The following is a 57,671-nucleotide window of genomic DNA, read 5'->3' as shown; positions in this document are numbered from 1 at the left end:
AGAGTATGGGTACCAGCCATATAAAGGCCAGGACAGCTAAAAGTACATGGGCTAGAACATTTTTTGTAACTTTTTTTGTACGGTAATCGTTAGGCCTATTCATTACTGGAAATCCTCCTCTCTGTTATAAGATGCTGTTCTTCTGTAGGTCGTCAGTGAAAATATTGCTGATATAATAAATACCAAAATACCAATTGTAGAAGCAAAGGAATAATCTTTCATCTGTCCGGTAGTCAGCTTATATAGCCAGGTGACCAAAAGATCCGTCTTTCCTGCCTGATAGTAAGACAAGCTGTCAGGACCTCCTCCCGTCAGGAAGTATATTACGTTAAAGTTATTAAAATTACCGATAAACTGCGTAATCAGGTAAGGTGTTGTTACAAACAATACATAAGGCATCGTAATTTTGAAGAAAATAGTAACCGGCTTCGCTCCATCCACTTTTGCAGATTCATATAAATCTGAAGGTATATTGGAGAGGATACCTGTTGTAATAAGCATGGTATACGGAATACCAACCCATAGGTTAACGATAATGACCGTGATTCTCGCCCAGGTAGGATCGGAGAGGAAGGGCAGATATTTACCGGGAGCTAACAGTCCCAGTTGATGCAGCAGAGCATTCACTGCTCCACTGTTGTTTAACATTGTTCTGACAACCAAAAGGGAAACAAACTGGGGTACCGCGATAGATATTACAAAAAGTGTACGCCATAAACCTTTTGCTTTTGTCTCTTTTCTATTAATCAATAAAGCTAATAAAATTCCAAATAAGTAATTTAAACCGGTAGCAAATACCGCCCATACAAAAGTCCATCCTAAAATCAGCCAGAAGGTATGAGAGATTGTTTTTCCGGAAAATAAAATAGTTTTAAAGTTGAGCAGACCGACCCAAGTGAACAGATTTCCCGGTGGCTGATGATCGTGATCATAATTTGTAAAAGCAATCAGAATCATAAAGAACAGCGGCAATACCGTAAAAAGAAGTATTCCCGTTACAGGCAATGCCATCAAGGTCTTATGAAGATCCTTATCAAAACAAGCTTTGATTTCTTCCAGAAAGCCAGCTGGTCTTCCCCCCCGTTCCTTGACTTTCTGTACAGAAAGAGCAGAACGAAGAGCTGTTCGATAAAAAATGATGAAGGCAATGGTAATGGACATTGCCACAACTCCATACAATAAGATAAGCATGGAATTATCACCTTTTTGCATTACAAATATTCCAAGCTTATCATCCATAACCATACCCTGTTTGCGGGAACCTAAATCCTTCAAACCTCCCAGGGAATGGATACCTGTATTAACCATGTAAAAAATATATGCTGCCTCGATTCCAAGAAAGAGTAACCCTTTTATAATCTGTCCTCTTATTATATTAGACAATCCAAGGATGCAAAAAGAGAGCTTCGTTAATATATCTCCCTTAATAAAATGTTCTCCGAAAAATGCAAACCACCGGCCTAATGCCCTGAAGGCTTTGCTAAATTTCTGCCCTATGTTCTCTTTATCCATTTTCAAACCACGCCCTCCATTCACAGCCGGCTAAGCTTTATTTCAGAGAAAAAGGGAAGCGGGGTTTTATTGCAATAGCCCCAGCTTCCTGCTTCTCTCAAAAAGTTATCTATTAGCCAATAGATGAAAGTATGCTATTAACCATGTCATCAAGTTTCTGTTTTGCGTTATCCTTTGTTACAGTGCCATTTAATATTTCAGCACCAAATGCCTGAGCAGGTGTCCAGTAATTACCCATCTGAGGAATGGATGATTGTAAGGTAGAGTAAGAAGCCTGAAGGCTTAATGCTGCTACAGCAGGATTTGCAAGAACTGCGGAATCGGTAGCTAATTTAGTATTTGTAGGAGCAATGCTTCTCTTTTCGAATCTAAGCTTCTGGCACTCTTCGCCCCCTAAGTATTCAGCTAACTGCATAGCAGGAACCGCAAATTTTGTCTGGGAGTTGACACCAATTAACTTAAAATCTGCAAAGTTACTCAGCTGTTTATCTTGTCCATTGATTGTAATTTTAGGAAGAGCTGTAGCAGCATAGTTGTCTCCTAAAGCTTCTTTTATAGCATCTGCATTCCATGTTCCGGAGCACGCTGCTGCTAAAGTACCATCTTTAAATGCTGCTAAAGTGTTGTTATCTGCTTCATCCATGAACTTAGGACTCTTTGCTAAATTGATAAGGTAATCAGCAACTGCTACACCATTATCATCATTAAATGTACAAGAAGTTGGATCCGTTCCGTCAGGTCCAAATAATGTACAGCCATTTGCAAAGAAGAAAGCGGAAATATACCAGCCGTTATCAAGGTCTACGGAGAAATTCTTCACCTTGTCTCCTAAATCTTTTGCCATCATAGTATCAAGAGAAGCAACTTCGTCTTCTGTGTACTTGCTCTTATCATAGTACATGAACCAGGAGTTAGGTGTAAATGGATAAGCATATAGCTGTCCGTTTACGGTAGCTGCTTTTATGGAGGCAGGTGCATTGTCTGCTGTAATCTTATCAACATCTAATGTGATAGGATATAAAATACCTGCATTGGAAAGTACGGAAGTCTGGTCAGATGCGAATGCAAATACATCTGCACCTGCTGTTGGGTCTTTCTGAAGTTCTGTGGATGCATCTGCTTCGGATACTACACCGAAATCAAATGTAAGATTATATTCCGGATGTGCCGTCTTAAAATTATCGCACATCTGCTTTAAGATTTCCTGTTCTTCCTGAGGTGCCCACACTTTAAGAGTTACATCAGTAGGTGCTGCTTGTGTTGCTTCCGGAGTATCGGTAGCAGCCTCCGTTGCTTGTGCGTTATCTGTTTTTGTGTTATTTCCTGTGCTTTCGTTTTTGCTTTTGCAACCGGCTAAGCTTCCGATTACAAGAACCATAACCATAAGCAATGTAAGAATCTTTCTGCTCTTCTTCATTTTAAATACCTCTTTCCCATAAGTTATATATTGTATCTATGCATGAACGCTTTCGCGCTGGTGCCTTTAAATATTCCAGATATCCTTTGCATACTCTTTTATTGTTCTGTCACTGGAGAAAAGTCCTGCATTTGCCGTATTGATAAAGCATTTTCTGTGGAACTCGAAGGAATCCTTATAATCCTTATTGGCTCTAAGCCTGGCTTCTGTATAAGAAAGGAAATCTAATAACAGGAAGTAGTGATCCGGTTTATGCCAGCTGGCACCCTTTAGAATTGCATCGTAGAGTTCCTTAAACATTCCGCTTCCGTTATCATCAAAGGTTCCGTCAATCAAGGTGTCCAGAACTCTCTTAATCCTGGAGTCAGCATTATATATCATGACAGGATTGTAACTATCCTTTATCTTCTCTATTTCTTCTACCTTAGCTCCAAAGATATAATTATTTTCTTCCCCCGCCTGCTCCACGATTTCGATATTTGCTCCATCGTAAGTTCCAAGGGTTACAGCGCCGTTTAACATAAGTTTCATATTGCCGGTTCCGGAAGCTTCCGTTCCTGCTGTTGAGATCTGCTCTGAAATATCCGCAGCCGGTACAAGCTTTTGTGCATAAGAAACATTGTAATTGGATACAAATACTACCTGCATCAAATCTTTGACATCCGGATCAGAATCAATAAGCTTTGCAATTTCATTGATATACTTGATGATTCCTTTTGCTCTGAAATACCCGGGTGCGGCCTTTGCTCCGAAAAGGAACAGGGTTGGAGTGAAGTCCTTAATGCTTCCTTCCTTGATACCAAAATAGATATCCATAATGGAAAATGCATTGAGAAGCTGACGCTTGTATTCATGGAGCCTCTTTATCTGGATATCAAAAATAAAATCCGGACTAATCTGAATATTTTCCTGTTTCTTAATATAATCTGCAAGCTGCTGCTTTTTAATGCGTTTGATATCTCCATACTGCTTAATAACCTGTTTATTGTCTTTATACTCTTCCAGCTTTTTTAAACTGTCCAGGTTTAAAATCCAGGAATTTCCTATCTTGTCAGTAATAAAGCCGGATAATTCCATATTGGAAAGGGAAAGCCATCTTCTCTGAGTAATACCATTGGTCTTATTCTGAAACCTCTCGGGATAAACCTCATACCACTCTTTTAATACATCTTTCTTTAGAATTTCCGTATGAAGTCCTGCCACACCGTTGGTGGAATGACATGCAAACACAGCCAGTCTTGCCATATAGATCAGATCACCATCTATGATGTTATATACCTGCTGTTCATCTTCCGTAATCTTACCAAAAGTTCTTAATTCTTTTAAGAGCGCTTTTTGCAGCATAACTACATATTTATACACATTAGGGATTACGGCACGGAATAAAGAAATACTCCATTTTTCTAAAGCTTCTGCCATAACGGTATGATTTGTATAAGCAAAAGTCTCTCTTACAAGGCGGAAAGCCTTTGCAAAGGAAAGCTTCTCTTCTTCCATCAGAATTCTTAAGAATTCAGGGATTGCCACAACCGGATGGGTATCATTTAATTGAATTGCATATTCTTCCGAGAAGCGGCTGAAGTCATTACCATGTTTCTCTTTGTATCTGCTTACCATATCCCTTACGGAAGCTGCTGAAAAGAAATATTGCTGTTTTAAGCGAAGCTTCTTCCCGGCATCCGTGGAATCATTAGGATAGAGAAGACTTGAGATTGCTTCTGCCTCATCCCTGTTTTTAACTGCCTTATCGTATTTCTGCTCATTAAAGAGTTCAAAGTTAAACTCTTCTATTGGTTCCGCCTGCCACAGTCTTAAATAATTCACGGTATTACCGCCGTATCCGATAACCGGTGTATCATAAGGCACTGCATATACTGACTGATTCTTAAAATCAATTCTTATTTTTTCCTTGTCTTTTCTTATAGACCAAGGATCTCCGAACCGCTGCCAGTCATCAGGCATTTCCTTTTGGAAACCATCCTCAAAGTACTGTTTGAACAATCCGTATTTGTAACGTATCCCATATCCATTTAGCGGAATACCAAGTGTGGCACCGGAATCTAAGAAACAGGCTGCCAGTCTTCCAAGTCCTCCGTTGCCCAGTGCGGCATCTTCGATATCTTCAAAAATCCCGATATCCAGATTATTTTCACCCATCATTTCTGCGTATGTATGATATAGCCCACTGTTTAGGAGATTACTGTATACCAGCCTTCCTACCAGAAATTCCGCAGACAGATAAGAAACCTTTTTGGTAGAAGCGTCTTTATCCCAGTCCTTCTTAATCATCTGCATTACTGCTTTTGAAACTGCATGATAAAGCTCCGTCGCATCAGCTTCTTTCACTGTTTTGCGGTAATCCAGTTCCAAAATGGTATTTACATATTGTTTAAAATTGTTTTCCATACTTTTACCTCGTAATTAATTTCCTCTTGCATAAATGTGAGCCATATGGGCAAGTTCTCTACAGTCTATTTCCTGATATTGATCTTTTACAAGTCTCCATTTCCAGTTGCCTCCTACAGTGGAGGGGAAATTCATTCTCGCAGAATTATCAAGCTTTAAGAAATCCTGCATCTGTATGATGGAGACATCTGCTACACTTGCATAAGCTGCCCTTATAATGGCCTCTGGTAACTGACGAAAATCTGTCACCTGAAAATATTCCAAGAGTCTTTCCAGCTCGGTCCAGCTCTTCTTCTGCAAGAAGCCCACCAGGGTTTCATTATCGTGAGTTCCGGTATAGACAGCAATGTTGGAGGTCTTATAATTATGGGGAAGATATTCACTATCCTCCGGTCCGTCCAGTCCGAATTCCAATACCTTGATACCGGCAAATCCGGTTTCTTTTATCAGCTTCTTTACCGGTGGTGTAAGTACTCCCAAATCCTCTGCTATAATTTTGGCATCCCCGATGGATTCCACAAAAGCCTCCGTCAGTTTTCTGCCCGGTCCGATGTGCCATTGCCCTTCTACAGCCGTGGGACAATCAACTGGAATAGCATAGTAATTTACAATTCCGATAAAATGGTCTACCCGGATAACGTCATAAAGAGCTGCCAGACTCTTCATTCTTTCTCTCCACCATTTAAAATCTTCTTTCTCCATTACATCCCAGCGGTACAGAGGGTTACCCCATCTCTGTCCATCGGCGGAGAACATATCCGGGGGTACTCCTGCTACATGAATGGGTTTCTTTCTTTCATCCAGTTCAAATAAATCCCCGTGAACCCATACATCACTGCTATCCATTGCAACATACAGCGGTATATCACCAATAATAGATATTCCGTTGATATTTGCATATTTCTTTACTCTGTTCCACTGTTCCTTGAATTTATATTGTACGAATTTCCAGAAATCAATTTCCTCGGCTAAGAGCTTTTCATACTTACCTACGGCTTCCTGCTTACGATACGAAATATCCTTATCCCAAAGTAGCCATTCCTTATTCTCAAAATGATTCTTAAGTGCCATATATAAGCTGTAATCCTTCAGCCAAAACTCGTTATCTTCTGCAAATTTTTGATATTCCACGCTTTCTTTATGTCTGCTGTTATGGAAGGCTTTTTTAAGAACTAGAAAACGCTCGTTATAAATTTTTGCATAATCTACTTCGTCCTCTTTATCTCCCCAATCAGCAATTATGACATCTTCTTGTGCCAAAAGATTCTCAGCTATAAGTACATCCAGATCAATAAAGTACGGATTACCTGCAAAAGCTGAAAAAGACTGGTAAGGACTGTCACCATAGCTGGTAGGTCCCACAGGAAGCACCTGCCAGTAAGTAAATCCGCCTGCCTTTAAAAAATCAATAAACTCATAACTTTCCTTTCCTAAGGTACCAATACCGTAGGGTGATGGAAGGGCACTAACCGGCAGGAGAACACCTGCTCCTCTTTTTAAACTATTTTCTGTCATGTCCGCTCCTATCAATGCAGTCTCGCATTGTCAAACATTTTTTTCGATAATTTTCGAAAACCTATATATAGATTAGCATCCTTGCTTTCGTTTGTCAATGATATTTTTTATGTTTATAGTAAAATTTCATATATTTTTATAATATAATCCGAGTTAATTGTTTGTTTTTTTATTCTGATGTACAAATATACTATGTTTTAACCTTTGATAATGAGCCGTTTTTTTAAATTATCTCTTATATATGCTTCATTTTTTCGAAAATTACTAGTCTATTTAAAGATTATAACCGTCATATTAACCTATTGATAAAATGCTGTTCTCTCACATTGCTGAATGGGCGTGCCACATTTTCCTATTGAAATGTGCATATTTAGGGTTTATACTAAAACTATTATCATAAGTGTGATGAAGAAATTCTTAATATACTGGAGAAATTTATCAATGGCAACAATTAAAGACATCGCCAACAAACTTGGGATAGCAGTCAGTACCGTTTCAAAAGGTTTGAACGGAGCTAGTGATATCAGTGATGATATGCGCCAGCTCGTATTAGATACCGCAGTTGAGATGGGCTATGCCTCCAAGAAAATGAAGACGACTACAACCCGTAAAGTATGTATATTTATTGAAAATATGGATTACGAGAATATTGACCAGTTTGGATACGATATTATCGTAGGCTTTAAGTTGTCCGCTGCCAGACGTCGCTGGGAAGTTACCGTTGTTCCTTCAAGTCTGACTCTCCAGACAGAAGAAAAGTATGACACTTATATGCTGAAAAATGGTTACAGCGGTGCTTTTTTCCTTGGTTTTACGTTACACGACGATTGGGTGATGCAATTAAATAAAACTACCGTTCCAACAGTACTTCTGGATAATTACATTGAAAGAAATAACCACGTTGGTTATGTAGGTACAGACAGTGAAGAGGGTATCGACCTTGCCGTCGACCACCTGAAAGAACTGGGTCATACAAAGATTGCTTTCCTTAATGGTTCCAAGAATTCCATGGTATCTGACCAGCGTTACAGTGCCTTTGTAAACAGTATGAATAAACACGGGCTTCCCCTCGATGAGAATCTCATAGAGTTTGGTTATTATGTTCCGGACTGTGCCAAATACCATGTTCCATCTTTCCTGAAAAATGGAGCCACTGCTATCATCTGCGCCAGTGACTTAATCGCCACCGGTGTCATGGCTGAGGTTGTGAAGCATGGGCTTAAAGTTCCTGGTGACATTAGTGTAATAGGTTTTGATGACCTGCCCATTGCCTCTCAACTCTCTCCCCCATTAACTACTATACGCCAGGACCGTATTGATCTTGGTAAAAGTGCTTTTCTGCTCCTGGATGGTCTGATACATAATGTCTCCATTAGTAAGCTGTTACAGCGGGCTAAGTTTATAAAACGCCAGTCAACCGCTCCCTGTAAGAACAGACCCGCTAATAAATCTACCGTAAAATAACATCTTCAAGTGATAGCTTTTATTCAAAAAAGCTCTATCAGTTTTCTTATAAGACGATGAAGGATCTGTTGAATTATCCTTCTTACCGTGGTATAAGAAAATGATAGAGCTTTTTTATTAATTATATCAATATCTACGCCATAAACCCTCTGTTCGCTTGATTCGGGTCAATGTAGGTTTCATTTAATGTACCTCTGCCATAGGTCAATCCGGCATAGATCTGCCCGGTATTTATCATAACCGGCCCAGTCTTATCCTGAGGAGCAATTTTTGAAAATCCCTCCATCAGCGTCTTTATTACTTCCTCTGCATCGTCCAGTGACTTTACTTCAACCTGGTAATAGGCCTCTGTCAGGAGTTTGTTTACAAAGATATAGAGGCTCATGAGGTTTAAGGATATCTCATACTGATAATCAAGGGAGCTCATGAGTTCATTTAAGAACTTTTGTCCATGTTTTATATCATTCCTGCCCTTCTCAGTCTCCCCTGCCTGAAAGTGCTCTTTGGCTGCTGTAATATCTGATATCAGTACTTCATACATAATTACTACCAATTCCGTTCTTGATGCCTGTGTAATCCTGGTGGCAAATGTCCTTGCCAATTCTTTCTCCATATCCGTTATCTCCTTATTGCAAAACAGCAGAGCACATTTCCATTAAAATTATGCCCTGCTGTTTTTAGTTGTCAGCTTGTAAGTTTATTAGCTCTGGAGCAGTGTCAAAACTGTCTGAGGTCTTTGATTTGCCTGAGCAAGCATCGATGTTCCTGCCTGGGCAAGTACATTTAACTGAGTATAGGTTGCCATCTCTTTTGCCATATCCACGTCTTCGATACGGGAAAGAGCCTCTGTCATATTTTCGGACGTTGTATCCAGATTAGAGATTGAGTGTTCCAAACGATTCTGGTATGCACCAAGCTTAGCACGGATAGCACTAACCATGTTATTCGCATTATCAAAGGTAGTAATGGCTGCTTCTGCTCCCTCCTGGGTACAGATATTTACCATATTGATACCAAGTGTTTCAGGATCTACTTTAGGAAGTCTTACCTCCATGGTCTGGCTTTCATTCGCACCAATTTGCAGCTTCATGGGACCGGAATCAAGAACAGTAGCCATAACGGTAAGGGGAACATTGTTTGCTGCTTCATTAACTGTTGTTGTGGCAGGATCGTCAACAACGCCTGTAGTAACATTTTTGGTGTCATATATCATTTCAAAACCATTGCTGTCTGTAACAGTAACCAGATTACCTTTGGTGGAGATTGTTGCGGTTGAAGTAAATCCGCTTCCGAGAGTAGCTGTCGCATCGGAACCTGTACTGGTGCTGCCCGGTGTCAATCCGAGAGCGCTTGCCAAAGCTGTATTGTCACAATTAAAGGTTATGGATTTATCTGAGCCATATTCTTTTGTTGTTAATGAAAGCTTTCCGGAGCTTTTTGTGCAATCGATATTTGCAGTATCACACAAGTCTCTCAGCTTCTCATAAACCTCATCAAAGGTATCTCCCGCCTCTATACTTACTTCATTTCCATTGATATTAATCTTACCTGCAGTGAATGAAGTAATATCCGCAAAAGGAGAGGCGTAGGCAGTACCTGCTATACCTGCCTTTGTGGCTGCTGTCGTTACCGTTAGATTATAATTCTGGCTCGCTACAGTATCGGAGACAGATACCAATTGCACACCTGTTTTATTTGTAAATGACTGTCTGTCAATACTTCCATCCAACAATGTCTTTGTATTAAACTCCGTGGTATCAGAAATTCTTTGGATTTCCTGGCTTAACTGATCTATTTCTGCCTGTATGGATTTTCTGTCATCTATGGTATTTGTTCCATTGGATGCCTGTACTGATAATTCTCTCATTCTCCCCAGCATAGAGTTTACTTCATTTAAAGCGCCTTCTGCTGTCTGAATAATGGAAATGCCATCAGAAGCATTTCTGGAAGCCTGCTCAAGCCCTGCAATCTGGGTCTTCATCTTCTGTGAAATAGCAAGTCCCGCCGCATCATCTGCCGCTCTATTGATACGATATCCGGAGGAAAGCTTCTCCAGACTCTTATCGAGATTTTTATTCGTTTTAACCAACTGGTTATTTGCCTTTAATGCAGAAATATTATGATTAATTCTCATCTGTTTCTCCTTTTCCCTTAGTATTCATCTTCAACCTTTTTTATCTGTAAAATAAATGTCTTAGCAAGCTTAAAAAGCGTTCTGGTATCCGTTGTTTCTCCCTCATCTTTTGGCTTATAGGTGTTATATCGACTGTTTTCGCGAAAAGGATTACCTATTCCGTAATTGATTTGTTTGATTTTTGTATCCCCGCTTGTAAAGGCTTCTGTTAAAGCTGCCTCATTCTTCTTAAGTGCATCCAGTCCTTCTCTTTTTTCACAGGCAACAAATGCATTTATCTCTTTATTCTTCACTGTCAGGCTTAAATCTAACTGCCCAAGCTTCTCAGAAGGAACCCGCACACTCAGCTTTCCGGTATCTCCAGTATTTTTTAGGAGCGTTACATTTAAGCTGGTGATGCCTTCACCGGTTACAAGGGGTATCTGATAATTCTCTTTCGAGGCCATCTGAGTAATAAACTGCATGCCTCCGCCTATTCGCTGTAATTCACTGATATCTTTTGAGGTGAGATTTCCTTTATCAAACAGATTCTTTAAGATATCCCGTACATTATTCTCCATGTCGGCATAGATTTGCTTTACCTTATCAGGATCATCCAGGTTGTGTATAAGCTTATCTGAAAAATCCTGCAGAGCGGAATCCAACCCAGTTGCTTCTGCCTCAGCTTTACTGCCTTCCTGTATCTTCTTATCTTCCGTTCCAGCTGCTGCTTCCGTTTCAACTGTAGCTACTGTTTCAACTGCTGCTTCTGTTTTAGCTGCTGCTTCCGTTTCAGTATCTGTTATATCAGTGGCTGACCCCTCCTTATTCTCTGAGCCGGAAAGGTAATCATGTTTCTTAAGTAGTGCATTTAATCTATGAAATGTGGTATTGCCGGCTTGAAGGAAGTCACCTGCTGCCAGCAGATTTGATAAAGTAACAGGTATATCCTCTGCTTTTAGAAGATTATCCGCTTCCTTTCCCTTTCCAGCTAATTCTTTTATTTCATTTATTTTCTCACTATAATAGGAGATATCTGTCTCCTGCCTTTGCTCTGCTGCTTTCTCATTGAGCAGCTCAATTGGCATGTTTTCAATCTGATTTATATCTCCCAGGGCTTTAAGACCTTCCGGTGTAAGATTCTCTTTCAATTCACGAAGGATTTCCTTTGCATGGGCAGACTTTACCCCTGTTTCCTTTGTATACGCTGTATTAATCTGCTCGGTAATTGATTCACCTTTAGCCGTGTATTGAGTCAAAGTTCCAAAATCATCGTCAATGTCTGCTTTTATACCGCCGGTCTTTTTGGTTCTCACCGCAGTTAAGAGATTTTTTAAGGTAAGGTCCTGATCCGCTTTCATTACTGCTCCAAGAGCTGCACCATCAGACTTTTCAACAGTATTTATTAATCTGTAGATACCAATAAAAGATTTTTTCTCTTCTTCAGTGATTTCATTGTTTTTTTCAAGCTTCCATAGGAATTTACTGAAACGCTCTTCGGTTGTTATCCCATTTTCTTCTTTTACAGCATTTATCTGCTCGTTCAACTCTTCTATGGGCATATCAACGGGATTAACACCTTTTCTAATAAGTTCTACCGCTACTGCTGGATGAAAATTCTTCATTACACTATTGACTTGTGCGTCATGAAGTTTTACCAGGTCAATATTTTCTGTTGTTATCGGCATGTTATTATAGCCCAAGATACGAAGAGCTCTTTTATTCGCTTCCGTGGAATCCAGGCCCATGTCATTTAAAAGCCCCTCTGAATTGTGAAAAGCTTTTGCTATGGAATCTCCCATATCGCTTCTGGGCTTTGTCATAAGTGCTTCATAACTATCGGTAGCTGCAGTTCTCTTATAGTCAGCGGCTGCCGTGGTAAGGGATTCTGCTGTTTCCTGCTGCCAGGTATGCAGAGTGCTTCCCAAAAGTGCTGCAGGAGCGCTCTTTAATTCCTCCATCTTCTGAAGGCTTGCTTTTACAAGGAGGACATTATCCTCGCTTTCACTAACATTGCCTTCCTGTAAAAGACTTCTGTAATACTTATCTTCTACTTCCCTTAACCCTTCGACTACTCTTTGTAAAGAATCTGTCTCAAGGTGAATTCCTTTCTTTGATAGCTCTCCGCTTGCCTCCGTTGTCATCTTAAGCCGGATTTCTTCCAGCCTTCTTCGAATGGTAACTGTTCTTATGTCTATTTCTTCCGCATTGTTATCGAAAGAAGCCTCGCTTAGCATGGTTGTTCTATCAGTGCCAGACCTGCTGCCTGTCTCACTGTCTTCTTCAAGCTGTTTTTGTTCTTTATAGAAATCTCTGATAGAAAGTGCATCTATCTCCGTATCACCCTTGTTTGCAACTGCAGAGCGAATCGCTGTATCACTGATGGTATCTATATTTTTTATAGCCTGTGCTGCCTGTCCCTCGCTCAGATAGCTTAAGGAAGGAGAAGCAGTATTACCTTTTGCCAGGTTCGCTACCATTTTATTGGTAATATCCTCTTTTGTTGTATCAGCTTTTATCTTTTCCAGATCCCAGCATGCCCAAAGATTATTTTCTGTTATCCCAAGGTTATTTGCAAATAGCCACCTGGCACTCTTCAAAGTATTGTCATTCACCGTGAATCCTGCGTCTTCAATTATCTTTTCCGCCTGGGGCTTCACACTCTCCCACTGAGCTTCATTTACTGCCGTCTGATTTACCGCCTGAGAGGAGCTGTAACCGGCCTTATAGATATTATCCAGTGTGGGCTCTAATTGGTTCTTTATTAAATAATATTTTGCCTGATCCGACATGGCAAGAACTGCCTCTGCCTTATCCTCACCGGCAGCTACTCTTGAAAGATTTGCCTTTGTTATCGGGATATTAGCATCCTTTAATCTGTCAATCAGCTCTTTATTCTGGCTATAGTCATAGGACATGTTCTGTTCTGCCTGAACACTTTCTATAAGTCTGGCCTTCTGGTCATCTAAACCTTCTTCAGCCGCTTCCTGCTGTGCCTTTACTCTGGCCAGCATTCTATCCAGGCGTTCCAGCTCAAATTTCTTTAAGGACATTCCTTCCTCTTCCAGAGCCTTGTAATCCTCTTCTGACATCTGTTCAGCAGTCTTCGTCACATCTTTCTCGGAATCCTGGGTATCTTTTTTATATACCATATCTTCTTCAGAATTCTCTTTTCCCGTCTCTTCTGTAACTTGACCGCTTTTGTCTCCTTCGGTATAAACAGCTCCCATCGCAGCCGCCGCAGCAACCTGCTGCCCACTCCCTGCTTGCTGTCCCTTTTGAGCTTCTCTTAACTCCTTGGTTTCTTTTGTTCCTTCTGCTTTCTTATCCTGTGATATTACCATAGGAGAAGCATTTTGATCAATGATCGAACTGATACCCATCTCTTCCTCCCGCTTTACAGGCTTCTTTGTAAAGCTCTATCTTAAGCGCCAAATCGTGCTTCTTCTCATTTTATATAATTATATTTCGGACAAATAAGGGGTTTTCTTAAGAGAATCCTTTGAAAGAGTAAACAAAAGAGAAAATCTATGATAAGAACATGTGCTGTACCTATGTAATATAATCTAATCGGCAATAATCAGTTTTGGGGTAAATAGCCTGAAAAGATTAAGCAAGGTTGTTGATCTCAGGTAATATTATCTACTATTGTTATAAGAACAAAATAAAATAAGACTAGACCGACCTGTATCTTAGACTCCTAATACACGTATCAATCTAGCCTTATTTTATAATAGCCTTTGCCCTCTCACGTTCCCCAACGCGCTTCCAACCTCTAGTACAATACCTTCTCGTATTGACTTACCTAAGTATAACTCTTTTTGTATGTTTTGTCAATATATTGTTTTATATTTAAAATCCATTGGCTATTTTCACAACAAACTATTTATAAACCAAAAAATGTTTCCATTAATTTATCCAGATATGCCTGGTCTTTTGTACCCATTAATTCTCTGGAGGAATGCATGGCCAGAAGAGGTATTCCGATATCCACTGTTTTTATAGGCAGCCAAGAGGAGATAATGGGGCCTAAGGTACCACCTCCGGGCATATCAGAACGGTTCACAAACTTCTGGTATTTCACCTCACTCTTTTCACATATCTGCTGCACAATAGCAATAGCTTCGGTATCAAAGGTGTATCTTTGGTTGCAATCTATCTTGAACACAATTCCCTCATTTAATGCGGTATAGTTGGTAGGGTCATATTTCTCCGGATGATTTGGATGTACTCCGTGGGCTACATCAACAGAGAGAAGAAAACTATCTGTCACCTGTGAATAAAGGCTATCCTTTGATAAAGAAAGGCTACCCATAATTTTCTCCAGCAGAAGATTTAAGAGTGCTGAGTCTGCTCCCTGTTTGGTCTTACTGCCAATCTCTTCGTTATCATATAAGGCAATAAGATTAATACCCTCGTCCCTTCTTCCTGAAACAATTCCTTTTAACAGGGACCATACAGAGGTAAGATTGTCAAGTCTCGGGCAGGATACAAAGTCATCTTTCATTCCGACAAAGCCGCCGTCCTCACTGTTATAAATATACATATCGTAGTCCAGTATTCTGGAACTGTCCACGCCTAGTTCCTTCGCAAGAAAACTCACGAAGAATTTCTCCTCGCTAACATCTTCCTCAAGCATTGAGAATAAGGGCAGGGTATCTGTCTGGCGATTCAGTTCAACTCCTTTATTTACCTCTTTGTTAACATGAATAGCTAGATTAGGTATAATCAGTATGGGCTTTTTCACATCCAGAAGTCTCATTTCGGGATGAAAAGGGTCCTCGCTTCTTAATGCAACTCTTCCGGCTAAAGAAAGAGGACGGTCCATCCAGGTATTTAAGATAGGTCCACCATATACATCTGTATTCAATTTTCTGTAAGCTCCGCTTTTCATATCTGCATTAGGCTTCACACGAAAACCCGGATGGTCCGTGTGTGCTGCTGCGATTCTGAAATTCTGTCCCTCTGCAAAATGTGCCCCCACCGTAAAGGCAAATAATGATGTACCATAAGGCTTTATATAATAACCTTTTCCTTTTTCCAGCTGCCAATTTTCTTTTAAATCAAGTTCTTCAAAACCTTCCTTTTTCAGAAATACAATTCCTTCTTCCACCACATGGTATGGAGAAGTCGCCTCTTTTATAAAGGAAAGAAGTTCCTTTGCATTTTCTTTTTCTTTCATGAATATTCCTCCCTGTAAAATTATCTTTGCATGATGCATTGTTTTTATTATAGACCACCTCTTTTTAATACTCAAGAAAGAATTATTCTTGACCTCTTTCCAGGTCTGTTTTATTCTTAATATAAGAAACGAAATATACGAGGTTATTATGGATACTCTTTTATTTGAACAAGCCATCAATACTGTTATCAATGCACCCAGAACAGAAAACGGAATCGGTACTCTTGGAGAGAAAACCGTCCATGCGGTATTAAAAAATTTCTTATCCCCGGACCAGGTAAATCACGAGATAAAATATAAAAACTATTATGCTGATATACTAACCCCTGAAGGGATTATTGAAATACAGACAGGAAACTTTGACCGACTTAGAGGCAAGCTTCCCGTATTCTTAGAAGACTTTCCGGTTACCATTGTTTATCCTATTGCTCATACGAAATGGCTGCTTTGGGTGGATAAAGAATCCGGCGAAGTCAGTCCAAAGAGAAAGTCTCCAAAGACCGGAAAAGCCTATCAGATTCTTCCTGAATTATATAAGATAAAGGATTACCTGGATTGTCCCGGATTAACCATACATATATACTTTATTGATCTGGAGGAGTATAAATTTCTGAATGGCTGGAGTAAGAATAAAAAAATGGGAGCTGAAAAAGCCGACCGGATACCTGTAAACCTTGCAGGAGAAATGCTGTTAGAAAAGCCCTCCGATTATAAGCAGCTTCTGCCGGAAGGTTTAGCAGACACTTTTGTATCCAAAGAATTTGCAAAAGCTTCCGGCCTTGGCGGGATTTCCCTTTCATCCGCTCTTAAGGTTCTTCTCCAGATGGAGGTAATCGAAAAGACCGGAAAAAAAGGAAATGCCTTTCTCTATACAAAAAAGGCATCTCCCATATATTAATTATTCTTTTCTGCTTTATACTCTGCAAGCAGCAGATCTACCATCCGTCCGTAACTTTTTACTCCGTCTGACTGGTTGTTTGCTTTTAGGTAGTTATCATTTACGGTATTGGATGCGGTACTGATTACCGTATCCTCAAACTGCACCCAGTAATAATAATCCTCTCTTAAATCAGCTGACATCTCTGCTGTATAGGTTGCTCTAACCTTCTCAAAATCTTCCGGTGATTGATTATAGAGCTGGTTTCCAGCATAGGAAAGCGCAAGCATCAGTCCACTGTACTGCAATACCGGATTATCGGAATTGCTGCAAATAAGATAGGAGATAAAATTTGCTTCATCTTCCCGCATAAAGCCTCTCAAATGTGCCATCTCATGGCCCATGGTAGCCGGAATACTGTAATCTACCACATCTGTGTTAACATTGGATTCCATAGTAAATGGCCAGAAGATTCCTGTAATCTCCATAGCCGACATAACCCTTGAGAAATCCACCGATTTAACTGATTTGTAATTACCCTTCAGTTCCGGATATACTTTTCCTTCCTTTGCATAAGCCTTTACTTCTGCAGCAACCAGGGCCTTCCAGTTACTCTTATCTATACTGACATTTCCGTCCTTTGTAAACTCGCCGCCTTTAGTACTAATAAGATTTCTGGCCTTTGCTGCTCTCTCTGAAAGATTTATTGTCATTTGGTATAAATCCTCAACTGATGATTCCTGGATATTATATCCGCTTATCTTAGCAAAGGAATAGCGGTGATAATTGATTCCTGCCATAAATACATACATAAAAAAAAGTACGCTTGCTATACATGCTACGTTTACCAAAGTTAAGAGCATTAAATAGCTAATAGATTTACTGTTTTTCTTATGTCGGATGAGCTGATATATAAGATAAGCAATTCCCAGTACTACAAGAACAGGCAGCAGAATAATCTCAACTTCCATCAGTGAAATAGGAAATTTATCTGATATAAAGCTTACTGCATGTGCAATCACCTTATATATTTTTCTTGCAAATACAAGCTCTGCAAAATTCTGATTCACTTTTGCAAGCCACAAAAAGAAAACGGAAACTGGGGCTAAAAGTAATAAAAATATCCGTTTCTTACAGAAAGCCATGTACCATTTTACCATTGTTACGGGCGCTTCACTATATTCCTGCAAGTCCTATCCCCTACTTTCTATTTAGTCGTGTTTTTTACTTAATTTTACACCATCTACCGACATATTAATAATGTCAATTAATTCCTCTTCCGACATTTTTACATATCTTGACAGTTCATGAATGTTTCCTTCACGGCCTAGCTCTTCCTTTAAATCTTCGGAAGCTTTCCTGATATAATCGATTTTTTTTATCATTTCTTCCTCAAAACTGCTGCTTTCAGTGCTTTCATAGATAATCTCTTCCATTGCATTTCTTATATAGCCCTCGATAAAGTCCGTCTCATTCTCTAAAACCGTATCTGTGTAAAGGGTTTCCACAGCACATAAAAGTCCAATATTTCCCTCCTGTATCAAGTCCTCCAGGGTAACCCCTCTGTTCTGATAAAGCTTTGCAATCTCTACAACTTTAATCAGCTGAACTTCTATAAAACGTTCTTTCACATTTTCCTTTTTCTCTCTGACTGCCTGGAGTAAAAGGCGAAACTCTGCTTCATTTGCAGGCTTAACTGCGTCCAGGTCCTGTAAATACATCTTTAAGTACTGTGAATCTGCTCCTTGCGCCTGTACTTTATCCTTCTTCTTTTCTTCCTTTTCGTCTGCTGTTACTTCCTCTTCCTCAGCCTGCTCTTTTTCTTCCTCTGCTTTTTCTTCCTCTGCTTCTTCTTTCACTTCTTCTTCCTGTATAGCTTCCTTATAATCATCAAAGACCCTCGTCTTAACATATCCTTTTACGGTTATATGTGCTGCCGCCAGATAAGCAAAGATATGCTCATATTGTTCTTCCGTAAGTCCCATATCGCCGAAAAACTCTTTGATTTCATTCATTCCCAGTTCATTTCCCTGTATTCTGGCAACCTCCAGGACATCCTTTAGCATTTCTTGAAATTTATTTTTATCTTCCATCTTAATCCTCTTTTCACTCTATTTTCATTCATATGTTTTCTTTTGCAAACCATTTCAGTATTGGCAATTTGCTATTATTAACTTGTATTTGATTTATAATTTTATCTTAAAATACCTGCCATTGCAAGAGGCAGCCTTATTTTAACGCGTCACCCCTGCTGCTAAAGAGGACTTTCATATAAATTTTACCTCTATTGCTGCCCTCCTATACCCCTTCGGTAAATATATCCTTGCTTTCTGCCTGTAACTCTTATAAACTATACCTACAGGAAACTGATTTAATTATTTAATTAAAGCTTGTCCTTTTCAAACTGGTTTATGAATTACGCTTTTCGTATTTCGTTGACTACCTTGCCCTTTTCACATGCCTCGAGTTTGCACTGAGGATATCGCAGGCACTTGTATGAATTACGCCTTTCGTAATTCATCATAGCTCTTCTTAAAACAAAGGATGAACAACATGGAATTGAAAGTATGTAAAAACTGCAAAAGACTATTTCAGTATATTTATGGACCTGAAATATGCCCTGACTGCCTTAAGAATCTATCCCATAAAGAACCTGATAAACCAGAAGAAGAACTTTCTAATACGAATGTTACCAAAAGTATAAACTCAGAATTAGAACTCTTTGACAAGGTAAAGGAGTATATAATAACCCATCGGAAAGCAACCATATCAGATATATCCCTGGCAATGGACGTCCCTCCGAAAAGACTGTTTGAATGGATCAGAGAAGAGCGCTTGGAATTTTCTGATGACTCCAGGGACGCCTGGTTTACTTGTGAAAGGTGCGGTGCTAAAATCAAAAGCGGCAGATTGTGTAACCGCTGTAAGGATAACAGATAACGGGCTTGCCTATATACTGACTATAAGCTATACTGTTTATAAATACTATAATTAGGAAGGAGCTATACAATGAACGAGGAATTTGATACAGTAACCGAAGAAATAACTGCTGATGCCGAAACTGCCAAAGCAGCTGCTCCGGAAGAGATTATCCCTTCTATGAAGGAATTCGAGGACCAAATAAGTAAGTCCATGCACAAAATAGAAGAAGGGACACTGGTTAAGGGAACCGTTATTGGTATTTCTGATACTGAGGTTACTGTAGATTTAGGGTACTACGCAGAGGGAATTATCCCCTTGGAAGAACTTAGTAATGATCCCAGGTTCTCAATTAAAGCAGATGTAACAATGGGAGAAGAGGTTTCTGCAGTAGTTATCAGAGAAGATGACGGAAAAGGAAATATCCTTCTCTCCAAAAAAGATGCTGATGGTATTCTCTCTTGGGAAACCTTAAAAGGCTATAGGGATAACAAAGATGTATTAAGAGTAAAAATAGCACAGGCCGTTAATGGAGGTGTAACCACTTATCTCCTTGGAATCCGCGCTTTTATACCGGCCTCTCAATTATCTTTAACTTATGTGGAAGATCTCAATGCCTGGGTTAATAAAGAGATTGATGTCCAGGTAATTACGGTGGAAGAAGAGAAATCGAAACTGATTCTTTCCGCAAAAGAAATTGAAAAAGATCTTGCCGCTAAGGAAAAACTCAATAAAATTTCCCATGTGCCGGTAGGCCAGATAACCAAAGGAACGGTAGAGAAATTAGCTCCCTATGGTGCTTTTGTTAACCTCGGAAATGGTTTGTCTGGTCTTCTTCATATTTCCCAGATAGCGAATAAACGCCTTAAGACCCCCGGTGAAGTCTTAAAGGAAGGTCAGGAAGTGACCGTTAAGATTATAGATGTCAAAGACGGTAAGATCAGCCTCAGCATAAAAGCTGTGGAAGAGAAGGCCGAGGTATCTGAAACGGTAGAAGAAGCTCCTTTTGAATACACCTCCGGTGAAGAGGCATCCACCGGCCTTGGTGCTCTTCTATCGAAATTTAAGCTTTCCTGATAAATAATAAGTATGTTTATACAAAAGATAAGTAACAAAAAAAGCAGCGTAATATCCTTCTGTTTACCAAGGATATTACGCTGTTTTTTATGAAGATTATAATGTATTTAAACTACATCTTATCCATTTCTTCATTAATAATATTACGCTTAAAAAAGCGGAAAAATTTATTCTTTTCCTTCGCCTCTTCCACCATTTCGAGAGCATCAGCTAATGATTCCGGTCTCCCCTGCTTCTTTTCCTGTTCCTCGGTCTGACCTTCCTCCTGCCATCCATCCTGTTTACTGTTTAGACTTTCTTCCTGTTGTTTGGAACTTTCCTCGGTGTCAGCACTTTCCTCAACTATTTTAACTTCTTTTACTACCTGTACAATCTCTTCTTCCTCAATTATCGTGCCATAGGATTCTCTTATGGTACTTTGAAAAGATTCAGACAATACTTCTCTGTAATGCTCCAATTCACTGTCCGGATTATAGAGTTTGATTTCTTCGTTCAACGAAAGCATCTTATGGTCAAGGAAAGATACGATTTCCGCGCATTCCTTTAATTCTTTCCGAATTCTCTCCGGTGCATTTCCTTCAAATTTGTAGTAAATCTTATGCTCTAAGCTTGCCCAGAAATCCATTGCAATGGTTCTTATCTGTATCTCAACCTTTACATTTAACATTGTATCCGAGAGAAAGATGGGAACCGATATAATCATATGATAGCTGGTATAGCCATTTGGCTTAGGACAGGTAATATAATCTTTTACCTTTAATACATTTACATCACTTTGTGCTGCAATCAGATCTGCAATTCGGTAGATATCGGAAGTAAAAGAACAAATAATACGTATTCCTGCAACGTCATTTATATATTTAACAATGTTTTCTACTGTTATTTCCCTGTTATTGTGCTGTAATTTCTTTGCGATACTTTGAGGAGATTTTAATCTGGAAGTAATATGCTCTATCGGGTTATATTGATGGTTTAATTTAAACTCATTATTTAGTATTTCCAACTTGGTGCTGACTTCCCGTAATGCAGAGTCATACATCAACATAACTTTCTTCCATTCATCTTCTTCACTGTAAAAAATAGGTAAATCCATTTCTATCCTCCTTAAACAAGGAAAATCCATGTCTAATTTTTTTGGAAAATATGTTCACTCTCTATTTCACCAATCGAGTTCATTATAGCACAGAATTATGAACATTCTTTGAATATAGTGAAAATTAATAAAAACTTTATCTTTTTTACATGTTTTTATAACAAACTGAATGATATACAATCCGCTCACAAAAAACCGGTAAGTGATACATAATTGTATTACCCACCGGCTATCTGTCATTCTATAATAAAATAAAAATGTTGTCAAATCATTTGTTTACAGTGAAGAATCTGCGTAAGAATAATCTGTATCCATCAGTTTCTGATTATCATCTAATTGAGATACTCCGTCCTTGCTTATTTTCTTTAATATTGTCATAGAAACCAGTAAAAGAAGAGCGGAAATTACTGCTATCATTGCCAATACGATCATGCTGGATGCAAGAACGTGATTTCCTAATCCTCCGCTGATAGACTGGCGGAAACTATAGATGGAATAGGACATTGGTAAGAACGGATGGATTACCTGATAGAACTTAAATGTTAACTGCATAGGGAACGTGCCGCCTGCACCGGAGAGCTGGAGTACCAGAAGTACCATAGCTACAAAACGTCCCGGGTTATCAAAAGCAACAGATAAAAACATGATTAAAAGCATATATGCATAAGCAGATAATAAAGCTGTTACAAAATAACTTCCGGTGGATATGGTATCTACTCCTATAAGATGCATAACTCCTGCTTCTATCACAGCCATAAGTGTTGCAGCTGCAATACCAACGGAAAGCTTGGAAAGCCACCATTGTACTACCGGCTTGCCTTTTAAGGCAACTTTTCTGATAGGATAGATAAAATTGAAAAGCATACATCCTACATATAAAGATAAGGATAATACATAAGGTGCCAGTGCATGACCATAATTAGGTACATCAGAGTATTTAGTCTCACTTAAAGTACTGGGTGCTGCAATCATATCAATGGTAGCATCTGAGGCATCAAAGGATTTGATGGTGTCTGCACCTTCCTGCAGTCCGTCATTTAACTTTCCGGCACCATCAGAAAGATCGGTAAGTCCATCCCCTAACTTTTTGGAACCATCCGCTAACTTTGCTGCACCATCGTGAATATCTTCTGCACCTTTTTTAATCTGGTCCATACCGGTTGAAAGCTTGCTGTTATTCTGTGTTAGGGTATTAAGTCCTGCTGCCAGGCTGGTGGATCCTTCCGTAATCTGGCTGATACCTCCGTTTAAGTCACCGGCTTTCGCATTTAACTGATTTAAGCCTTGGGATAGCTGTAATACTCCTGCTGTATAGGAATTTACTCCTGTGTTTAAACTCTTTGCACCGGCATCCAGTTTAGCAAGGCCCTGTGAAAGCGCAGGCGCCTGTTGTGCTACTGCTCCAAGTGTATTATATACCTGAGTAGTACCTGCTGCCAGGGCAGGTGTTTGTTTTGCAAGAGCATCAAGGCCTCCGGATAACTGGCCAACCCCAGCGCCAATTGTAGTATATCCCCCTAAAAGTTTAGCTGCGGTTTGTAAAACAACGGCCTGTTGTTCTTTTGGTAATTGACTGAAGGTGTTGATGTCCAGATATTTTGATACACTACTAACCTGGTCTTTCGTAGGAATTCCGGCTGCCAGTGTCTTTGCACCATTATCCAATGTTGAAACCGCACTGTTAACTGCTGTCATACCATCAGCCAGTTGCTTGATTCCATCATTATTTCCGCCTAAAGAACCAATGGTAGTACCAAGCTTGCTGTTAAGCTCGGAAACACCTTCTGAGACAAGCTTTGCACCCTTCTTTAAATCTTCGGAGTTCTTGTTCAGTGTGCTGGCTCCCTGTGCAGCCTGTTTCACCCCGTCCGTATAAGTCTTAACCCCTGCCTGGTATTTTGCCAAGCCGTCTTTTAATTTTCCTGCTCCGTCACTGGCTGTCAGCACTCCGTTCAGGTAAGTACTTAAACCAAGGCTTAAGGAATCTGTTCCGTCACTGAAGGTAAGACTTGCCTTGGATAATTTATCAAGATTCTTATAAAGCTCTTCATTGCCGTCTTTTATCTTATCTGCACCATCTTTAATCTGAGCGGATGCATCGGCTGCCTCTGTAATGCTTCCTCCCATGTCTTCTACTTTATCGAAGATAGCACTTACATAGGCCTTTGTTACTTTTTCAGATACCTTATTCTGCAATTCTTTAATAGCCTGTTCGCTGAATACCTCACCCAAATAGTTGATACCACCATTGGTTTCATAGCTAATTACCATTTGAGTCGGATTATCGGAAAGTACCGTTGAAGCATTTTCAGAGAAATTCTCCGGAAATGTTACGATCATATAATACTTGCTGTCTTTTAAACCCTTTTGGGCTTTTTTACTGTCTACAAAATTCCAATCCAGGCTGTTATCATTCTTTAATTCCTCAATAATATCATTTCCCACGGATAAGGTCTGACCCTCGAAGTCTACGGATTTATCCTCATTTACAACTGCAATAGGAAGATTCTCTGTCTTGCCGTAGGGATCCCACAATGATTTTAAGAAAAAAGAAGCATAAATAAGCGGAATACAACTTATAACAATAACTGAAATTAATAATAATTTATTAGCACTAATCTTTTTCCATTCTGTCTTTATCATTTCCATGAATACTTTTCATCACCTTTCTTATCAATAACTCCCGGCCTTCATCAGCCTGATTCCAGTTGACGGGCCTTATTGGTCTGCTGCCTAATGTCTCTTCCAGTAACTGGTTTACTGTCTTTGCTCTCAATGTTTCTCGATATAACATATCCGCTTCTGCAAAGGCATTTCTCATAACAACCGTTCCCTGGTTGGCCAGAATCTGTTTATCTTCGAAAACCTTATCGATAAGACCTGAATCAGGATAAGTCTCAATCTTACCTTCTAAGGCTTCCACTATATCCAGAAGGTTTATTTCATCGGTCTTTTTTGCCAGTGTAAATCCCCCGTTGTTACCAGATACCGAATTAACCATTTTTGCTACAACCAATTTACGTATAATTTTTTTCGTATAAGTCAGGGAACCTTTCAGACGTTTATGAATTTCCTCTGACGCTACCGGTATGCTTTTGTCCTGAGTTGCTAATAATGCAATAATACAAACCGCCTGCTCGATTCCTCTGGTTAATTTCATTTTCTCATCTCCTTACTTTCTTTAATGATGTTTGTTATCCATTATGGACATTTAAAATCTACAATGAGATAATACTCTTTCTATGATTTACTGTCAACAACATATATTACAAAATTTCTTATTTGTAATTCATTTTTTTATTCATTTTTTATTGCTCGTACACTATTTATAGCTATATTTATATTAATTAAAAAAATATATGAATTTCCAGTAATTTTAGGTTGACAAATATTACTAATGTGGTATAATATCTAAAGATTATAAAAGAAAGTGAGGTAAAAAACCATGACTAACGGATTTAGCGCTGCAGCAAACAACAAACACAAGTTATCTTTTATTACCTCAACCTTTAATTCTTTTATATAGTGTAGCCGTATTATGCCAATCTACACATAAACTATAAATGGATTTTTGTCGCCGTGGTAATAAACCACGGCTATTTTTTTGTCCCCGGATAGGGAGGAGGATTTATGAAAATATCAAGTTACATAAAAAAATACTGGTATTTATACACCATTGCTATTGTGTGTATGATTACAAGTGTGGGGTTGGATATGCTCTCCCCGCGTATATTAAAACACATAATCGATGATGTTATTGTCGGTGGGAAGGTAAACCTGCTTACAAGATTCTTAGTAATTATTCTTATAATAGGAGCAGGCAGAGCTATCTTTAATTACTTAAAAGAACTTCTTTTTGATTCTGTCAGCTCTAAAATAGGAGCAGATGTACGAAGAAAACTTTTCAATCACGTTCAAAGTTTATCCCTTGATTACTTCGATAAGAACAACACCGGCGAATTGATGTCACGTTTAAAGGACGATGTAGATAAGGTATGGTCCGGCGTAGGATTCATCGGTATGTTGGTAATAGAGGTTGTAATTCAGGTAGTTCTGGTACTCTACAGTATGTTTTCCCTGAGTCCGCTGCTTACTCTGATACCGCTTATTGTAATGCCTATCGTTGCTTTTATAGCAATTAAGATGGAAAAGAAATTGGATAATGTATATGAAGAAATCAGTGAAGAGAATGCAAAGCTGAATCTGGTAGCCCAGGAAAATCTGGCCGGCGTAAGGACCGTTAAGGCATTTGCAAGAGAGAAATTCGAAATAACAAAATTTTTATCCCATAACAAAAGGTATTACGACTTGAATATGAGACAGTCAAAAATACTAATCAAGTATAATCCTTATTTTCAGTTTATAACAAGACTTCTGCCGGTAACTGTAATCGTAGCCGGAGGTTTCCTCGTAATACGAAATGACATTACTCTTGGTACCTTAGGTGCCTTTGCAGAATATGCCAACAACATTGTATGGCCAATGGAATTAATAGGCTGGCTTTTTAACGATCTGGCTTCTGCGGCTGCCTCTACGAAGAGAATTAATAAAATAATGAAGGAACAGCCTACTGTTGTTTCCAAAGAAGATGCTATTCCCCTTGATAAAGCCTCCGGAGAAATTACTTTTGAAAATGTATCCTTCACAGTAAATGAAACACCAATACTCAAAAATGTAAGTTTTCACATAAATCCCGGTAAAACTCTTGGTATTATGGGAGCTACCGGTTCCGGAAAGACCTCTGTTATTAATCTGCTGCAGCGTTTTTATGAAACAACGGAGGGTACTATTAAGTTAGATGGCATTAATGTAAAGGATTTATCCTTAAAGGACCTTCGAAAGAACATGTCTCTCGTTATGCAGGATGTATTCCTGTTCTCTGATACCGTTAATGAAAATGTTAAGATGGGAAAGCGCTCCCTTATTACTGAGCAGGACGTATTAAATTCCATTGAAAAAGCCCAGGCTGCTGAATTTATAGAAAAAATGGATGAGAAATACGATACTGTAATCGGCGAAAGGGGTGTGGGACTCTCCGGCGGACAGAAGCAGCGTATCAGTATTGCAAGAGCCTTATCAAAGGATACTCCTGTTCTTATACTGGACGATTCCACTTCTGCCTTGGATATGGAAACAGAACATTTAATCCAAAAGAACCTTAACGAGTTATCCGATACCACAAAGATCATCATTGCTCACCGTATATCAGCGGTTAGAAATGCAGACGAAATCATTTTCCTTGAGAATGGTTCCATAGCTGAGAGAGGAACCCATGAAAGCCTCCTTGAGAAAAAGGGCCTCTATTATGATACCTTTATGGCACAGTACGGTGAATACCTAGAAGCCACTTCAGTGGCCGTATAAAACATATTTTTATAATTCCTTAAAAGGAGGAACACGAATGTCAGTAAATTCTGTAAGAGCCGACGAGAATCTTAACGGCTCCAGTAAAGTAAATACTCTCTTAAGGCTATTTCGATACCTGCTGTCCTATAAGAGAGAAATCCTTGCTGTGCTGCTTATTATGGGCGGGACTGTGGCAATCAGTCTTATAAACCCTCTCATAATAGAGCATGCCATCAATGTAAATATCGCCGGTAAAGATGTAAACGGACTCATAAAGCTCGGTCTTTTTGCCGCCGTATTGAATATTACATACATCCTGCTAGTAAAACTGCGTATGTTTATTATGGCAAAGATAAGCAATACCGTACTGCTAACCATCAGACAGGAACTTTATACCCACATCCAGAAACTGAGCTTTAGCTTTTTTGACAGCAGACCAACGGGTAAGATACTTGCACGTGTTATAGGCGATGTAAACTCCCTGAAAGATGTACTTTCTAATAGTGTTACAACATTAATACCGGATTTTATCACTATTATAGCTGTAGTAGCAATTATGATGGTAAAGGATTTCCGACTGGCGTTAGCAGCTCTTATAAGTCTTCCACTGCTAATTATCGGAATGTGGCTGATCCAGGTATACTCCCATGTCAGGTGGCAGTTATACCGGAAGAAGAACTCCAACTTAAATGCCTTTATCCATGAAGATTTATCCGGCATGCGTATTATACAGAGCTTCACAGCGGAAGGAGAGACTTCTCTGGCCTTTGATTCTATGCTTAAAGAGCACAGAGGTGCTTTTATGAAAGCGGTTACCCTAAGTGACGGCTTCGGATCTATTATTGATTTCTGCTGGGGAATCGGTACTATATCCCTTTTCTTCTTTGGTATCAAGATGACCGGAGATAACATACAGGTTGGAACATTGATTGCCTTCTCCACGTATATATCCATGTTTTGGCGTCCTATCATGAACCTTAGTAATTTTTATAATCAGTTGGTTACAAACATCTCCGGTGCGGAGAGAATCTTTGAAATTATGGATACAAAGCCGGATATAACAGATGCAGGGGAATTAAAAGAACTTCCGGTAATTAAAGGTGACGTCCGTTTCGAGAATGTAACTTTTGCCTATGATAAAGACACACAGGTATTGAATAATGTAAGTTTCCACATAAAACCCGGTGAAACAATTGCTCTGGTAGGTCCTACCGGTGCCGGTAAAACAACGGTAGTTAACTTAATCAGCCGTTTTTATGATATACAGGAAGGAACAATCTTCATTGATGGTTATAACATCCAGGATGTAGCGATTGAAAGCCTCCGTATGCAGCTGGGCATAATGACCCAGGATAACTTCCTTTTCTCCGGTACCGTTAAGGATAACTTAAAATACGGCAAGCTGGATGCAACCGATGAGGAAATTATTGCTGCTGCAAAAGCTGTAAATGCCCATGATTTCATTATCAAGATGGAAAAAGGCTATGATACGGAATTAAAAGAAAGAGGAGCCGGATTATCAGCAGGCCAAAAACAACTTTTAGCCTTTGCCCGTACTATGGTTTCCATGCCGAAGATTCTGATACTGGACGAAGCGACTTCAAGTATTGATACTCATACAGAACTTCTGGTGCAAAAAGGTATTGAGGCTTTATTAAAAGGCCGTACTTCCTTTGTAATAGCACATCGTCTGTCTACTATACAAAAAGCTGACCGTATCTTTTATATTGATAACGGTGGTATTGTGGAAGAAGGAAGTCCCAAAGAGTTATTGGAGAGAAAAGGTGCTTATTATGAACTTTATATGGCACAGTTCAAAAATATTTAGATTAATAATATAATTATACCATTTATCTTATTTATACTTTCTATTTATTATTTATAATAACCACCTATAAGAGTACTGGTTTACATAGGACTCTTAAACATAAGAAGCAGGTTGTATTTCCATTTAAGCACGATACTAAAGGTATTTTACATATTATATGGAGCAGTTCAAACCCAAAGTTTGTTTGGCTCTTATAAAACTGTAATATGCCAAGGTATCGGCGGCTAGACGGAAAGGCAGACTGCTTCTTTTTGTTGACCCCTTACATGATAATATGAATTATAATATGAATTCAATAATATGTTTTTCTTTAATTCATCCTGCAACGCTTTACCGTATACTTTATCCAAATCTTGTGCTATACCGGTTTTATCTGCTATAATTAACTCTTGAAAGAACCTTAAATAAGGAGAGCGTCCCATGGTAAAGATATTATTTTTAGAAGATGAACCTACCATCAGAGAGGTTTTGACAGAATACATGCAGCTTAAACAATATCAGGTTACTACTGCAGAAGACGGTGATGCAGCTATTAGATTATTAAACAATCAGAGTTTTGACCTTGCCGTGTTAGATATCATGGTTCCCGGCAAAAGCGGCCTGGAGGTGCTTGAACATATTCGAAGTATAAAGCCTGACATGGCAGCTATCATGCTGACGGCGATAGATGACGAACCTACTCAGGTACGAGCTTTCAACCTATATGCAGACGACTATGTGGTAAAGCCTGTGTCTCCTATTATTCTCCTAAAAAGAATAGAGACAATTCTTCGAAGAACCTCCTCCTTTCATAAAACCCAGACCAAAACCACCGGACTGTATTTAAATGAAGAGGCCTACCAGGCCTTTTATAATAATGATTCTCTTCTCCTAACTTTAAGTGAATATCTCCTGCTGCAAACTCTAAAAAAGGAACCTAACCGTGTATTTACCAGGGAACAGCTTATCCTAAAAATATTTAATGAGGACTATATCGGAAATGACCGTATCATTGATGCACATGTGAAGAACTTACGTAAAAAACTGCCTGTGAACTATATCAGAACTGTTATCGGGGTGGGGTATCAGTACACGGAAGAAACTACATAAAGAAAGGATCCAGAGCATCTATGAATCTATCAAAAAAGACTCTTCTTTACAGCACATTAATATCCATTCTTATGCTTTCTCTATTAATTGGATATTTTATTCTTATGCTCCCCTCTCTCTATGTATCTTATATGCAGGACAGAAACTATATGTCTGCTGTTAAATTACAGGAAAGTTTAATGAAAACCGGAAACTATGACAAAAGTACGGTGAAAAGTGCCAGCGGAACTATGACGATTAAAATTCCTCTCACCGGAAACCGTATCTATCTCTTGAATCAATTCTTTACCTCCACTGTGGAGATTCATAATCAAGAATTAATTTCTTATTTGGATAAATTAAGGTACTATGCCGACCATACAGATGAAATAGTAAAACTGAAGAAAGATGATTTTCCTACAGATGACATAAAGAAACTTTTGTCTGTTGATAAATATTTCTCCAAAGAGTATCCTCTGAGCATTACCTTTCAACTTCATAATAATAACAACTCTTTTCAAAAAGTTTCTTCAAGGTTTCATAAAACTTCTGATAAGCTGATAGTATATGAATCCAGCGTAACCGATGGTAATAATTATTACACAAACTATATTGCACTGGGCTTAACGAATAAAGATATCATAATTACCCTTTTCCCGGTAATGTCTCCCATGATAGATGAGATAAAGCCGGTTATCCTTCAAAGTTTACCTATGATAGCAGCCGTTGTGTTCTTGCTGGTACTTATCTCCTCCCAGTTTTTTTCTAAACTGATTATTTACCCTATTATACGGCTTTCTAACCATGCAAAATTCATGACAGAGACAGAAGCTTTACAACTTGAACCTGTAACTATGAACGGTCATGATGAAATTGCCAGCCTGGCTGAAAGTCTGAACAATTTATATGAGAAGATACAAAGCAGTTATCAGGAATTGGAGTTTAAGAATATACGACTTGCCGAAGAAAATAAGCGGCAGGAGGTATTTCTGCGTGCTTCCTCCCATCAACTTAAAACCCCTATTGCTGCTGCCTTATTATTAATTGAGGGAATGATTCATGAGGTGGGTAAATACAAGGATACAAAAGCATACCTACCTGAAGTAAAACAACAACTGCAATCCATGAAGAAAATTATAGATGATCTCTTATCTCTAAATCATAGCCATAAAGAACTGGAGAAGGAGTCTTTCTCTCTTAATTGCCTGCTGGAGGAATGTCTCTCCTTTTACCGTATACAAATGGAGGAAAAGGAACAGCAGCTCACCATAGAAGGTTCATCACCTAATCTTCTGACGGACTCAGAACTCTTTAAAAAGATATTAGATAATTTAATCTCCAATGCGATTAACTATACGCCGCGTAAAGGCAGGATAGCCATAGTTTGTGAAGAGAATAGACTCTGTATTATCAATTACGGAGCTGCTATAAAGGCTGAGCTTTTACCCCATGTCTTTGAACCTTTTGTTTCCGGAATGGCAGGAACTGGATCTCATGGTCTGGGCTTATACGTTGCCGCCTATTATGCGAAGCTCCTAAACTGCCAGCTGACTCTTACCAACTTAGAGAACGCTGTAATGGCTGAACTGATATTTGCATAATCTCTACATGGAATCTTCATCCCAAATTCATACGCTTTTGTTATACTTAAGATAAGCAAATAAAGTGTATGTAGTACAATAGCTGTACTATGAAAGAACAGGAGATTTTATATGATTACAATTAACCAGGTAAGAGTTCAATATGGAAATCAGCTGGCCTTATCCATTAATACTCCAATAACCCTTAAAACCGGTGACCGGGTCGGTATTATCGGCTCCAACGGTGCCGGTAAAACAACTCTTGTGAAAACAATTTTAGGGCTGACCAACTATCAGGGAAGCATTATAACAGATATAAGACCGGAAGAAATGGCAGTCCACCTGCAGCATAACCATTATGCCAATACCATGTCAGTTAAGCATATCATGGAAGCCATCTTGAATACGAGAATCAAAAAGAACAAGATATTACAGGACCTCATTACCTTCTTTGATTTTGAGGAATGCCTCTCCAAAAAATACTCTGCCCTATCAGGCGGACAAAAGCAGCGGCTTACTATTATTCTTGTGCTGATTCAGGATGCCCCGCTGGTATTCTTCGACGAAGTCACTTCTGGCCTCGATTTTGAAACAAGACAGAAATTAATGTCAAAGCTTGTGGAATGGTACCGTGACAAAGCGACTACCTTGTGTATTGTCTCTCACTATTATGAAGAATTAGAGCAGTTGGTCAACAAGCTATTAATTCTCGAAAAAGGTCAGGTAATTGACTTTGGAAGCAAGGAAGAATTGTTTCAGAAATACTGCGGAAAAACCGTGATTACTCTTGATAATACACCAGAAAATAAAGAAATAACGAAAGCATTTACCACATTAAAAGCTCCAGAGCACCTTATTGCTCTCCCCTGCCAGGATAATCAAGCTGAGATGGCTATTACAGAACTTCTTATCAAAGCAGATATTAATTTCAAACGCAGTAATAACAATATTGAAATTATGTCCATTAATGCCAAGGATAGATGTATGGAAAGGAGCTACAATGAAAAGAAAGAAGCTTAATTGGTATTTGATTTCCTATGAATTACGCAATATTACCGGAAATATATTTGTTATATTTTTTGGTGTTATTTTTCCGATTATGATGTCTGCATTATTTTCGGTAATTTTTAAAACTGAAGTACCTGAGAATATGTATGCCGAAGCTATTACCGGACTTTTTATTACAATGAGCATGATTATACCTATGGCCGTCCTGCTTATGGGATATGCCGCAAACTACTCACAGGAGCTGGAAAAAGATATTCCTCTGCGTATGAACCTTTTTGGTTTTCAGGAAAAAACAATGCTTGCTGCCAAACTGGTTGCTTATTTAATATTTACCACTGCTGCATTTATACTCTATGCCGTAGTTGACAGCTTCCTTCTTGATCTGCAAGTGCCAAAGCCAGCCTCTGCTCTTTGCTTTATCGCAGCTTTATATGTTCTATCAGCAATATTTTTTATTCTGGCTCATGGTTTTGCTACTATCTTTCGAAAGTTCGGCCCTACCTATGCGGTATCTATGTTTCTTTATTTTGGTTTTATGATACTATGCGGTATGATGGGTATTACCGTAGACCAACTCCCCTCCGGTCTGAAAGCTATTGCTAAAGTTTTTCCTATGTCCTATATAAGCAGTGATTTTATAACTTTCTGGCAAGGTGGCACCTATAACTTTGTACCAATGATTCAATCCTTCTTATTCTTCGGTGCTGTATCTTCGATTATACTGATTCTAAGCATACGTAAGAATCAAAGGGCTTTATAAACAAATAAAATACTCATAACAACTATTCACTATAAGAATATATAAAAAAAACTCCATGGCTTCGATATTTACCATATGCCATGGAGTTTTTTTTACCTTTTTGATCCAATTATAACTGCTTATAACCTCATAATTAATAAATCTATTAATTACTTTCATTCTGTCTATATAACTAATCTCGATTATCATAATGACTTCCAGGATCCACTATTCTAATGTTCCATTTAAACTTTCACAAATTAATTAATCCTTTTTCAGTGTAAGTTCACTAATACCGCTTGGGAAGTGTTATGGTAAACGTTGTTCCCTTGGTAAGCTGTGAACGAACTTTAATCTTTCCGGTATGGCCTAAAATGATAAGCTTTGCGATGGATAATCCTAGTCCATGACCGCTGATTTTTGCATTTCTTACCTGGTCCGACCTATAAAAGCGTTCAAATATATTATCCACATCTTTTCTTGTCATGCCAATACCGGTATCCTTAACTTCAATCACACAATCTCCGTCATCATTCTTACAGGTAATCGTAATGGTATCACCGTCATTGGTGTATTTCACAGCATTGTCAATAAATATTCGGATAGCTTGTTTAAGAGACTGCTTATCTCCGTATACTTCCACATCCTGTAAAACAGGAGCTTCAATAATACGATTCTTTACTACCAGATTTGTTTCTTTTACCATGTCTTCTACTATCTGACACATATTAAATCTGCTTTTTTCAAGCTTTAATGTCTTTTTATCATGCCTTGAAAGAAACAATAGTTTTTCTACCAGGTCCTGCATAAATTTTGCTTCGTTGTTAATAGCATCTATAGATTCCATCAGAACTTCTTCATTCCCTGTCCCCCAGCGGTTTAAGAGATTGGCATACCCCTGTATTACAGCAATCGGAGTACGCAGCTCATGAGATGCATCTGAAACGAACTGTTTCTGACTCTCATATGATATCTCTAATCTGTCCAGCATATTGTTAATCACTGCTGCCAGGTCTTTTAACTCATTCTTTGTTCCCTCCACGTTAAGCCTTCTGCTGTCCAGGTTATTCACCGTCAGACGATTCGCTGTATCTGACATCTCATATATAGGCTCTAAAAGACTGATATCACTTTTTCTTCCTTTTCTGGTAATAACATAAAGAAAAAATGCAAATAGAAGACACATCCAAAGCAGCAGCTTGTATAATTGATTTAGGCTGTCCGACAAATTATATTGGACAAGTACTGACACGGACCTCCCTTGGATAACTGTTTTTTTTCCTTCTTCCACAATTATTGTAAGAGGTCCTTTCGTAATTAAATTATCGACGTATATTCTGCCAAATAGCTTTTTTTCTTTTACTAGCTCACTCTCTATATTATTAAAGAGAACCTTTCTTGTCCCTTCCTCTGTTATACTGTAGTGAATTCCCAATAGCTCACATGTACTTCTGTCCAGCTCCAGATTTCCTGCGTTATCTGCCACCGCTTCTTTTAATAAAACCTCACCTTTTTCCTCAAGCTGCATTTTTCCGCTCCATAAAAACAATAACGAAAAAAAACAAAGAAATAGAATACCATTTACAATTAATAGCTTAAGGTAATTCAGAGAAATTCGAAAGGCGATGGAAAACCGAAAATTTCCGAGCCATTTTTCTCTTCGTTTTCGAAAGGGAAGTACAATCTTTATAAGAAGCTGTCTTAAGGTTTCTTTTAAATTAAACTTCATCTTTGATAATATAACCTACCCCTCTCACTGTATTAATCATTCTTACACTGTACTTATCATCAATTTTTTGCCTTAGATAACGTATATAAACATCCACAACATTTGTATCCCCCAGATACTCATAATCCCATACATTATTAAGAAGCTGCTCTCTTGTAATGGCAATGTTTTTATTACGCATCAGATACTCTAAGAGCTCATACTCTTTCTTTGTCAGCACCAGTTCTTCATCACCGTAAAAAGCACTATGCCCTGACAAATTAAGTTTAAGCTTACCTATCTTTAAAACATCCTGTTTAGGCTGAACCTGCTTGGTATGGCGATTTAAGGCTACCCTTATTCGTGCCAGAAGTTCCTCAATTGCAAAAGGCTTAGTCATATAGTCATCCGCACCGATATCAAGTCCAGCAACTTTATCTGTAACATCATCCTTTGCTGTTAACATAATAACCGGAACATCAGATTCCATACGTATTCTTCTGCACACTTCAATACCGCTGATTCCAGGCAGCATTATATCTAAGAGCACCAGATTTACATCCTTCTGCAATGCTTTCTCAAGCCCTGCTCTTCCGTCAGAAGCAATATCCACCTCATATCCTTCATATTTTAACTCCAGCTCCACAAACCGGGCTATTTTACTCTCATCTTCCACAATTAGTATCTTCGGCATAATTCCCTCCCACAAAAGTCTAGATTAATTACTCTTTTTAACGTATCTTTTTCGCCGCTTTTTTAATTATTTTTAACTTATATTTTCCTGTTTTCCCATCTTCTTTTTCCCTATATACAGTCTTATATCACAGCGAATTATATCTATTTTAATTCTATCTTTTAACCCATTTATTTGCAATATCTGAATATTAAAATTCCATTAGAAATATTCCCTTAATACTGAACGACAAAAGAAAAGCGCCGCAAGCAAATCTAATCAATCTGCCTGCGACGCCCATACATTCCGTTTTATCTGAAATATTGCACCGTTATTAGAAAATTCTGCAAATCCACTTACTACCTTATAATACAGACTTAACAGCTGCTACAACATTTTCAGTTGTAAAACCAAACTTCTTAAATAATTCACCTGCCGGTGCTGATGCACCAAAGCCCTTCATGGTAACTGTAGTTCCGTCAAGACCAACGTATTTACCCCAGCCAAATCCAGCTGCTGCTTCTACTGCAACTCTGGCTCTTACTGATTTAGGAAGGACACTTTCCTTATACTCATTGCTCTGCAAATCAAATAAATCTGTAGAAGGCATACTTACAACTCTTACATCAATTCCTTCTTTTTTAAGTTCTTCTTTTGCCAACACACTGACTTCTACTTCAGAACCGCTTGCCATAATAATTGCATCCGGAACTTCCTTTTCAGAAGGTGCAATTACATAGCCACCCTTTAAGGCATCTTTACTGGAACCTGCATATTGAGGAAGGTTCTGACGAGTCAGTACCAGCGCGGTAGGTGTTCTCTTAGAGGTAATCGCATAATACCATCCTGCAATGGTTTCGGTTGCATCTGCGGGTCTGAATACGGTAAAGTTAGGCATTGCTCTTAACATTGCAAGCTGCTCTATGGGTTCATGGGTAGGCCCGTCTTCCCCAACACCAATGCTGTCATGGGTTAAAACAAAGGTTAACGGAAGTCCCATAAGTGAGGAAAGTCTTGCCATAGGCTTAACATAATCACTAAATACAAAGAAGGTTGAAACAAAGGCTCTTAAGCCGCCATGAAGTGCCAGACCATTTCCTATTCCAGCCATAGCAAGCTCTCTTACACCAAAGTGAAGATTACGTCCTGCATAATCCTCTTTTGAGAAATCTCCTTCATCCTTCATATATGTCTTAGTAGAAGGTGAAAGATCTGCTGAGCCTCCAATAAAACCGGGAACCAAATCTTTAATACGGTTGATTACCATTCCTGAGAGATTTCTTGTAGCATCTGCCTTATCAGGAAATGCCCAGAAATCCTGATTTTCCAGAAGTTCTTCTCCAATGTTTTCATCATGGCACTTGTCCCAAAGATCTTTTAATTCCGGATATGCCTTAGAATAACTCTCAAACATCTGGTTCCATTTATTTTCTGCTTCTTCTCCCTTTTTATTTAACTCTTCCATATGACGGTATACTTCTTCCGGAACATAGAAATCTTTATCAACAGGGAAACCTAGTTTTTCTTTTAATAATCTTACATTATCTGCGCCAAGAGGTTCTCCATGGGCACTTGCCATACCTTCTCTGGGTGAGCCAAAGCCAATCTTTGTTTTTACAGTAATAAATGAAGGCCTTGTTGTATCTGCTTTTGCAGCTTCAATAGCAGCCGCTATTTCCTGTAAGTTGTTTCCATCTTCTACAACCAGTGTCTGGAAACCAAAAGCCTCAAAACGTTTGGATACATCTTCTCTAAAAGCTATATCCGTATCTCCTTCAATGGATATCTTATTGGAGTCGTACAGTACAACCAGCTTGCCAAGTCCTAAAGTTCCTGCTAAAGACATCGCTTCATAAGTAATACCTTCCATCATACATCCATCTCCGCCTAGAGCAAAAGTATAATGATCAACTACAGGAAATCCTTCTTTGTTAAACTTAGCAGCCAAATGAGCCTCTGCCATCGCCATACCAACAGCCATTGCCATACCGGCACCAAGAGGGCCCGTCGTCGCTTCTACGCCTACTGTATGTCGATACTCAGGATGTCCAGGGGTTAAAGAGTCAAGCTGTCTGAATGAAGCAAGATCTTTGATAGAAAGGTTACCATAGCCAAATAAGTGAAGCAAACTATATAACATCGCGGAGCCATGACCACCGGATAAAATAAAGCGGTCTCTATTCACCCAGTCAGGATTTCCCGGATTGTGGTTCATATGGTTCGCCCATAGCTCATAAGCCATGGCAGCTGCTCCCAAGGGTAGACCTGGATGCCCTGAATTTGCTTTCTGTACTGCATCTGCAGCTAACACTCTTAAAGAGTTAACTGACAAAGTATCAATATTACTCATTTTTTTCCTCCTAAATACTTGCTTATTCATTAAGCTATATTTGTTCTATTATTCACCAAAGACTGCTTTATAATCTTTTTGGAATTTTTCTATACCTTGATCCGTTAATGGATGCTTTGTACACTGTTCAATAACACTATAGGGCACTGTTGCAATATGTGCACCGGCTAGAGCACAGTCCGTAATATGAACCGGGTTACGAACACTGGCAGCTATAATCTCAGATTTAATATCATGAATACTAAAAATATCAGCTATCGTTCTTATTAATTCTATACCTGGTGTGGATATGTCATCCAGCCTGCCAAGAAAAGGTGATACATAAGTTGCACCTGCTCTGGCAGCAAGCAATGCCTGGTTAGCTGTAAATACTAATGTAACATTTGTTTTTATGCCTTCTGAGGTTAATACCTTAGTAGCTTTTAATCCTTCCACTGTCATAGGAATCTTAACAATCATGTTGGGATGAATCTTTGCAATTTCTCTTCCTTCTTCAATCATAGTTTTGGCATCAACAGTAGTAGCCTTAACTTCTCCACTGATTGGCCCGTCTACGATAGAAGCAATTTCTTTAATAACTTGTACGAAATCTCTTCCTTCCTTTGCTATTAAAGAGGGATTCGTTGTTACTCCGCAGATAACACCCATTTCATTTGCTTTTTTAATATCCTCTACATTTGCAGTGTCAATAAAAAATTTCATAAGCATATCCTCCTTTATAGTGATAATATTAATTCACTTATAATGATAATATTAATTCACTATTTTATTAATTATTTTAGTTTTTTATAAAATAAAATCATACTATCCGTAAATACCTAATTACATACACAAATATACTATAACATATTCTTTAATGCAATAGGATTATACAGAATTTCAGAAGTATTTCCGCAGAAATTAAATCTACTCTAAAAGTATTATAGTTGTTTCTAAATTATTTTATTTGAATGTAAACAAAAATATTTAGTACATAATAATTATATAATTCAGAACATAATCGATTATAAGATTCAGAACATAATCAATTATATGATTCAGAACATAACCAATCTCTGCAACTTTACTTCTTAATAATAATATTAGCTTAATATACTAAAATCATTTATAGAAAAATATTTAATTTGATATACTTATAAAATTAATATAGTGAGGCTGTCTTATTCTAAATTAATGATTACTACGAATATAAAATCCTCTTTTATATTGCTCTGGATAAACATTATCAATTTTGTTTATATAAGCAGTATTAAGCACCCAATATGGATTTCTTAACAATTCTCTCCCAATAGCAACTAAATCTGCCCTATTATTATTTAATATCTCTTCTACCAGATCAGGATGATTAATTAATCCAACTGCTATGACCGGGACCTTACAATTTGCTTTCAGAAAACTAGCAGCTTCGACCTGATATCCAGGATATAACTTAATTGGTGCTGTCACTACTCCTCCGGAACTCACATGAAGTATATCAATATAACCTTTAACTTCATGGACAATCTCAGCCATCTGACTTGGAGTCATTCCCTCCGGATGATAATCATCCGCTGACACTCTGACAATAACAGGTTTTTCTTTCGGCCATACTTTATGGATTTCTATTAGTATCTCCTTTAAAATTCTTGCCCTGTTAGAAATACTGCCTCCATAGTTATCTGTTCTTTTATTAGATATGGGTGATAAAAATTCACTTATAAGATATCCATGGGCAGCATGAATTTCAATTGCGTCGAACCCTGCCTTCTCCGCTCTTTGTGCTGCGTCTTTAAAAGCCTTTATTATCTCGGTGATCTCAGTAACTGACAATTCGTGAGGTACGGGGCTGTTCTCATCAAAGGGAATAGCACTGGGGGCAAGAATAATATCATTCTTAACGGTAGACTTTCTTCCTGCATGTCCAAGTTGTATTGCTATTTTACTTCCTTGATCATGGCAGGCTTGTACTATTTGCTTTAATCCTGATATCTGCCCGTCTTCCCAAATACCTAAATCTCTTTCCGTAATACGGCCATTAGGTGTAACTCCTGTTGCTTCTACAATAATTAAGCCAACACCACCAACAGCTCTGGTAGTATAATGTGTAAAATGAAACTCGTTAGCATATCCACTTTCATCAGAAGAGTACATACACATAGGCGGCATAACTATCCTATTTTTAAGTTCCAAAGCTTTTACTTTATATTCATTAAATAGTTGTATAATAATCACCTCCAAATCCAGATATTAATATATAAATCCATCTCCTATAATCAATAATCCATGATAATATACTGATTGAACAGTATTACTTATTCTTCTAATGAATTATCCTAATTAATTATACTCTACCATTATATACAATAACATTCTGTTTTTTCAATTCTTTTTTGAAGAAATACTATCTTAATGATAATTACTTTTAATTTAAAATTATACAATAATTCAAAACCTGGTTTTATCCACATATATATTGTATTTCCTTTATCTTGTTAACAAATTTTAAACATATAAAAGAAATTGTGAATAAAAACTATTTTTATCTATGTCAATTACATTTTTTTAACTAGTCTTAGTGTAAAAATGATATAAAAAAAGCACCTACATACTAAAAAGTAATGTAAATGCTTTTATTTTATGAGACATCCGGGATTCGAACCCGGGACACCTTGATTAAAAGTCAAGTGCTCTACCGACTGAGCTAATATCCCATATTTATCAGAATTAAAATTCCAATAAAAAATGCCCAGAGCCGGAATCGAACCAGCGACACGAGGATTTTCAGTCCTCTGCTCTACCGACTGAGCTATCTGGGCAAGGCCTACTTCATTAACTCAATTAATTGAAAACCAAACAGTTTTCAGATTGCGGGGACAGGATTTGAACCTATGACCTTCGGGTTATGAGCCCGACGAGCTTCCAGACTGCTCCACCCCGCGACATTATTTTATAATTATTTTTGGAACAAATGGATGGAGAAGGATTCGAACCTTCGAAAGCGTCGCTAACAGATTTACAGTCTGCCCCCTTTGGCCACTCGGGAATCCATCCATATTTTTTTAAAGTGTTTTCACACTTAAGCCGACGATCGGACTCGAACCGATAACCTGCTGATTACAAGTCAGCTGCTCTGCCAATTGAGCCACGTCGGCGTTTTAGGTAAATGGGACCTATAGGGCTCGAACCTATGACCCTCTGCTTGTAAGGCAGATGCTCTCCCAGCTGAGCTAAGATCCCATATTTATTACCAACGACCCAGAAGGGACTCGAACCCTCGACCTCCGCCGTGACAGGGCGGCGCTCTAACCAACTGAGCCACTAGGCCAATACTTGACAAACACTAGCACATTAAATCATCCAAATTTAAACCATTTTTAGGTCAAGCCCTCGACCTATTAGTATTAGTCAGCTACATGCATTACTGCACTTCCACCTCTAACCTATCCACCTGGTAGTCTTCCAGGGGTCTTACTAGCTTACGCTATGGGATATCTCATCTTGAGGGGGGCTTCACGCTTAGATGCCTTCAGCGTTTATCCCTTCCCGACTTGGCTACTCGGCCGTGCACTTGGCAGTGCAACCGATACACCAGAGGTCAGTCCAACCCGGTCCTCTCGTACTAAGGTCAGCTCCTCTCAAATATCCTACGCCCGCGCCGGATAGGGACCGAACTGTCTCACGACGTTCTGAACCCAGCTCGCGTACCGCTTTAATGGGCGAACAGCCCAACCCTTGGGACCTAATACAGCCCCAGGATGCGATGAGCCGACATCGAGGTGCCAAACCACTCCGTCGATGTGAACTCTTGGGAGTGATAAGCCTGTTATCCCCAGGGTAGCTTTTATCCGTTGAGCGATGGCAATCCCACTTTATACCACCGGATCACTAAGTCCTACTTTCGTACCTGCTCCACCCGTCGGTGTCGCAGTCAAGCCCTCTTATGCCTTTGCACTCTTCGGATGGTTTCCGTCCATCCTGAGAGGACCTTTGAGCGCCTCCGATACCCTTTCGGAGGCGACCGCCCCAGTCAAACTCCCCACCTGACATTGTCCACCAGCCAGTTCATGGCTGCATGTTAGAAACCCAATACTGCAAGGGTGGTATCCCAACATCGGCTCCACGGCAACCGGAGTTACCGTTTCATAGCCTCCCACCTATCCTGTGCATGCAATACCGAATCCCAGTATCAAGCTAGAGTAAAGCTCCATGGGGTCTTTCCGTCCTGGCGCAGGTAACCAGCATCTTCACTGGTACTTCAATTTCACCGGGTGCATTGTCGAGACAGTGCCCAAATCATTACGCCTTTCGTGCGGGTCGGAACTTACCCGACAAGGAATTTCGCTACCTTAGGACCGTTATAGTTACGGCCGCCGTTTACTGGGGCTTAAGTTCAACGCTTCGGATTGCTCCTAACATCTCCCCTTAACCTTCCAGCACCGGGCAGGCGTCAGCCCATATACTTCACCTTACGGTTTTGCATAGACCTGTGTTTTTGCTAAACAGTTGCTTGGGCCAATTCTCTGCGGCCTGTATTTCTACAGGCACCCCTTCTCCCGAAGTTACGGGGTTATTTTGCCGAGTTCCTTAACAATGCTTCTCCCGTCGGCCTTAGGATTCTCTCCTCATCCACCTGTGTCGGTTTACGGTACGGGCTTATAAAAAGCAATAGCGGCTTTTCTTGGCAGTGCCTTCATCAGCTTCCCTACTTTAAATTTCGGTCCACATCACGTCTTCCCATTATGGAACGGATTTTCCTGCTCCACTGGTACCTCGCTTGTACCGGGTCTTCCTCTCCCGGCTCTGACTTCGTCTCTGCGTCCCCACAGTTCTGTTTTTATAAGGTACAGGAATTTCAACCTGTTGTCCATCGACTACGTCTTTCGACCTCGCCTTAGGTCCCGACTTACCCAGAGCAGATCAGCTTTACTCTGGAAACCTTGGATATTCGGCCTGAAAGATTCTCACTTTCATCTCGCTACTCATTCCGGCATTCTCTCTTCTTATCCCTCCACGGCTCCTTACGGTACCGCTTCATCAGTCTTAAGAATGCTCCTCTACCACTGCAGTTCAACTGCAATCCACAGCTTCGGTGTCGTGTTTTAGCCCCGGACATTTTCGGCGCAGGACCTCTCGACTAGTGAGCTATTACGCACTCTTTTAATGTGTGGCTGCTTCTAAGCCAACATCCTAGTTGTTTTCGAAATCCCACATCCTTTTCCACTTAACACGCACTTTGGGACCTTAGCTGGTGGTCTGGGCTTTTTCCCTTTTGACTACCCAACTTATCTCGTGTAGTCTGACTCCTAATCATCATCTGTATGGCATTCGGAGTTTGATAATCTTCGGTAAGCTTTGACGCCCCCTAGGATATTCAGTGCTCTACCTCCATCAGACTAAATTAAGGCTAGCCCTAAAGCTATTTCGAGGAGAACCAGCTATCTCCGGGTTCGATTGGAATTTCTCCCCTACCCACACCTCATCACCACCCTTTTCAACGGATGTGTGTTCGGTCCTCCACCGCCTTTTACGGCAGCTTCAACCTGGACATGGGTAGATCACCCGGTTTCGGGTCTACATACATTGACTACGTAATCAAAGATTACACGCCCTATTCAGACTTGGTTTCCCTTCGGCTCCGAACCTTTAGTTCTTAACCTCGCCAATGAATGTAACTCGCCGGACCGTTCTACAAAAAGTACGCGGTTCCACTCGTATGGTGGTTCCACAGCTTGTAAACACAGGGTTTCAGGTTCTCTTTCACTCCCCTCCCGGGGTTCTTTTCACCTTTCCTTCACAGTACTATGCACTATCGGTCACTAAGTAGTATTTAGCCTTGGGGGGTGGTCCCCCCGACTTCCCACAAGGTTTCTCGTGTCTCGTGGTACTTCGGATCCCGCTCGCTGACTTCCGGTTTCGCATACGAGGCTTTCACTCTCTTTGGCTGGCTTTCCCAAAACCATTCTGCTACCTTTCATCTCACTTATTGCGGTCCATTACCCCAGAGGATAAATCCCCTGGTTTAGGCTCTTTCCATTTCGCTCGCCACTACTTTGGAAATCGAGTTTTCTTTCTCTTCCTCCGGGTACTTAGATGTTTCAGTTCCCCGGGTTCCCTCTATTAAGCTATGTATTCACTTAATAGTAACGGAGGTCTTCTCCGTCAGGTTTCCCCATTCAGAAATCTGCGGGTCAAAGGATATTTGCTCCTCACCGCAGCTTATCGCAGCTTATCACGTCTTTCATCGGCTCTTAGTGCCAAGGCATCCACCCTGCGCTCTTATTAGCTTGACCTATGATCTATCCGTTAGGATATAATCTCGCCTGCCTAGCGTAGCAGGTTTTGGTCTGTTTAAAATTGCTTATTTGGATGTCGTATTAATCTTACTATATATTACTATATATTTCAGATTAACGTTTTCTAATTAAATTAGAAAATTTATTTAATGTGTAGTTGTCAATGTACGAGACTGATTGCATGGTCTAAGACCATACTATTTAACCAGTCATTACATATAAGTTATTTAACTTATATCTAATCACTGGTTAAACAAGTAAATTGATAATTCAATTTAAATGTTTCACACACCAGTAAAATCTATTGGAACAGTTCTCACTGTTATTTTCAATCTTACTTTATGATTAGTACCTTATATAATTGCTCAATATCTTTTGTTTTATAATCCGGCAGCCACCTGCTCTCCCATACCGTTTCCAGTATAGTACCATCGGCCGCTTATGTCTTAACCATCGTGTTCGGGATGGGAACGGGTGTGTCCCATAAGCGCATCGCCACCGGAAATCTTTTGCTATCTTTCCAGTCAGGTCTTTTATCTTAACAAAATCTCTTCTGTCTGTCAACCTGTTTCTTTTTGGAATTTTTCTGTCCTCTTCAGCTTATATTTCTGTTCGCTGATTTCAGACTTGCAGTTTCATCAGAAACCGCTTTGATAACTCAACAGTAAAACAACCCTTACTTACTTCCTTAGAAAGGAGGTGATCCAGCCGCACCTTCCGATACGGCTACCTTGTTACGACTTCACCCCAGTTATTGAACCTGCCTTCGGCTGCTCCCTCCTTACGGTTGGGTCACAGACTTCGGGCATTTCCAACTCCCATGGTGTGACGGGCGGTGTGTACAAGACCCGGGAACGTATTCACCGCGACATTCTGATTCGCGATTACTAGCGATTCCAGCTTCATGTAGTCGAGTTGCAGACTACAATCCGAACTGAGATGACCTTTTTGGGATTTGCTCCACTTCACAGCTTCGCTTCCCTTTGTAGTCACCATTGTAGCACGTGTGTAGCCCAGATCATAAGGGGCATGATGATTTGACGTCATCCCCGCCTTCCTCCAGGTTATCCCTGGCAGTCTCCCTAGAGTGCCCGGCCGAACCGCTGGCTACTAAGAATAAGGGTTGCGCTCGTTGCGGGACTTAACCCAACATCTCACGACACGAGCTGACGACAACCATGCACCACCTGTCTCCCCTGTCCCGAAGGAAAGGTCCCGTTACGGACCGGTCAGGGGGATGTCAAGACCTGGTAAGGTTCTTCGCGTTGCTTCGAATTAAACCACATGCTCCACCGCTTGTGCGGGTCCCCGTCAATTCCTTTGAGTTTCATTCTTGCGAACGTACTCCCCAGGTGGAATACTTAATGCGTTTGCGACGGCACCGAAGGTCTTTTGACCCCCAACACCTAGTATTCATCGTTTACGGCGTGGACTACCAGGGTATCTAATCCTGTTTGCTCCCCACGCTTTCGAGCCTCAACGTCAGTTACAGTCCAGTAAGCCGCCTTCGCCACTGGTGTTCCTCCTAATATCTACGCATTTCACCGCTACACTAGGAATTCCACTTACCTCTCCTGCACTCTAGCAACATAGTTTCAAATGCAGTCCCGGGGTTGAGCCCCGGGCTTTCACATCTGACTTACATCACCGTCTACGCTCCCTTTACACCCAGTAAATCCGGATAACGCTTGCCCCCTACGTATTACCGCGGCTGCTGGCACGTAGTTAGCCGGGGCTTCTTAGTCAGGTACCGTCATTTATTCGTCCCTGCTGATAGAGCTTTACATACCGAAATACTTCTTCACTCACGCGGCGTCGCTGCATCAGGGTTTCCCCCATTGTGCAATATTCCCCACTGCTGCCTCCCGTAGGAGTTTGGGCCGTGTCTCAGTCCCAATGTGGCCGTTCACTCTCTCAAGCCGGCTACTGATCGTTGCCTTGGTAGGCCGTTACCCCACCAACTAGCTAATCAGACGCGGGTCCATCTTACACCGATAAAATCTTTTCACACCACTCCATGCGAAGCTGTGCGCTTATGCGGTATTAGCAGCCGTTTCCGGCTGTTATCCCCCTGTGTAAGGCAGGTTACCCACGCGTTACTCACCCGTCCGCCACTAAACAAGCAAGCTTCCATCCGAAGACTTCCACTTACAAGTTCCGTTCGACTTGCATGTGTTAAGCACGCCGCCAGCGTTCATCCTGAGCCAGGATCAAACTCTCAAATTAAAGTTTAATCATTTTCAGAATTAACATTGGCTATTCAAATCTAAGATTTGACAAGTTAATTTCCGTCGTCTATGGTGTTACCCACAAACGTTTACTGTTTTTAGGTTGTATCATTTCTGATACGGTTCTTTTTGATTGATTTTCGATACTGTCATTTCTTATAAATAAGAAACAATATTCTCTTCTATCTCTCAATGAAATTTTAAAGAAAATTTCAGGGTTGTTTCACTGTTCAGTTATCAATGTTCTGTATTGCTTTGCGTTAATTCCTTTATCTGTTAACGCGTCAGCAAAAGGTATTCTAACACATTGTTTCTTGCTTGTCAACATTTATTTTAAATTTATTTGATTTTTTTTCAAATCAATTTGTTAAAATAAAGCGGAGAAAGAGGGATTTGAACCCTCGCGCCGCGTGAGCGACCTACACCCTTAGCAGGGGCGCCTCTTCAGCCTCTTGAGTATTTCTCCAGATACTGAAACAATGTTATTTTATTCAGTTACACCTATTAGAATATCTCACAAATTTGTTGTGTTTCATCTCGTCAGGTGCATTAGTTAGTATATCAAAAGGGTTGTCTTTTGTCAATCGTTTTTTAAACAATTTTCAAACAATTTTGTATATTTTAATTTTATACCTGAATTATAAGGGTTTATCATCCTTAGTCTGTATAATTTTAGGTAGTAATATTCACTTTTTTACCATTATCTCTGATATTTTTTTATTTGTTCTGTTTTTATATTAAAATTTATCAGCTGATTCTTGATTCTCGTTATCTTGTGTTTTTAGATATTCATTAACTGCAATCTCATAAAGATTTTTTCCGAAACTGTCTATTACAACAATAGCCGGAAAATTTTCAACATATAATTCCCTGATTGCTTCCGTGCCCAGATCAGCATAAGCAATAACTTTAGAATTTTTGATTTTTTTTGACAGTAGGGCTCCTGCTCCTCCTACTGCAGCAAAGTAAACTCCTTTGTTTTTAATTATAGAATCAATTACTTCACTGTTCCTCTTCCCCTTACCAATCATACCTTTTAACCCTTTATCCAACAGTAAAGGTGTATACTTATCCATGCGGCTGCTGGTTGTTGGTCCCGCAGAACCAATTACCTGTCCATCTTTTTCCGGGGTCGGACCTAAATAATATATTATATTGTCCTTTACAGAGAAAGGCAATTCTTCCCCCCTAAGTACTGCTTCAAACATTCTTTTATGCGCAGCATCTCTTGCCGTATATATTGTACCTGTAATATATACATAATCTCCTGCGTTTAGATTTATTATTTCCTCTTCTTTTAGTGGAGCATTAATATACTTTTCCATGTTGTTTCTCCAATACTTTTTTATTTCGTCCGTATTATATTTGATTTTTTATTTGTCTTAGTGCACATTATTATTTGTTTTTAATGTATTTGTCCACAAAAGCAGTGCAGTTTTAGTTTTGTTTGTGGATAAAAAGTTTTTTTATTTATATTATTCTGGACAAATGTCTGTTTACATGGCAGCAAATATTAATGGCAACCGGTAGCGCTGCTATATGGGTGGGATACACTTCAATATTTACTCCTAAAGCAGTTATTTTTCCACCAAAACCTCCAGGCCCGATACCAAGTTTATTAATTTCTTCTAATAGCTCATCCTCTATTATTTTAATATGTTCATAACTGGAAGATGTCTCTATATTTCTGGTAAGTGCTTTCTTTGACAAAATGGCAGCTTTTTCAAAGCTACCTCCTATCCCTACTCCTACAACTATAGGAGGACAGGCATTGGGTCCAGCTAAACGTACAGTTTCAAGAACAGCCTTTTTAACTCCTTCTATACCATCTGCCGGTTTAAGCATATAGATACGGCTCATATTTTCACTTCCAAAGCCTTTTGGAGCAACGGTTATCTCAATATTTTCACCTGGCACAATTTCGTAATGTATAATACCGGGTGTATTATCCTTTGTATTTTCTCTGATTAGAGGATCCAAAACAACAGATTTTCTCAAATAACCTTCTTTGTACCCTTGTCTGATACCTTCATTGATGGCATCTTCCAATGATATCCCTTCTATTGCAACCTGCTGACCAACCTTTATAAATATTATTGCCATACCGGTATCCTGACAGATTGGTATTTCTTCCTCTTTGGCGATTAGCATATTTTCTTCTAATTGTCCAAGAATTCTTTTACCTAAAATACTTTTTTCTTCTTTGGTTCCTCTGTTAATAGCTTTCTCAATATCATCGGACAAATGATAATTTGCTTCAATACACATCTCTTTGATATTACTGATTATTACGTCAGTATGTATTTTTCTCATTTTTTGCTCCCATCTGTGTACTTTATAGAGCTCTTTATATGCTCTAAATCATGCGTATATTCAAAATCTTGTAAATAACTTTTTACTTACTTATTTTGCTAATGTTGATTTTTCTTTGCTATTACTCACTGATAAATAAAAAACTTTTATATTTATATAATTCTTCTACCAGTTCACTTCGATACAGGTAAAATAATCTTTTGAAATTAATATATTATTTTGATTAAAGCCCAAGTAGAGAGACATTTTAGCTAAGTCTCTTTACTCAGGCTTATTTTTTAATTACTCATCTTTTTCATCATTATCTGAATCTGTTTCATCTTCATCTGCCGGTATTTCAAAATCATCGTCGGATACATCATCTGATAACTCTTCATCAATATCATCTTTGTCAATGGATTCGCTGATTTCTTCTTCCAGCTCCTTTTCCAATTCTTTGATTACTTCTTCTTCAGAGCTTCTATCCTTTACTTTTGCAATGCTGGCTACAGTGATATCACTTTCCAGATCCATATTGATTAAGCGTACACCTGAAGTAATTCTGCCAAGATTAGATATACCGTCTACCATAAGTCTTATGACAATTCCCTCTGTGGTTATAATCATAATTTCATTTTCTTCGTTGACAGCTTTTACGCCAACTACATAACCGGTCTTTTCTGTTATCTTATAGCACTTAACGCCTTTACCGCCTCTTCTTTGTACACTGAATTCATTCATATCACTGCGCTTACCCATACCTTTTTCTGATACGATAAGCAGGTACTCTCCCTGGGTATTTAATTGCATACCGATAATTTCATCATTATCTTCCAGGTTCATACCAATTACACCCATAGAAGCACGGCCAGTCTTACGAACATCTTTTTCATTAAAGCGTATACACTGCCCCTGTTTGGTTACAAGTATGATATCTTTCTGGTTGTTGGTTGTTTTAACTTCTATCAGCTCATCATCTTCCCTGAGATTTATAGCCTGAAGTCCTGTCTTTCGAATATTTTCATACTCCATGATAGGAGTTTTCTTAACAATTCCCTTTTTGGTAGCCATAAACAGATATTTACCTTTTGTATAATTCCTTAAAGGTATTATAGCTGTTATTCTTTCCTCCGGTAACAGAGAAAGAAGGTTAATTATAGCTGTACCTCTTGCAGTTCTTCCTGATTCCGGTATTTCATAAGCCTTTAGACGGTACACTCTTCCCTTGTTGGTAAAAAAGAGTATATAGTGATGGGTGGTAGTCATCAGCAGTTCTTCGATGAAATCCTCGTCAATTGTTTGCATTCCCTTGATACCTTTTCCACCTCTGTGCTGGCTCTTGAAATTATCCACTGTCATTCTCTTAATGTAACCCAGACGTGTCATGGCAAGAACTATATTCTCATTTGGTATCAGATCTTCTGTAGTAAGATCATCTTCATCAAAGCCAATGGAAGTTCTTCTGTCATCTCCGTATTTATCTCTGATTACAGTAATTTCTTCTTTGATAACGGCAAGAAGTTTCTTTTTATCAGCAAGAATTGCTTTGTATTCCGCAATTTTTTCCATTAATTCTTTGTATTCTGTTTCTAACCTTTCTCTTTCCAGACCTGTCAGCGCACGAAGTCTCATATCAACGATTGCCTGAGACTGTACCTCGGTTAACTGAAAGCTCTCCATTAATCTTTCTTTGGCAATGGCAGTATTCTGAGAGGATCTGATTATACGGATAACTTCATCAATGTGATCAAGGGCAATTAATAATCCCTGTAAAATATGAGCTCTTTCTTCGGCTTTATTTAAGTCGTATTTTGTTCTTCTGGTTACAACTTCTTCCTGATGCATTAAATAGTATTTCAGCATTTCATGAAGATTAAGTACCCTGGGCTCATTGTTTACCAGTGCTATCATTATAACACCAAAGGTATCCTGCATCTGAGTATGTTTATATAATTGATTAAGCAGTACATTGGCATTTACATCTCTTCTTAACTCGATACAAATACGCATACCTGTTCTATCAGATTCGTCTCGAAGTTCGGTAATACCATCTATTTTTTTATCTTTTACTAATTCTGCTATTTTTTCTATGAGTCTTGCTTTATTCACCATGTAGGGAAGTTCTGTTACAACGATACGATTCTTTCCGTTTGTCATGGCTTCTATTTCGGTTACTGCACGTACTTTTATTTTTCCTCTGCCGGTACGATAAGCTTCATCAATTCCTCTTACACCGAGAATTGTTGCACCAGTCGGAAAATCAGGTCCTTTTACGATTTCAAGAATCTCCTCTATAGAGGTATCCCTGTCTTCCTCAATATCATTATCAATCATTTTAAGTACTGCATTAATAATCTCTTTTAAATTGTGAGGAGGTATGTTCGTTGCCATTCCGACAGCTATTCCGGAAGTACCGTTTACCAAAAGATTTGGAAATCTGGCTGGAAGTACCGTAGGCTCCTTCTCTGTCTCATCAAAGTTCGGTATAAAATCAACCGTGTCTTTGTTAATGTCTGAAAGCATTTCCATCGACATCTTGCTTAACCTTGCTTCTGTATAACGCATGGCTGCAGCACCGTCACCATCCACTGAACCAAAATTTCCATGTCCGTCAACCAAAGGATATCTGGTTGAGAAATCCTGTGCTAATTTAACCATAGCCTCATAGATAGAACTATCTCCATGAGGATGGTATTTACCCATGGTATCACCAACTATACGGGCACATTTACGGTGTGGCTTGTCCGGACCGTTATTCAGCTCTATCATGGCATATAATATTCTTCTTTGAACCGGTTTTAAACCATCCCTGACATCCGGCAATGCACGGGCTGCAATAACAGACATGGCGTAATCGATATATGATGTTTCCATGGTCTTTTTTAAATCGACCTCATGGACTTTATCAAAGATATTCTCATCCATTTATATTTCCTCCATCTATTCTTTGTATTGCAAAATAAGCTTTAGATATCAAGATTTCTTACATATTTTGCATTCTTCTCAATAAATTCTCTTCTGGGCTCAACTTTATCACCCATCAGTGTTGTAAAGGTCATATCAATTTCTGAGGATTCTTCATCATCAATGATAACTTTTAGTAAAATTCTCTTTTCAGGGTCCATGGTTGTATCCCAAAGCTGCTCGGCATCCATCTCTCCCAGACCTTTATATCTTTGTATCTTGTTATTACCGTCTCTTCCTAAGTCGGTAAGTACACGATCCAGTTCTTCATCGCTATATACATACTTTACTGTCTTGTTTTTTTCCACTTTGTAAAGAGGCGGCTGCGCCAGATATACATGGCCCTCCCTGATCAGATCAGGCATGAACCGGTAGAAAAAGGTTAGCAATAAGGTACTGATATGGGAACCATCCACATCCGCATCTGTCATAATTATAATTTTATGATATCTCAATTTGGAAATATCAAAATCATCTGATATTCCCGTTCCGAAAGCCGTAATCATGGCCTTAATTTCGTTGTTTACCAATATCTTATCAAGCCTTGATTTTTCTACGTTTAATATTTTTCCACGAAGAGGCAAAATCGCCTGGGTTGCCCTTGATCTTGCAGTTTTCGCTGATCCGCCCGCGGAGTCACCCTCAACTATATAGATTTCACAGTTTTTAGGATCTTTATCGGAGCAGTCTGCTAACTTGCCGGGAAGACTCATGCCTTCCAATGCTGTTTTTCTTCTGGTAAGATCTCTCGCTTTTCTTGCGGCATCTCTTGCTCTTTGAGCCAAAATAGATTTCTCTAATATCATTTTTGCAATAGATGGATTCTGCTCTAAAAAGTATGTCAGTTGTTCACTCACAATACCATCTACAGCTCCTCTTGCCTCGCTGTTACCAAGTTTTTGCTTGGTCTGTCCTTCAAATTGAGGCTCAGGTATTTTAATGCTGATGATAGCCGTAAGACCTTCTCTGATATCTTCTCCCGAAAGGCTTGACTCATTATCCTTTAAGAACTTATTATTTCTGGCATAATCATTAAAGGTTTTTGTGAGCGCATTTTTAAAACCGGTGAGATGGGTTCCGCCCTCCGGTGTTGTTATATTATTTACAAAGCTGTAACAGCCCTCCGAATAGGTGCCGTTATGCTGCATGGCAACTTCAACATAGACATCATCTCTGGTTCCTTCACAGTAAATGATATCCGTATACAGTGCATCCTTGTGTTTATTCAGATATTCAACATATTCCTTGATACCGCCGGCATAATGGAATTCTTCTTCTTTTTTTGTCTCATCTCTATCATCGATCAGAATAATTTTTAAATTCTTAGTAAGAAATGCCATTTCTCTTAGGCGCTGTTTTAATATCTCATAATCATAAACAGTTTCTTCAAAGATTTCCTTATCCGGCAAAAAAGTAACTGTTGTACCTGTTCTGTCAGTATCACCAATTACTTTAAGGGGATAGACTACTTTGCCTCGTTCAAATCTTTGCTTATGAATCTTTCCATCCTGATAAATCATTACTTCAAGCCATTCAGAAAGAGCATTAACTACTGAGGCACCAACGCCATGAAGACCGCCTGATACCTTGTATCCCCCACCTCCGAACTTACCGCCGGCATGGAGAATTGTAAAAACTACTTCAACAGCAGGAATACCTTTTTTGTGATTAATACCAACAGGAATTCCTCTTCCGTTATCTACGACTGTTATGGAATTATCTTTGTTGATGGTTACCTCAATACTGTCACAAACTCCGGCTAATGCTTCGTCTACGGCATTATCTACAATTTCATAGACCAAATGATGCAGTCCTTTTGAAGAAGTACTGCCAATATACATACCCGGCCTTTTCCTTACTGCTTCTAATCCTTCCAGTATTTGTATTTGATCTGCACCATATTCCGCACTCATACATTGCCTCCTGTCTTTTTCTGGATGAAATCCATCTCATCGAAATTTATACTATCAACGGTTCCTTCTGTAACTTTAAATATCCTGTCACATTGAATCCGGTTTTGAACTAGTTCTTCTAATCCGGTACAGGTTAATATTGTTTGTATATCATGTATACTGTTGAGTAAATAATTTTGCCTCTTTCTGTCAAGCTCGGATAATACATCGTCAAGCAGCAGAACCGGGCTGTCCTTTGTAATGGTCCTTACAACTTCTATTTCCGCAAGTTTTAGTGAAAGTGCTGCTGTTCTTTGCTGTCCCTGGGAGCCAAATTTCCGAATGTCCACTTTGTCATTAAAGAAACTGATATCATCCCTGTGAGGACCGGTACCGGTACTTTTTAGTACGATATCCTTCTCGAGAGAACTTTTAATCTTTGCCATGAAATTATCCTTATCCGTATTGGGCTCGTATCTAATTCCCAGGGATTCTTTTCCACCTGACAACGTGTTATGTATTCCCGATACAATAGGATTTAGCATTTCAATAAAATGATTTCGCCCTTCCATAACTTTAATTCCATGAAATACCAATTGTTCATCCCATACACTAATTGTATCCAATAATTTTCTGTTAAAACTTATCTGTTTTAGCAAATTATTCCTTTGGTTAATAATTTTATGGTAATTAGCCAAATGATAAAAGTATACTTTATCCAGCTGGCATAATTCCATGTCAAGAAAACGTCTCCTTTCGGAGGGTCCGTTTTTAATAATACTCAGATCCTCCGGAGAAAAGAAGATATAATTTACTATTCCAAGAAGTTCACTGGATTTTTTTATGGGAATGCCATCAATGGCAGCACCTTTTGCTTTATTCTTTTTCAGATGAATATCAATTTTATGAGGAATATCCTTGTTTTCCAGCACAACTCTTATGTGGGACTCTTCTCTGCCGAAGCGAATTATTTCTTTGTCCTTGCTGTTCCGGTGAGACTTTGTGGTTCCGCATAAATATAAAGACTCCAAAATATTAGTTTTTCCCTGGGCATTATCTCCAAACAAGATATTGACTCCTTTGGAAAAATCCATGGATAATACCTCATAATTTCTGTAATCCTTTAATTCCAACGTCTTTATAAACATACCTACACCACAACTTTAATTATTTTTCAATTTTTATCAATTGATCCTTATATTCAGCCTCATCGCCAGCATAGAGTTTTTTTCCTCTTTGGGTTTCTGTCTGGCCATTTACTTTTACTAGTCCATCCTGAATTACAAGTTTTGCCTCAACTCCGGAATCTACCAGACCTGCTGCTTTAAGTGCTTGTCCCAGTTTAATATATTCTTCTCTTAATTTGATAACTTCCATGACGGCCTCTTTTCTCGATAAACAAAATTATTGAACTGCAGAATTAAAGTTAACCGGCAGTATCAGGTAAATATAACTTTCCTCTTTGTCTCTTATTACACACGGCATCTTAGAATTATTAAGATATAAATTAACTTCATCATCATCTATAACTTTCAGAGCATCAATTAAAAATTTTGGATTAAAGCCAATTAAAATATCTTTTCCCTCTTTTGTGATATCGATTTCTTCATCCATAGAACCGATGGAAGAATTCATCTTAAGCTGCATAACTCCATCGGTATTATTGATAATAATTGGTTTTTTATCAGATTCTTTAACTAATAAGGTTGCTCTATCAATACAGCTTAACAACTCTTTTTTGTTAACTGCAATTCTGGTTTCATAATCGTTGGAAAGCATTTGATCAATCTTAAAAAAAGTACCTTCTATAAGTCTTGACAATACTATTGTATCATCAAATTCAAAAATTACATGTTTATCAGTAAAATATAATTCCACTTCATCGGCAAATTCACCGGATAATATTTTACTCAATTCGTTTAAAGTTTTTCCTGGTACAATTACTTTCATGTTAGGATATGAATCATGTAACTTAATTTTTCTAATTGAAACACGATGACCATCTAAGGATACAACCTTTAATTCATCTTCTTTAATCTCAAAAAGTTCACCTGTCATAATCTTATTGCTTTCATTGTCAGCTATGGAAAATACTGTCTGTCTTATAATTTCCTTTAAGGTGAATTGGGACAATACAATGCCGCCTGTTTTTTCTACAATAGGCAGAAATGGGAACTCTTCACTGGAGGATCCTGAAATTGTAAACTTTGCTTTTTCACAGGTAATTAAAGTTGAGTAATTATCATTCGTTTGTATTGTAACATCATTATCAGGAAGTTTTCTAATAATCTCAGAAAAAATCTTAGAGTTTAAGGCTACGGAACCTGTTTCAATAACTTCACCTTTTGCAATGGTTTCGATTCCTAACTCCATATCATTGGCTATTAACTTAATAATATCCTGCTTAACGTCTATGATAATACTTTCTAATATCGGCATCGTTGATTTAGCGGGAACTGCTTTCAAAACAATATTGACACGATTTAACAGTTCTCCTTTTGGGCAGATAATCTTCATAAATGTGTATAACTCCCTTCAGGCATTTTTTTATAAATATATATAATAGAATTTTGTAGCAGTAGTAATAGGGGGTGTTAGTTTGTGTATAAGCCCTAAAACAGCAGAAAATAAAAGGATTAGTTAAAAGGATAACCTTGTGAATGAATCAAAAGGGAAATTAGGATAAAAAATTAACCTAATAATTAGTTTTAAAGTTATCCCAAGGCTGCTAACAGGATAATGACATTCTGTTAACAGCCCATTGTGGAAAAATAAAACCTTGGTTAAGGGTTAATCTTTTTAGTGAGTACATCAATAGTATTTTGCATGCTTGGATCCTTTTTTATGTTCTTCTCTACCTTATCGATCCCGTGTAGAATAGTAGTATGATCTCTGTTACCCATTATCTTACCAATATCAGAAAGTGAGTAATCAGTAAGCTTTCTGCATAAAAACATGGCAATTTGTCTTGGATAAGCTATGTTTCTGCTCTTATTAACAGAGTAGATATCATTCGTTGTGATATTAAAGTGTTCTGCAATAACTTCTATAATTAATCCGGGTGTAAGCTGTTTCTTATTATCAGGCGATATAAGATCTTTTAATGCTTCTTCAGCTAAAGTTACATTAACTTCCTGTTTCTTAAGGCGGGATAATGCGACGATCTTAGTAAGAGCACCTTCCAATTCTCGAATATTGGATTTGACGTTAGTTGCAATGTATTTCATAACTTCATTATCTATCTGAAGCCCGTCCAACTCTTCTTTCTTCTTTAATATAGCCATTCTCGTTTCATAGTCTGGTGATTGAATATCAACTGTCAGCCCCCATTCGAATCGGGACCTAAGTCTTTCTTCCAGAGTAAGAATATCCTTTGGAGGCTTATCACTGGAGATTATAATCTGTTTTTTCGATTCATGAAGAGTATTAAAGGTGTGGAAGAATTCTTCCTGGGTACTCTCTTTACCTATAATAAACTGAATATCATCTATTAATAGTACATCAATATTTCTATATTTTTCACGGAATTCCGTAGGTGTTGTATTCACATTACGGATAGATTCGATTAATTCGTTTGTAAATTTTTCACTTGTCACGTACATAACTTTGCTGTTCGGATTCTGTTCCAATATATAATGTGCTATGGAATGCATTAAGTGAGTTTTTCCAAGACCAACTCCTCCATATATAAAAAGAGGATTATAAATTTCCGCAGGTGATTCCGCTACAGCCAAAGACGCTGCATGTGCAAGATTATTATTGGCTCCGACTACAAAGGTATCAAAGGTATAGCGAGGATTTAAAAAGGAAAGCCCGTTCTTCTGATTCTTCCCTTTATCAGAGGAGTTCGACGCATCATCGGCGGCTTTCTTTACTTCTATCTGGCTTTCCAGAATAAACTCTATATCGTAGTTACGGTTCATAATTTCTGTAATGGAAACCTTTAAAGGAATACCATATTTTCTGCTAATGAAATTTTTACTGTCAGGGCCAATCATTTTATCATTGATTGAGATTGTGATTAAATTGCCTTTAACGGAATACACTTTTAATGGAAGCAGCCATGTTTTAAAAGAAACATCGGTTACACAATGTTCTATTTTTAGATATTCCAGTATTTCGTCCCATTTTTCCTGTACTTCGTTCAT

The 57,671-nt window shown here is 38.8% G+C and carries 36 protein-coding genes, 8 tRNA genes, 3 rRNA genes and 1 pseudogene (1 of these 48 running past the window's edge); 10 read left to right on the top strand and 38 right to left on the bottom strand.

The features are described from left to right. The 5 genes from bsdcttw_RS00240 to malQ all read right to left on the bottom strand — a co-directional run. Positions 1-103, bottom strand: the beginning of a protein-coding gene (locus tag bsdcttw_RS00240; RefSeq protein WP_185257470.1) for a sugar ABC transporter permease. 752 nt of this gene lie to the left of the window's left edge; only the first 103 of its 855 coding nucleotides appear in the window; it begins with the start codon at positions 101-103; its stop codon lies off the left edge, out of view. Continuing rightward, positions 103-1,512 carry a carbohydrate ABC transporter permease gene (locus bsdcttw_RS00235; protein WP_185259632.1) on the bottom strand — a complete coding sequence of 470 codons (1,410 nt, stop codon included), beginning with the start codon at positions 1,510-1,512 and terminating at the stop codon, positions 103-105. Before bsdcttw_RS00235 ends, bsdcttw_RS00240 begins: the two co-directional genes overlap by 1 nt. Positions 1,513-1,624: 112 nt before the next feature. Then, positions 1,625-2,929: an extracellular solute-binding protein gene (locus tag bsdcttw_RS00230; protein WP_225903750.1), complete on the bottom strand. Its 1,305-nt coding sequence runs from the start codon at positions 2,927-2,929 to the stop codon at positions 1,625-1,627. A 66-nt stretch (positions 2,930-2,995) separates the two neighbouring features. Continuing rightward, on the bottom strand, positions 2,996-5,335 hold the full coding sequence (locus tag bsdcttw_RS00225; RefSeq protein ID WP_185257469.1) for a glycogen/starch/alpha-glucan phosphorylase: 2,340 nt from the start codon (positions 5,333-5,335) through the stop codon (positions 2,996-2,998). A gap of 15 nt (positions 5,336-5,350) precedes the next feature. Next, complete coding sequence (gene malQ / locus bsdcttw_RS00220) at positions 5,351-6,850, bottom strand: 4-alpha-glucanotransferase (protein ID WP_185257468.1); 1,500 nt, start codon at positions 6,848-6,850, stop codon at positions 5,351-5,353. A 441-nt stretch (positions 6,851-7,291) separates the two neighbouring features. On the opposite strand from malQ, the gene bsdcttw_RS00215 reads away from it, so the two are divergent. Next, complete coding sequence (locus bsdcttw_RS00215) at positions 7,292-8,314, top strand: LacI family DNA-binding transcriptional regulator (protein WP_185257467.1); 1,023 nt, start codon at positions 7,292-7,294, stop codon at positions 8,312-8,314. Positions 8,315-8,447: 133 nt separating this feature from the next. On the opposite strand, the gene bsdcttw_RS00210 is transcribed toward bsdcttw_RS00215, so the two are convergent. The 4 genes from bsdcttw_RS00210 to bsdcttw_RS00195 form a co-directional block, all read right to left on the bottom strand. Beyond that, a complete protein-coding gene (locus tag bsdcttw_RS00210) occupies positions 8,448-8,927 on the bottom strand; it encodes a flagellar export chaperone FliS (protein WP_185257466.1) in 480 nt (159 codons plus the stop codon). A gap of 87 nt (positions 8,928-9,014) precedes the next feature. Then, positions 9,015-10,448, bottom strand: coding sequence for a flagellin N-terminal helical domain-containing protein (locus bsdcttw_RS25285; protein ID WP_185257465.1), 1,434 nt, complete (start codon positions 10,446-10,448; stop codon positions 9,015-9,017). A gap of 17 nt (positions 10,449-10,465) precedes the next feature. Further along, entirely contained in the window at positions 10,466-13,810 is a 3,345-nt protein-coding gene (locus bsdcttw_RS00200; RefSeq protein WP_185257464.1) for a DUF6240 domain-containing protein, read from the bottom strand. Positions 13,811-14,313: 503 nt separating this feature from the next. Then, on the bottom strand, positions 14,314-15,609 hold the full coding sequence (locus tag bsdcttw_RS00195; protein ID WP_185257463.1) for a M18 family aminopeptidase: 1,296 nt from the start codon (positions 15,607-15,609) through the stop codon (positions 14,314-14,316). A gap of 148 nt (positions 15,610-15,757) precedes the next feature. On the opposite strand from bsdcttw_RS00195, the gene bsdcttw_RS00190 reads away from it, so the two are divergent. Further along, positions 15,758-16,507, top strand: coding sequence for a hypothetical protein (locus bsdcttw_RS00190; protein ID WP_185257462.1), 750 nt, complete (start codon positions 15,758-15,760; stop codon positions 16,505-16,507). Here bsdcttw_RS00190 and bsdcttw_RS00185 read toward each other — a convergent pair. Together bsdcttw_RS00185 and bsdcttw_RS00180 are read right to left on the bottom strand one after the other, a co-directional pair. Further along, entirely contained in the window at positions 16,504-17,676 is a 1,173-nt protein-coding gene (locus bsdcttw_RS00185; RefSeq protein WP_207726468.1) for a DUF3810 domain-containing protein, read from the bottom strand. The genes bsdcttw_RS00190 and bsdcttw_RS00185 overlap by 4 nt on opposite strands. Positions 17,677-17,697: 21 nt before the next feature. After that, the gene (locus bsdcttw_RS00180) at positions 17,698-18,579 is read right to left on the bottom strand and encodes a sigma-70 family RNA polymerase sigma factor (protein ID WP_185257460.1); all 882 of its coding nucleotides are present in this window, start codon (positions 18,577-18,579) and stop codon (positions 17,698-17,700) included. A 460-nt stretch (positions 18,580-19,039) separates the two neighbouring features. On the opposite strand from bsdcttw_RS00180, the gene bsdcttw_RS00175 reads away from it, so the two are divergent. Both bsdcttw_RS00175 and bsdcttw_RS00170 read left to right on the top strand, forming a co-directional pair. Next, the gene (locus bsdcttw_RS00175; protein ID WP_185257459.1) at positions 19,040-19,426 is read left to right on the top strand and encodes a flagellar protein; all 387 of its coding nucleotides are present in this window, start codon (positions 19,040-19,042) and stop codon (positions 19,424-19,426) included. A gap of 69 nt (positions 19,427-19,495) precedes the next feature. Next, positions 19,496-20,482, top strand: a complete 987-nt coding sequence (locus bsdcttw_RS00170; RefSeq protein ID WP_185257458.1) for a S1 RNA-binding domain-containing protein — start codon at positions 19,496-19,498, stop codon at positions 20,480-20,482. A 478-nt stretch (positions 20,483-20,960) separates the two neighbouring features. Here the strand turns inward: bsdcttw_RS00170 and bsdcttw_RS25375 are convergent. From bsdcttw_RS25375 to bsdcttw_RS00155, 3 genes and pseudogenes are all read right to left on the bottom strand, one after another. Further along, positions 20,961-21,575: pseudogene (locus bsdcttw_RS25375) on the bottom strand (GTP pyrophosphokinase); the annotation flags it as partial. Between the two features lie 276 nt (positions 21,576-21,851). Then, positions 21,852-24,224: a YhgE/Pip domain-containing protein gene (locus bsdcttw_RS00160; protein WP_185257456.1), complete on the bottom strand. Its 2,373-nt coding sequence runs from the start codon at positions 24,222-24,224 to the stop codon at positions 21,852-21,854. Then, positions 24,190-24,735, bottom strand: a complete 546-nt coding sequence (locus bsdcttw_RS00155) for an Rrf2 family transcriptional regulator (RefSeq protein ID WP_185257455.1) — start codon at positions 24,733-24,735, stop codon at positions 24,190-24,192. Before bsdcttw_RS00155 ends, bsdcttw_RS00160 begins: the two co-directional genes overlap by 35 nt. A 470-nt stretch (positions 24,736-25,205) precedes the next feature. Here bsdcttw_RS00155 and bsdcttw_RS00150 point away from each other — a divergent pair, with 470 nt between their 5' ends. The 6 genes from bsdcttw_RS00150 to bsdcttw_RS00125 all read left to right on the top strand — a co-directional run bounded on the left by bsdcttw_RS00150 (position 25,206) and on the right by bsdcttw_RS00125 (position 33,165). Continuing rightward, positions 25,206-26,939 (top strand): ABC transporter ATP-binding protein, encoded by a 1,734-nt coding sequence (locus bsdcttw_RS00150; protein ID WP_185257454.1) that lies wholly within the window; start codon positions 25,206-25,208, stop codon positions 26,937-26,939. A gap of 37 nt (positions 26,940-26,976) precedes the next feature. Further along, a complete protein-coding gene (locus bsdcttw_RS00145; protein ID WP_185257453.1) occupies positions 26,977-28,749 on the top strand; it encodes an ABC transporter ATP-binding protein in 1,773 nt (590 codons plus the stop codon). A 420-nt stretch (positions 28,750-29,169) separates the two neighbouring features. Continuing rightward, entirely contained in the window at positions 29,170-29,838 is a 669-nt protein-coding gene (locus tag bsdcttw_RS00140; protein ID WP_185257452.1) for a response regulator transcription factor, read from the top strand. 20 nt (positions 29,839-29,858) lie between these two features. Then, positions 29,859-31,418: a sensor histidine kinase gene (locus bsdcttw_RS00135; protein WP_225903749.1), complete on the top strand. Its 1,560-nt coding sequence runs from the start codon at positions 29,859-29,861 to the stop codon at positions 31,416-31,418. Positions 31,419-31,529: 111 nt separating this feature from the next. Then, positions 31,530-32,417 (top strand): ATP-binding cassette domain-containing protein, encoded by an 888-nt coding sequence (locus bsdcttw_RS00130; RefSeq protein ID WP_185257451.1) that lies wholly within the window; start codon positions 31,530-31,532, stop codon positions 32,415-32,417. After that, positions 32,398-33,165: an ABC transporter permease gene (locus tag bsdcttw_RS00125; protein WP_185257450.1), complete on the top strand. Its 768-nt coding sequence runs from the start codon at positions 32,398-32,400 to the stop codon at positions 33,163-33,165. The genes bsdcttw_RS00130 and bsdcttw_RS00125 overlap by 20 nt, the downstream gene beginning before the upstream one ends. 268 nt (positions 33,166-33,433) lie before the next feature. On the opposite strand, the gene bsdcttw_RS00120 is transcribed toward bsdcttw_RS00125, so the two are convergent. From bsdcttw_RS00120 to dnaA, 24 genes are all read right to left on the bottom strand, one after another. Then, positions 33,434-34,873, bottom strand: a complete 1,440-nt coding sequence (locus bsdcttw_RS00120; RefSeq protein WP_185257449.1) for a sensor histidine kinase — start codon at positions 34,871-34,873, stop codon at positions 33,434-33,436. Next, positions 34,863-35,546, bottom strand: coding sequence for a response regulator transcription factor (locus tag bsdcttw_RS00115; protein ID WP_185257448.1), 684 nt, complete (start codon positions 35,544-35,546; stop codon positions 34,863-34,865). The genes bsdcttw_RS00120 and bsdcttw_RS00115 overlap by 11 nt, the downstream gene beginning before the upstream one ends. A gap of 343 nt (positions 35,547-35,889) precedes the next feature. After that, entirely contained in the window at positions 35,890-37,875 is a 1,986-nt protein-coding gene (gene tkt, locus bsdcttw_RS00110; RefSeq protein ID WP_185257447.1) for a transketolase, read from the bottom strand. Positions 37,876-37,923: 48 nt separating this feature from the next. Further along, complete coding sequence (fsa, locus tag bsdcttw_RS00105) at positions 37,924-38,577, bottom strand: fructose-6-phosphate aldolase (RefSeq protein ID WP_185257446.1); 654 nt, start codon at positions 38,575-38,577, stop codon at positions 37,924-37,926. Positions 38,578-39,045: 468 nt separating this feature from the next. Further along, the gene (gene namA, locus bsdcttw_RS00100) at positions 39,046-40,086 is read right to left on the bottom strand and encodes an NADPH dehydrogenase NamA (RefSeq protein WP_330602339.1); all 1,041 of its coding nucleotides are present in this window, start codon (positions 40,084-40,086) and stop codon (positions 39,046-39,048) included. Positions 40,087-40,492: 406 nt separating this feature from the next. Continuing rightward, a tRNA-Lys gene (locus tag bsdcttw_RS00095) sits at positions 40,493-40,565 on the bottom strand. A 32-nt stretch (positions 40,566-40,597) separates the two neighbouring features. Next, positions 40,598-40,670: transfer RNA gene (locus tag bsdcttw_RS00090), tRNA-Phe, on the bottom strand. A gap of 49 nt (positions 40,671-40,719) precedes the next feature. Next, a tRNA-Met gene (locus bsdcttw_RS00085) sits at positions 40,720-40,793 on the bottom strand. A 30-nt stretch (positions 40,794-40,823) separates the two neighbouring features. Beyond that, positions 40,824-40,905, bottom strand: a tRNA-Tyr gene (locus tag bsdcttw_RS00080). Positions 40,906-40,933: 28 nt separating this feature from the next. Next, positions 40,934-41,006: transfer RNA gene (locus tag bsdcttw_RS00075), tRNA-Thr, on the bottom strand. A 12-nt stretch (positions 41,007-41,018) separates the two neighbouring features. Further along, a tRNA-Val gene (locus tag bsdcttw_RS00070) sits at positions 41,019-41,091 on the bottom strand. 14 nt (positions 41,092-41,105) lie between these two features. Next, positions 41,106-41,179: transfer RNA gene (locus bsdcttw_RS00065), tRNA-Asp, on the bottom strand. Between the two features lie 50 nt (positions 41,180-41,229). Beyond that, positions 41,230-44,144, bottom strand: a 23S ribosomal RNA gene (locus bsdcttw_RS00060). Positions 44,145-44,532: 388 nt separating this feature from the next. Further along, positions 44,533-44,650: ribosomal RNA gene (rrf, locus tag bsdcttw_RS00055) — 5S ribosomal RNA — on the bottom strand. Positions 44,651-44,839: 189 nt separating this feature from the next. Next, positions 44,840-46,373: ribosomal RNA gene (locus tag bsdcttw_RS00050) — 16S ribosomal RNA — on the bottom strand. The 16S, 23S and 5S rRNA genes sit together here with 8 tRNA genes alongside, the layout of an rRNA operon. Positions 46,374-46,753: 380 nt before the next feature. Further along, positions 46,754-46,841: transfer RNA gene (locus bsdcttw_RS00045), tRNA-Ser, on the bottom strand. A gap of 271 nt (positions 46,842-47,112) precedes the next feature. Beyond that, on the bottom strand, positions 47,113-47,700 hold the full coding sequence (locus bsdcttw_RS00040; RefSeq protein ID WP_185257445.1) for a Fe-S-containing hydro-lyase: 588 nt from the start codon (positions 47,698-47,700) through the stop codon (positions 47,113-47,115). 145 nt (positions 47,701-47,845) lie between these two features. Beyond that, positions 47,846-48,688: a fumarate hydratase gene (locus bsdcttw_RS00035; RefSeq protein ID WP_185257444.1), complete on the bottom strand. Its 843-nt coding sequence runs from the start codon at positions 48,686-48,688 to the stop codon at positions 47,846-47,848. Between the two features lie 282 nt (positions 48,689-48,970). After that, positions 48,971-51,592: a DNA gyrase subunit A gene (gyrA, locus tag bsdcttw_RS00030; protein WP_185257443.1), complete on the bottom strand. Its 2,622-nt coding sequence runs from the start codon at positions 51,590-51,592 to the stop codon at positions 48,971-48,973. 41 nt (positions 51,593-51,633) lie between these two features. After that, positions 51,634-53,544 carry a DNA topoisomerase (ATP-hydrolyzing) subunit B gene (gyrB, locus tag bsdcttw_RS00025; protein ID WP_185257442.1) on the bottom strand — a complete coding sequence of 637 codons (1,911 nt, stop codon included), beginning with the start codon at positions 53,542-53,544 and terminating at the stop codon, positions 51,634-51,636. Further along, positions 53,541-54,671, bottom strand: a complete 1,131-nt coding sequence (gene recF / locus bsdcttw_RS00020) for a DNA replication/repair protein RecF (RefSeq protein ID WP_185257441.1) — start codon at positions 54,669-54,671, stop codon at positions 53,541-53,543. The genes gyrB and recF overlap by 4 nt, the downstream gene beginning before the upstream one ends. 19 nt (positions 54,672-54,690) lie before the next feature. Next, the gene (locus bsdcttw_RS00015; RefSeq protein ID WP_185257440.1) at positions 54,691-54,900 is read right to left on the bottom strand and encodes an RNA-binding S4 domain-containing protein; all 210 of its coding nucleotides are present in this window, start codon (positions 54,898-54,900) and stop codon (positions 54,691-54,693) included. Between the two features lie 27 nt (positions 54,901-54,927). Continuing rightward, positions 54,928-56,040, bottom strand: a complete 1,113-nt coding sequence (gene dnaN, locus bsdcttw_RS00010) for a DNA polymerase III subunit beta (protein ID WP_185257439.1) — start codon at positions 56,038-56,040, stop codon at positions 54,928-54,930. 266 nt (positions 56,041-56,306) lie between these two features. Further along, a complete protein-coding gene (gene dnaA / locus bsdcttw_RS00005) occupies positions 56,307-57,671 on the bottom strand; it encodes a chromosomal replication initiator protein DnaA (RefSeq protein WP_185257438.1) in 1,365 nt (454 codons plus the stop codon).

The sequence above is a fragment of the Anaerocolumna chitinilytica genome (assembly GCF_014218355.1).
GTDB classification, from domain to species: domain Bacteria; phylum Bacillota; class Clostridia; order Lachnospirales; family Lachnospiraceae; genus Anaerocolumna; species Anaerocolumna chitinilytica.
The sequence above is the reverse complement of the archived record's forward strand: the minus strand, read 5'-3'. Positions and strand labels throughout refer to the sequence as shown.

Excerpts from the sequence above, each read along its gene's own strand:
- bsdcttw_RS00235 (WP_185259632.1), bottom strand. The coding sequence starts at position 1,512 with ATGGATAAAGAGAACATAGGGCAGAAATTTAGCAAAGCCTTCAGGGCA.
- bsdcttw_RS00230 (WP_225903750.1), bottom strand. The coding sequence starts at position 2,929 with ATGAAGAAGAGCAGAAAGATTCTTACATTGCTTATGGTTATGGTTCTT.
- bsdcttw_RS00225 (WP_185257469.1), bottom strand. The coding sequence starts at position 5,335 with ATGGAAAACAATTTTAAACAATATGTAAATACCATTTTGGAACTGGAT.
- malQ (WP_185257468.1), bottom strand. The coding sequence starts at position 6,850 with ATGACAGAAAATAGTTTAAAAAGAGGAGCAGGTGTTCTCCTGCCGGTT.
- bsdcttw_RS00215 (WP_185257467.1), top strand. The coding sequence starts at position 7,292 with ATGGCAACAATTAAAGACATCGCCAACAAACTTGGGATAGCAGTCAGT.
- bsdcttw_RS00210 (WP_185257466.1), bottom strand. The coding sequence starts at position 8,927 with ATGGAGAAAGAATTGGCAAGGACATTTGCCACCAGGATTACACAGGCA.
- bsdcttw_RS25285 (WP_185257465.1), bottom strand. The coding sequence starts at position 10,448 with ATGAGAATTAATCATAATATTTCTGCATTAAAGGCAAATAACCAGTTG.
- bsdcttw_RS00200 (WP_185257464.1), bottom strand. The coding sequence starts at position 13,810 with ATGGGTATCAGTTCGATCATTGATCAAAATGCTTCTCCTATGGTAATA.
- bsdcttw_RS00195 (WP_185257463.1), bottom strand. The coding sequence starts at position 15,609 with ATGAAAGAAAAAGAAAATGCAAAGGAACTTCTTTCCTTTATAAAAGAG.
- bsdcttw_RS00190 (WP_185257462.1), top strand. The coding sequence starts at position 15,758 with ATGGATACTCTTTTATTTGAACAAGCCATCAATACTGTTATCAATGCA.
- bsdcttw_RS00180 (WP_185257460.1), bottom strand. The coding sequence starts at position 18,579 with ATGGAAGATAAAAATAAATTTCAAGAAATGCTAAAGGATGTCCTGGAG.
- bsdcttw_RS00175 (WP_185257459.1), top strand. The coding sequence starts at position 19,040 with ATGGAATTGAAAGTATGTAAAAACTGCAAAAGACTATTTCAGTATATT.
- bsdcttw_RS00170 (WP_185257458.1), top strand. The coding sequence starts at position 19,496 with ATGAACGAGGAATTTGATACAGTAACCGAAGAAATAACTGCTGATGCC.
- bsdcttw_RS00160 (WP_185257456.1), bottom strand. The coding sequence starts at position 24,224 with ATGGAAATGATAAAGACAGAATGGAAAAAGATTAGTGCTAATAAATTA.
- bsdcttw_RS00155 (WP_185257455.1), bottom strand. The coding sequence starts at position 24,735 with ATGAAATTAACCAGAGGAATCGAGCAGGCGGTTTGTATTATTGCATTA.
- bsdcttw_RS00150 (WP_185257454.1), top strand. The coding sequence starts at position 25,206 with ATGAAAATATCAAGTTACATAAAAAAATACTGGTATTTATACACCATT.
- bsdcttw_RS00145 (WP_185257453.1), top strand. The coding sequence starts at position 26,977 with ATGTCAGTAAATTCTGTAAGAGCCGACGAGAATCTTAACGGCTCCAGT.
- bsdcttw_RS00140 (WP_185257452.1), top strand. The coding sequence starts at position 29,170 with ATGGTAAAGATATTATTTTTAGAAGATGAACCTACCATCAGAGAGGTT.
- bsdcttw_RS00135 (WP_225903749.1), top strand. The coding sequence starts at position 29,859 with ATGAATCTATCAAAAAAGACTCTTCTTTACAGCACATTAATATCCATT.
- bsdcttw_RS00130 (WP_185257451.1), top strand. The coding sequence starts at position 31,530 with ATGATTACAATTAACCAGGTAAGAGTTCAATATGGAAATCAGCTGGCC.
- bsdcttw_RS00125 (WP_185257450.1), top strand. The coding sequence starts at position 32,398 with ATGAAAAGAAAGAAGCTTAATTGGTATTTGATTTCCTATGAATTACGC.
- bsdcttw_RS00120 (WP_185257449.1), bottom strand. The coding sequence starts at position 34,873 with ATGAAGTTTAATTTAAAAGAAACCTTAAGACAGCTTCTTATAAAGATT.
- bsdcttw_RS00115 (WP_185257448.1), bottom strand. The coding sequence starts at position 35,546 with ATGCCGAAGATACTAATTGTGGAAGATGAGAGTAAAATAGCCCGGTTT.
- tkt (WP_185257447.1), bottom strand. The coding sequence starts at position 37,875 with ATGAGTAATATTGATACTTTGTCAGTTAACTCTTTAAGAGTGTTAGCT.
- fsa (WP_185257446.1), bottom strand. The coding sequence starts at position 38,577 with ATGAAATTTTTTATTGACACTGCAAATGTAGAGGATATTAAAAAAGCA.
- bsdcttw_RS00040 (WP_185257445.1), bottom strand. The coding sequence starts at position 47,700 with ATGGAAAAGTATATTAATGCTCCACTAAAAGAAGAGGAAATAATAAAT.
- bsdcttw_RS00035 (WP_185257444.1), bottom strand. The coding sequence starts at position 48,688 with ATGAGAAAAATACATACTGACGTAATAATCAGTAATATCAAAGAGATG.
- gyrA (WP_185257443.1), bottom strand. The coding sequence starts at position 51,592 with ATGGATGAGAATATCTTTGATAAAGTCCATGAGGTCGATTTAAAAAAG.
- gyrB (WP_185257442.1), bottom strand. The coding sequence starts at position 53,544 with ATGAGTGCGGAATATGGTGCAGATCAAATACAAATACTGGAAGGATTA.
- recF (WP_185257441.1), bottom strand. The coding sequence starts at position 54,671 with ATGTTTATAAAGACGTTGGAATTAAAGGATTACAGAAATTATGAGGTA.
- bsdcttw_RS00015 (WP_185257440.1), bottom strand. The coding sequence starts at position 54,900 with ATGGAAGTTATCAAATTAAGAGAAGAATATATTAAACTGGGACAAGCA.
- dnaN (WP_185257439.1), bottom strand. The coding sequence starts at position 56,040 with ATGAAGATTATCTGCCCAAAAGGAGAACTGTTAAATCGTGTCAATATT.
- dnaA (WP_185257438.1), bottom strand. The coding sequence starts at position 57,671 with ATGAACGAAGTACAGGAAAAATGGGACGAAATACTGGAATATCTAAAA.